Here is a 57,671-nt window from a genome sequence, read left to right as displayed (position 1 = left end):
GGCTTTGGGTCCGGCCGGATTTTATTTTGAAAAATTTATTGCTCGGATCTTTGAATTAGAAGGATATCAGACGCAAACCAATGTTTTTGTGGAAGGAAATTGTATTTCGCATGAACTGGATGTTATTGTTAAAAAAGACAATCATGTCGCTATGATAGAATGTAAATTTCATGGCAATCATGAGGTAAAAACAGATGTAAAAGTTCCTATGTATATTTTGTCGCGATTTAATGATATCAACAAAAAAGAATATAGTTTTTTTAATACTAAAGAAAGAGTAGATCAGTGTTGGTTAGTAACCAATAACCGTTTCACTACTGATGCAAAACAGTTCGGTTCCTGTTCTGGTTTACAGTTGTTGAGCTGGGATTATCCTCCTGAAAATAGTCTTCACGATAGAGTGAAAAAATACAATGTATACCCCATTACTTGTTTAACAACCTTAACGATGGCAGAAAAAGAAATTCTATTAATGCAAAATGTATTGACGGTTTACGATTTAATGCATTTTGAAAAAGCATTTTCGGTATTAAAACTAAGTCAAAGCCGAATGAGAAACGTAAAACAAGAATGTGTAGAACTTTTAAATCGATAACAAATGAAATTACATTTTTTAGGTGGAGCTGGTTCGGTAACGGGTTCTAAAACAGTTTTAGAAACAACTGAACTCAATATAATGATTGATTGCGGATTGTTTCAAGGATTGAAGAATCTTCGCGAATTAAACAGACAACCTCTGAGCTTTTTGCCTGAAACCATAGATTATGTGATTTTAACACACGGGCATTTGGATCATTGTGGTTGGTTGCCATTATTAGTGAAACAAGGCTTTTCGGGGAAAATTTATTGTACGTTGCCAACAAAAGAAATTACCAAACTCATTTTGTTAGATAGTGCTAAAATTCAGGAAGAAGAAGCCGAAAAAGCCAATAAAGAGTATTATTCCAAACACGATCCGGCAGAGCCTTTGTACACAGTCGCCGATGCCGAAAAAGTATTTCCGTTATTAAAAACAGTTGATCCGAATGAGGAAATTTTTCTTTCCGAAAATGTTCATTTCGAGTTTTTTTATGCTTCGCATATTTTAGGCGCTTGTTCCATTTCTTTGAAGGCAGACGGAAAAACATTTGTGTTTTCAGGCGACGTTGGTCAAGATGATGATGTTTTGCTGTTTCCGCCAATAAAACCTAAAAAAGCGGATTACGTATTTTTAGAAAGTACTTACGGCAATCGCTTGCATCCTAAAACAGATCCGATGTTTGATTTAGAATTGATTATAAACAATACGTTTCAGAAAGAAGGAAATGTGGTCATTCCAAGTTTTGCAGTGGAACGCGTTCAGGTGGTGATGTATTTACTTTGGCAATTGAAAAAACAAGATAGAATTCCTAATATTCCTTATATTATTGATACACCAATGGGAATTGATGTGCTGCATTTGTTTATAGAAAACAGAAAATGGCACAAGCTCAATTGGGACGAATGTACCGAAATGTGTAAAATGTTTACCATGATTTCAGATTATAAGGATACCATCGAAGCCATTTATGACAAACGACCTAAAGTCGTTATTGCTGCCAGCGGAATGATAACAGGCGGTAGAGTTTTATCTTATTTGGAACGCTACATCGACAAACCGGAGAATACTGTTGTTTTGGTAGGTTACCAAGCAGAAGGAACTCGCGGGCGAAAATTATTGGAAGGAGCCAAAGAAATAAAAATGTATGGAAAATATTATCCTGTTGAAGCCAATATTTTTTCCATTGAAGGATTATCGGCTCATGGTGATCAAGCAGATTTGTTAGGTTGGCTATCTGATTTAGAAACTAAACCGGAAACCTTGTTTTTGGTTCACGGAGAAAATGAAGCAGCCGATGAATTGCGATTAAAAATAGAAGAGCAATATCAAATTCATACGATAATTCCGAGTATGGGACAAATAATTGAAATTTAATTTTTTAACTAAATAAAAGAAAAAGTTATACCTTTGTACTATGCAATTCAAAAAAGTAACAAGCATATTTTTAATGGTTTTAATCCTATTTTCAAATTTAGGACTGGCTGTCAATGTGCATTATTGCCACGATAGAATTGCATCAATTTCTTTAGCATATCAGGAAAAAGAAGCTTGTGTAAAGGATAAACAAGAAAAAAAATGTTGTGCTGCTAAAAAGCAAGAAAAGAAATGTTGTTCTAATTCTGTGGTAAAAGCAGAGAAAAAGTCCGACAACATTTTAGTACAATCGCTTCATTTAGATTTACCTGCTTTTATTCTTCCTGCTGTACAAATTCCTGTTTTCTTTGAACCTAAAGAAATGATAACTCAACAGGAATGGCTTTATTTTTATTGCGATTCCAATGCGCCGCCACTTTACAAATTATATTGCCAATATCTTCTCTACGCGTAGTTTAATGTTTTTATAGATTTTTTTAATTCTTAAATAACATTAAAATACAAATTTATGTGCAAAAATATTACGTTTTTGCTACTGCTCTTTTCGTCATTTGTTTGGTCACAAAACGAAATTAAAGGAAAAGTAGTAGACGAAAACAATCAACCTCTTTTAGGAGCCAATGTGTTTTGGTTCAATACAACAGTAGGAGCAACTACTGATATCGATGGAAATTTTACCATCAAAACAATAGATGAAACAAAAGATTTAGTCGTGAGTTATATTGGGTTTCAAACCAAAAAAATAACTGTAACCACTGATTTTGTGACTGTTGTTTTAAAGGAAACAACTAATTTAAATGAGGTAACGGTTACTAAAACGCAAAAAGCAACAGAACATTCGTATCTTAAGGCAGTCAATGTGCAAAACATGGGACAAAAGGAACTACTGAAGGCGGCTTGTTGTAATTTGTCGGAAAGTTTTAGTACCAATCCTTCTATTGACGTGAATTTCTCGGATGCAGTTACCGGAAATAAACAAATTAAAATGTTAGGATTAACCAGTCCGTATATTTTAATTGCGGAAGAAAATATTCCTTCAGTTCGTGGCGCTTCGCAAGCCTATGGTTTGTCGTTTGTTCCGGGAACTTGGGTAGAAAGTATTCAGATTACCAAAGGAGCCGGAAGTGTAATTAATGGTTACGAAAGTATTTCAGGACAAATCAATTATGAGTTGTTAAAACCGGCAACCGATATTCCGTTCTTTTTAAATGTGTATGGTGCTACCGGCGGACGATTTGAATTGAACACGCATTTCAATCAAAAATATTCAGATAAATTGAGTTCAAGTTTATTTGTGCATGGCAATACCCGTCAAATTAAAAATGATATGAACAATGACGGGTTTTTGGATAATCCTATCGGGAAACAAATCAATATTTTAAACCGTTGGCAATACAATGACGCAGAAAACGGTTGGATAAGTTTCTTGAATGTTCGTTACATGAAAGACGAAAAACAAGCGGGTCAGGTTTCTTTTGATCCTAATACCGACCGATTGACCACAAATGCTTGGGGAAGTGAAGTGAATACCGAGAAAATCGAACTTTCAAATAAAGTAGGTTATGTTTTCAAAGACATGCCGTATCAAAGTTTTGGGTTCCAAAATTCATTTCAATCGCACAAACAAGATTCCTATTTTGGTTTAAACCAATATAATGTTCACCAACAAAGTTATTATTCTAATTTACTGTTTAATTCCATTATTAGTAACACCAAAAATAAGTTTACAACCGGAGTTAATTTTACGTACGATGCATATAAAGAAGATGTAGCGGTGAATTTTACGAAAGATTTTTCTAGAATTGACAATTCGGTAGGAGCATTTTTTGAATACACGTTTGACAACTTAGATAATTTCAGTGCTGTAGCCGGAATTCGAGTAGATAACCACAACCGATTGGGAACATTTGTGACACCTCGTTTGCATTTGCGTTACAATCCTTGGAAAGATGGAGTGCTAAGAGCCTCAGCAGGACGAGGAAAAAGAGCCGCGAATATTTTTGCGGAAAACCAACAACTTTTTGCGTCTTCCAGAAACTTTAGTATTTTGAACACCAATGGAAATTTATACGGCTTAGATCCGGAAATTGCTTGGAATTACGGCTTGAGTTTCATTCAAACGTTTAAGCTTTTTGGTGCAACATCAGAAATAGCCTTAGATTTTTATAAAACTGATTTTGAAAACCAAATTGTAGTAGATTTAGATGCTAGTCCGCAGCAAGTAGTTTTTCATAACTTAGACGGAAAAAGCTTTGCCAATTCGTTTCAAGCAGAGTGGAGTATAACGCCAATAATGCATTTGGATATTAAAACAGCGTATAAATATTATGATGTACAAAGTCAGTATTTAACCGGACAATTGCAACGTCCGCTACAAGCCAAACATCGTTTTTTTGCCAATGTGAGCTACGAAACACACATCAAAGAAAAAGGAAAACAATGGAAATTTGATGTGACATATAATTGGTTAGGAAAACAAAGATTACCTAATACACAATCCAATCCGGAAGTGTATCGATTAAATGAAAATGCTCCTGCCTTTGCTGTAGTTAATGCACAAGTAACCCGAACTTTCTCTAGTACTTTTGAAGTGTATGTTGGAGGTGAAAATATGGGAAATTATAGACAAAATAATGCAATTGTTGCTGCAAATGATCCGTTTGGTACTTATTTTGATAGTAGTATGATATACGGACCTGTTTTCGGGCAAATGTATTATGCAGGATTGCGATTTAAAATAAAATAATTTAAAAATATAGAATCATGAAAAAAGTAATGCTAGTATTTATTTTGAGTTTTTTTACTTCAATTGGAGTAACGGCTCAAGAGAAGAAAAATAAAAACAAACAAGTTGATTTTGAAGTCAACGGAAACTGCGAAATGTGTAAAAAGCGTATTGAAAAAGCAGCTTTCTCAATAAAAGGAGTTAAAAGTGCTGATTGGCATATTGACCATCATGATATTCATTTGATTATCGATGAAAATAAATGTTCGGTTGATGATGTGAAAAAAGCTATTGCTAAAGCGGGTCACGACACCAAAGAAGTTAAAGCAACAAATGAAGATTACGAAAAGTTGCATACATGTTGCCAGTACGAAAGATTGTAAAAAAGCAAAAATCCGATTAGAAATTTCTAATCGGATTTTTTATTTAGATTTTTAAAGGAATTATTTCATGATAAAAATTGCCAAAGTTGTCTAATCCTTGTATATCAAGATAGAATTCATCTAAACCAAAATGAGGAAATGAAAATTCGAAATTTCCATTTTCATCTGTAAAAATGTTATCTTTCCAATCAATTACACCATATTTCTTGAAAGCGTCATTGTCATAATCTTGGTATTCAATGTTTTTGAAAGAAACTGCTTTTTGAAAGCCTTTTTTTACTTGTACTTTATCTGATTTGACAGTTGGATCAGAACTTTTTTCATAGCCGATTTTAGTGTAGATACGTATACTTCCATTAGCACCGTTCATTCCTTCTCCAAAGCCTGTTGTATTAATATAGACTTCATCTACCTGTCTCATTGACATTCCTAAAAGTAAACTGAAATCTGTTAGGGGAATATTGTCTAAATAAACAATAGGAGACCTAGAACCGGATATCGATTTAGAGACTCTAGCTAAAATAACAATATTAACTCCGGATTTGTCTACAATAAATCCATTAAATGCAATGAAAGATAAAATATCGCTATAAGTCAGAGCATCATCTTCACTGATTTTGAATCCTTTGGCATGATTATTTTGAAATCTTGTATTTCTGTGTAAAAGTTTTTCTTTTTTTTCGGATACTAAATTGATACTATCAAGTTTAATTATTTTCGAATTCTTAGGGAATAAATCCAGGTATTCATTTGATTTATTTTCATAAATAAAATCAGAACAAGCACTGTTTTCTATAGTAATTGGTTTTAAGAATTTGCTATTATTATTCTTAAGAAAAGTTGAGACATTTAGTTTCTTTAAATTGTTTTCATCTTTTAAAAGGGATAAATGACAGTAAGTGGAGTCTTCTAGTAATAGATTTTTGAAATGAAATGAATTGTCATTTTCTATATGAGTCGTTAAATTGATGCCACTGGAAGAGTAAAGTTTTAATTTTAGCTTATTTTTATTGGGTAAAGTTTGATTGATTTTACCTGATAAATTAACACCAAATTCATAATCATATTTTTGAATAATAGTGTCGTTTAAAATTGTGTTCCAAAGATGTTTAGATTTACAACCCATTAAATAAATGTCTAGTTCATATTGCTTTTTTCTGTCAAAGTTTTTGAAATAGTAAGTACTGTTTTTTAATTTCTTTTTGGTCGTGTTTTCAAACTCAAGTAAGCTGATGATTGAGTTTTGACTTATGTTTGCATCAGGTAAAATACTAATGCTCATAACGCCTACTTTATTTTTCAACAATCCTTTTATCTGAATACTATCTTTGTGTTTATGTGCAGTCTGAATTGCGAGTTTACTAAGGTCTTTTTTAATGAAAATCAGCCTCTCAGAAACACTATTGTTTTTTGAATCGATCAGTCTTAAAGTATTTAATCCGGAAAAGAAGTCTTTTTGTTCTATAAAGAAATCTTTTTTTGTTGAGTCATCAAAATTGAAATGTATAAATTTTAAAGAATCGTTTTTCTCTATAATGAGTTTGAATTTTTCATCTTTTACTTTAGTAAAAGTATTGTTGTTAGTTTTTATAGATATCATAACATTATCTTTTTTAACAAAAGTTAAAGCCGATAAATTAATGCCTTCAATTGTTGTAGGGGGTAGATTGTGAGCAAAGAGCTTACCATCAATTGTTGTGTTGATTGAGTATTGAGAATTCTTTGTATTTAGTAAATCAAATTTACCATAGCCTTCTTCATTTGTTTGAAATGTCGTTACGACCGTGTTATTGTTAGTATCAATTACATTTACAGAAGTTTTTATGCCTTTGTTTTTACAATCCGTTATTTTTACAGAAACAGAATTGTCAGATTCAAATAATAATTTTCCACCTTCAAAATGTACTTCAAAATTTAGCCTTTCAACTTTAGAATTTGATTCAATAGGAGAATCAGTTATGTTTATTATTTCAAGTTCTTCTAAAGTAGATTCATCTTCAGTAAAATTATTCATGTAATTTGTATAGATGTGCAGAAAGTATTTTCCGGATGTAAAATTCTTGGTTAAATTAATTTTTCCTGAAATTATACCATTTGAAGCGTAAAAAAGATAGTTCTGGATTTCATTTTTATTAGAATCGTATAGAGTTATATATACGTTTGTGGTTAAAGGATTTAGTTTATTTGTTTTTTTGTCCAAAATATATCCTTTAAACCATATAGTTTCATTTGAAAAATATGTGTTTTTATTAAAATGTAAATAAATGTTTTCTCGATCCAGTTTGAAATGATCTTTAATTTTTTGATCAATTTCATTGACATTTTGTGCGTTAAAAGAGAAATGATTTAAAAGAAATAACAGAAATAAAGTAATCCGAAACATATTTTTTACATTTTTTCAAAAGTAAAAAAAACCGTCTGAATATTCAGACGGTTTTCATGATTATTTTTTTAAAAAAAGATCTTAATCTTACATCATTCCTGGCATTCCGCCACCCATAGGCATAGCCGGAGCCTCTTCTTTAATGTCAATTAAAGCACATTCAGTAGTCAAGATCATTCCGGCAACCGAAGCAGCATTTTCAAGAGCTACACGAGTTACTTTTTTAGGGTCAATAATACCTGCTTTCAACATTTCGACATATTCTCCGGTTTTAGCATTGAAACCAAAATCAGCTTTGCCTTCTAAAACTTTAGAAATCACTACAGAACCTTCTCCGCCAGCATTTTCAACTATAGTTCTCAAAGGAGACTCAACTGCTTTGTTTACAATTTGAATCCCGGTTGCTTCATCAGGATTTACAGCGTTTAATTTAGCTAAAACAGATTTAGCACGAACTAATGCAACACCACCACCGGCAACAATACCTTCTTCAACAGCAGCTCTTGTAGCGTGTAAAGCATCATCAACACGGTCTTTTTTCTCTTTCATTTCTACTTCTGATGCCGCACCAACATATAATACAGCAACACCACCAGCTAATTTAGCCAAACGCTCTTGTAATTTTTCCTTGTCATAGTCAGATGTTGTGGTTTCAATCTGTGCTTTGATTTGGTTTACGCGAGCTTTAATGTTTTCTGCATCACCATTTCCGTTTACAATAGTTGTGTTGTCCTTGTCGATAGTAACTGTTTCAGCTGTACCTAACATGGCTAAAGTAGCATTTTCTAAAGTGAAACCGCTTTCTTCCGCAATTACAGTTCCGCCGGTTAAAATAGCGATGTCTTCTAACATAGCTTTTCTTCTGTCGCCAAATCCCGGAGCTTTAACAGCAGCGATTTTTAAACCGCCACGTAATTTGTTTACTACCAAAGTAGCTAAAGCTTGTCCGTCAACATCTTCAGCGATGATTAATAACGGACGTCCTGATTGTGCTACAGGCTCTAAGACAGGAAGTAATTCTTGTAAATTAGAGATTTTTTTATCGTATAATAAAATGTATGGATTGTCTAATTCAGCAACCATCTTATCCGCATTGGTTACAAAGTAAGGTGATAAATATCCTCTATCAAATTGCATTCCTTCAACAACATCTACATAAGTATCAGTTCCTTTAGCTTCTTCAACAGTGATAACTCCTTCTTTTCCGACTTTCGTGAAAGCAGTAGCGATTAATTCGCCAATAGTATCGTCATTGTTTGCAGAAATAGAAGCTACTTGTTTGATTTTTTCAGAAGAATCACCTACTTCTTGCGCTTGTTCTCCTAAATTAGCGATTAAAGCCTCAACTGCTTTGTCGATTCCTCTTTTTAAATCCATTGGGTTAGCACCCGCAGCAACGTTTTTCAAACCTTCTTTAACGATAGCTTGAGCTAAAACAGTTGCAGTAGTTGTACCGTCACCGGCTAAATCATTGGTTTTAGAAGCTACTTCTTTAACCATTTGAGCACCCATATTTTCTAATGGATCTTGTAATTCGATTTCTTTTGCTACAGAAACACCATCTTTAGTTACTGTTGGACCTCCAAATGATTTAGAAATAATTACGTTTCTTCCTTTTGGACCTAAAGTTACTTTAACAGCATTTGCTAAAGCATCCACACCGCGTTTTAATCCGTCGCGAGCTTCAATGTCGAATTTAATATCTTTTGCCATACTAATTTTGTTTAATTTGTTTGATGTTTAAAAGTGTAAAGTTGTTTTTTTTTACTTTTAAAGAATTGCATAAATTTCTTCTTCACGCATAATAAGGTAATCTTTACCTTCGTATTTGAACTCAGTTCCTGAATATTTGCCATAAAGGACAGTGTCACCTACTTTAACGGTCATGGTATGATCTTTTTTTCCATTTCCTACTGCTACTACAGTTCCTTTTTGTGGCTTTTCTTTTGCAGTGTCAGGAATGATGATTCCTGAAGCAGTCGTAGTTTCTGCAGCCATTGGCTCAATTACTACACGATCTGAAATAGGTTTAATGTTTAATGACATAATTATTTAGTTTTTTAATGTTAATTTTTATGGTCTAAATCTTTTCAGAAATTATGCCAAATGCTTTTTATGACATTTTTGCTGAAAATAAAAATGCCAGCACTGACATGCTGGCATTTTTTTGGGTATATATTTTTAAAGCAATTATTGAGCAGCTTCTTCTGTAGCAGCCGGAGCTTCTTCAACAGCTTGTTGTTGTGCTTCCGGAGTTGCAGGAATTTCAGTTTGAATTGCCGGTGAAGAATCATCATTTCCTAAAACTTTAGAACCTGTAGCACCTGTATTAAATGCTAAAGAAGATAATAAAATCAATGCAATTAAGATTCCTCCTAAAGTCCAAGTACTTTTGTCTAAAAAGTCAGTTGTTTTTTGAACACCACCTAGTTGTTGTGAACTACCAAATGTTGAAGATAATCCTCCGCCTTTTGGGTTTTGAACCATGATGGCTAAAATTAATAAAAAACAAACAATTGTGATTGCAATTAAAAATCCTGTAAACATAATTAGTTATTATTATTTTGTTGTAATTTTTTTATACTATTAATTCGGTCTGCAAAGAAACTACTTTTTTCTGGATATTTCAAAATTAAAATTTCATAAGCTTGTATGGCACGTTGATATTTTTTTTGTTCTAAATAAATCTGTGCCAAGGTCTCTGTCATCAAATGCGTAGGTTCTTCAAGGCTTTTACTGATATTTACTAATCCGGAAGGACTGTCTTTTGAGGGTGTAATTTTTGGATTGGATTCAATAAATTTATCGATTAAATCGAATTTTTTAGTACGTTCTTCGTCAATTTCAGGCGTTTTTTCAGATTCATTTCGTTCAATTGGAGCAACTTTCGTTAGTTGTAACCATTCATTGAACGAGTGTTTTTCTCCTAAATTGAATTGAAGTGGTTTGCCAATATCTAATTTTTCTTCAAGAGAAATCTCAGGAATTTCTTCCGCTGTCGGAATCTCTTCTGGAACTTCTTCTTTTATAGCAGCTAAACTTTCTTGAAGTTCCGAAATGTTTTCTGGAGCAATCCATTCACTTTCAATTACTTCAATAGTGTCTATGACCGACTGTTGTTCTTCAATTTGCTGTTTTTGAAGTGTGTTGAATTCGTCAGAAGTAATGAAGTCAAATAAGATACTTCGATCGTTAGTAAATGCAGCTGCTTTTTTTAACTCATAATTATATCGAAAGCTTTGATTGTTATACAAACCTTTTAAATATAAAGCTCGAACCGATTGAAAATAAGGAAACTGCTGAATGATAGCTTCTAATAATACCGTTTGGTTGTCATTAATAGCTTCAGGTTTATTGAGTAAGTATGTTAAGTCGTTAGCGTTCAATTAGAGTATATTTTACCATTTAGCCAATGAGGCATTAAAAATATCTTGAGTTATACGTTCGTAAATTTCTTCTAAAGCCGTTGTTAAACGACTTCCTACCATTTGTTCATTTGCCGGATAGTCATGATAAAACGAGAAACGTTTCTCAAAATCATCATCTTCATGTTTTTTACTAGAAAAACGAACCATAACGGTAATAGTTAAACGGTTTTGTGCTGCCAATTGATCTGCAGTGGCAGTCATTGGTGTTATACGGTATTCTACAATTTCGCCTTCGTAAACCAAATCACCATCATGTGTAACCAAATTTAAATTAGTTTGATTTTGAATTAAATCTTGTAAGCGAAGAGTGAATGTTCTTTCAATTCCCGGTTCAATTAAATCGGCAGTATTTTGAAAATAATTAACTTGATAGGTTTCGGCATCAAGGTTTCCAATTCCCGTAAGGTTATAGTTCACTTTGCATCCCGTGAATAATAGGATAATACCAAGTAATGAAAAACTATATTTTATTTTAGATACCATAATTATAGATCGTATTGTTTGATTTTTCTGTACAATGTTCTTTCAGAGATTCCTAATTCGTCAGCGGCTGCTTTGCGTTTGCCTCGGTTGCGCTCCAATGCTTTTTTGATTAACTCAATTTCTTTGGCCTCCAAACTTAAGGTTTCTTCTTCAATAGCATCCTCAAAAATATATTGGTCGTCATCCAAATCTTCGTGCTGATATTCTTCTGGTGAGATCATGTTGTTTTCTTTTACCGGAATAATTTCAGTTTCGGGTTGTTGTTCAAAAATGACATCTTCTTCTTTTTGACCGTAAATGCGCTGAATCAGGTTCTTGTTGTTTTCCTGAACTTTTGCACTTCCGTTTTGCATGAGTTCCAAAGTTAACTTTTTCAAATCATTCAAATCGGCTTTCATATCAAAAAGCACTTTGTATAGAATTTCTCTTTCGTTGCTAAAATCGCTTTCCGCTTTGGCATTATTCACTACCGAAGGTAAATTAGTTCCTTCAGCCGGAAGATAACCTTGCAAAGTAGGTAAAGAAATATCTCTATTGGTCTCCAAAACCGAAATTTGTTCGGCAATATTTCTCAACTGACGAATGTTTCCGCTCCAACGATAACGTACTAAATATTGAACAGCATCATCGGTTAATCGGATAGGAGGCATTTTGTATTTTTGTGCAAAATCTGCTGAAAATTTTCGAAACAAAATATGAATATCATCTTTGCGTTCGCGCAACGGTGGAAGATGAATTTCAACAGTACTCAAACGATAATATAAATCTTCACGAAACTTTCCTTTTGAAATGGCTTCATGCATGTTCACATTGGTAGCCGCTACGATACGAACATTGGTTTTTTGAACTTGAGATGAACCCACTTTAATGAATTCGCCATTTTCTAAAACACGTAACAAACGGACTTGAGTCGTTAAAGGAAGCTCGCCTACTTCGTCTAAGAAAATAGTTCCGCCATCAGCTACTTCAAAATAACCTTCACGAGTAGAAGTTGCTCCGGTAAATGAACCTTTTTCGTGACCAAAAAGTTCACTGTCAATAGTTCCTTCCGGAATGGCACCACAGTTTACGGCAATATATTTTCCGTGTTTACGGTGCGAAAGCGCATGAATTATTTTGGGAATACTTTCTTTACCAACACCACTTTCACCAGTAACCAAAACCGAAATGTCTGTTGGTGCTACCTGAATTGCTTTTTCAAGTGCACGATTTAATTTGGGATCGTTACCAATGATTTCGAAGCGTTGTTTTATATTTTGAATGCTTTCCATTTTTTTTAGTCTGAAAGTCGAAAGTTAAAAGTCAAAAAAAGAAATTCTTCAGTTTTTGAGCTTTAATTTTTAACCAAATATTATTGCATGTTTTCAGAATAACCAGCTGCTTCTCCAATTAAAGTAGCAGCGGTACAATCTGAAATTTTTACCAAAACGAAATCGCCTGGTTTGTAATTTTCTTTTGGAAAAACAACTACTGTATTTTGCGAATTTCTTCCGCTCCAGTGTTTGTCAGAACGTTTTGAATCTTTTTCGATTAAAACTTCTACTGTTTGTCCCACAAAACGCTGTGTTCTTTCTAAAGCAATGCGTTGTTGTAAATCGATAATTTCGTTTAAACGACGTTTTTTTACTTCTTCCGGCACATCATCTTCCATTTTTCTGGCAGCCAATGTTCCCGGTCTTTCCGAATAGGCAAACATAAATCCGAAATCGTAACGAACGTGCTCCATTAAGGATAATGTATCTTGATGATCTTCTTCGGTTTCTGTTGGGAATCCTGAAATCATATCTTGTGACAAAGAAATATCCGGAATCAATTCGTAAATTTTGTCAACCAAAGCAATATATTCTTCACGGGTATGCTGACGGTTCATTTCTTTCAAAATGCGAGTGCTTCCTGATTGAACCGGCAAGTGAATGTATTTACATATATTATGGTGTTTAGCCATTACTTCAATAACTTCCACGTGCATATCTTGTGGGTTTGAAGTGGAGAAACGGAAACGCATTTTCGGGAATTGAGTAGCACATTGGTCTAACAATTGCGCAAAATCAACCGCTGTAGCTTTTTGCATTTCGGTTGCCTTGTCAAAATCTTTTTTCAAGCCGCCGCCATACCATAAATAACTGTCTACATTTTGACCTAAAAGTGTGATTTCTTTAAAACCTCTATCCCATAAATCTTGAATTTCTTCTAAAATACTATGGGGGTCACGGCTGCGCTCTCTTCCGCGTGTAAACGGAACAACACAAAAAGTACACATATTATCACAACCGCGAGTAATAGAAACGAATGCCGAAACACCATTGCTGCTCAAACGCACCGGTTGAATGTCGCCATAAGTTTCTTCTTTAGAAAGAATAACGTTAATGGCATCACGACCTTCTTCCACTTCTTTTAAAAGGTTGGGAATGTCTTTGTAGGCGTCTGGACCTACAACCATGTCAACGATTTTTTCTTCTTCTAAAAATTTATCTTTCAAACGTTCGGCCATACATCCTAAAACGCCCACTTTCATCGATGGATTGATTTTTTTGATGGCATTATATTGTTCCAAACGTTTGCGAACGGTTTGTTCTGCTTTATCTCTGATCGAGCAAGTGTTTACTAAAACTAAATCGGCTTCTTCCAAGTTTTGAGTCGTGTTGTATCCTTCGTTAGCTAAAATAGAAGCTACGATCTCACTATCCGAAAAATTCATTTGGCAACCATAACTTTCTATGAAAAGTTTTTTACTGTTCCCGTCCTTTTGTTCTTGTACAAGGCTTGTACCTTGTTTATTTTCTTCAATAATCTTTTCCATTTATAAAAATCCCAAAACGTTTAGTGGGCAAAGATAATACTAAATTCTAAAAAGTGACAAGATGTCATATTATCTTTAACGATTAATTTGTGATAAAAACAACAATAGCCGAAAAATTTAAAAAAAACTTCTACTTTTGCCTCAAACAAAATGAACATGGCAAAGAATTTAGTGATTGTTGAGTCACCTGCAAAAGCAAAAACTATCGAAAAATTTTTAGGAAAAGAATTTCAGGTAGAATCGAGTTTCGGACATATTGCCGATTTACCTTCGAGGGAAATCGGTGTAGATGTAGATCACGATTTTAAACCGAAATATGAAGTTTCCAGTGATAAAAAAGCTTTGGTGAAAAAACTCAAAGATTTAGCTAAATCGGCCGAAACCGTTTGGTTGGCTTCCGATGAAGACCGCGAGGGAGAAGCTATTTCTTGGCATTTGGCAGAAGAGTTGAAATTAAAACCGGAAAAAACGAAGCGCATTGTTTTTCATGAGATTACAAAATCGGCTATTCAGAAAGCTATTGAAAATCCGAGAGGAATCGATTATAATTTAGTAAATGCACAACAGGCACGACGTGTTTTAGATAGATTGGTAGGGTATGAGTTGTCGCCGGTATTGTGGAAAAAAGTAAAAGGTGGACTTTCTGCCGGTCGCGTACAGTCGGTTTCTGTGCGTTTAATTGTGGAACGCGAACGCGAAATTCAGCATTTTAATTCGGAAGCTTCCTATAGTATAGTAGCAGAATTTGCTAACGAAGCCGGAAAGACGTTTAAAGCGCGCTTACCGAAGAATTTTGGTTCCAAAGCAGAAGCGGAAGCTTTCTTGAAACAAAATATCGGTTCTACTTATAAGGTAAGTGATTTAGAAACCAAACCAACTAAAAAATCACCAGCGGCTCCATTTACGACTTCAACGTTACAACAGGAAGCGGCTCGTAAATTGTATTTACCCGTTGGAATTACAATGCAAATCGCACAAAGATTGTATGAAGCCGGATTGATTACCTATATGAGAACGGATAGTGTGAATCTTTCTCAAGAGGCTATGGGTGCGGCTAAAGCGGAGATTGAAAGCTACTATGGGAAAGAATTTTCTCAACCGCGTAATTTTGCTACTAAATCAAAAGGCGCTCAAGAAGCTCACGAAGCAATTCGTCCAACAGACATGAGTCGTCATACGGTTGATTTAGATCGAGATCAGGCTAGATTATATGATTTGATATGGAAGCGTACTTTAGCTTCACAAATGAGTGATGCGCAATTAGAACGTACCAATGTGAAAATTGAAGCATCTAATCATAAAGAAAACTTTGCTGCTAGCGGTGAAGTGATCAAGTTTGAAGGGTTTTTAAAAGTGTATTTAGAAGGGCATGACGATGACGAGGAAGAGCAAGAAGGAATGCTTCCGGCTTTAAAAGTAGGCGAGAAGCTTGAAAATCATAATATAGTTGCTACAGAACGTTTTTCACGTCCGCCAAGCCGATATACGGAAGCGTCTTTGGTGAAAAAGTTAGAAGAATTAGGGATTGGTCGTCCGTCAACATACGCACCAACAATTTCTACAATTATTGCGCGTAATTATGTAGAGAAAGGATCTAATGAAGGAGTAGAACGAAAATACAATCAGATAATATTAAAAGGAACTGAAGTAGTTGCTAAAGTTTTAACAGAAACTACAGGTTCAGATAAAGGAAAATTAGTTCCTACAGATATAGGTATCATTGTTAATGATTTCTTAGTGACTAATTTTGAAACAATTTTGGATTACAACTTCACGGCAAAAGTAGAGCAAGACTTTGATGAAATTGCCGAAGGAAAAGAAGATTGGGTACAAATGATGAAGGATTTTTATAATCACTTCCATCCGAATGTAGTAGATGTTGAAAAAAATGCCGATAGAGAAACGGGAGAGCGTATCTTAGGTGTTCATCCGGAAAGCGGAAAACAAGTGTCTGTTCGTTTAGGGAAATTTGGGCCAATGGCTCAAATTGGTGATGCTGAGGATGAGAATAAACAGTTTGCGAGTTTGTTGCCGGAACAAAATATAGGTACAATTACTTTGGAAGAAGCTTTGACTTTGTTTTTATTGCCAAAGGCGCTGGGTAATTATGAAGATGAAGAAGTGGAAGTGAACAATGGTCGTTTTGGGCCTTATGTTCGTTTCGGAAAGACTTTCATTTCGCTTCCAAAAGGAGAAGAGCCTTTGGATGTTTCTTTAGAAAGAGCGGTTGAGTTAATAGAAGAGAAAAAGCAAGCAGATGCCCCTATTGCTAGCTATGAAGGAAAACCGGTTCAAAAAGGGGTTGGTCGTTTTGGGCCATTTATTAAATGGGACGGAATGTTTATTAATGTAAATAAGAAATATAACTTTGATAAGTTGACTGGTGAAGATGTAAAAGAGCTTATTGAAGATAAAATACAGAAAGAAAAAGATAAACTGATTCATGATTGGGCAGAAGAAGGAATTCGAGTGGAGAAAGCCCGTTGGGGACGCTCTGTTATTCTAAAAGGTAAGGTTAAGATAGAGTTAGGGAAAGAAGTAGATGCTGAGAAATTAACGCTAGAGCAAGTAAAAGAATTAATAGAGAAGAAAGCTCCTGCTAAAAAAACAACGGCTAAGAAAACTACAGCAAAAAAGACAACGACCAAAAAGAAATAAGGTATGGTATTTGATTTTTTAAAGCCTGTAGGAGATGATTTTTTACGTTTTTTAGAAACATTGTCGCCTCAAGCGTTAGGGAAGAAAACGCTTTTTAATAGTAAAAATGAGTTTCCTGATTTAGATGAGGTACAAGTGGCTTTAATTACAGTGAATGAATATAGAGGTATGGTCGAATCGAATGCCGATATAGATTTCATTACTTTTCGAAAATATTTTTATAGTCTTTTTCCTGGTAATTGGAAGATTACTTTGGCAGATTTAGGAACAATTAGTCCGGGAGATTCTATCGAAGATACCTATTTTTTGGTGAAATCTGTTTGTGAAGATCTTTTAAGAAAAGGAATAGTTCCGATAGTTATAGGAGGTTCTCAAGATTTAACGTATGCTATGTATCGATCATATGATGCGTTAGAGCAAATGGTGAATTTAGTAACGGTGGATAGTAAATTTGATTTTGCTAAAGAGAGTGAGTTGGTGGCTAATTCTTATCTTTCTAGGATAATTGTTGAAGAGCCAAATAATTTGTTTAATTATGCAAGTGTAGGGTATCAAACATATTTAAATTCTCAAGAGGAGATAGATTTAATTGAGAAGCTATATTTTGAGGCCTATCGTTTAGGGCAGATTTCAAATAATATAAGTATTGCAGAACCTGTTTTCAGGGATGCAGACATGGTGAGTATTGATATGTGTTCAGTGCAGTCGTCGTTTTCAGGAAATTTTATACCTTTTAATCCTAATGGGTTTGATGGTAAGGAAATTTGTGCATTGGCTAGATATGCAGGGATTAGCGATAAAGTTTCAACTTTAGGAGTATTTAATTTTAATAATTCAACAAAAGAAGTATCTTTGGTCTCGCAAATCCTATGGTATTTTTTAGAAGGAGTTGCTCTGAGATCAGGAGAATATCCTTTTGGAACAAAAGAGAATTATTTTAAATATATTGTTCCGATTGATGAAGATGAATTGATCTTCTACAAAAGTGATAGAACGGGTAGATGGTGGATAGAAATACCATTTATTTCAAATGTAGATAATAAAATAAAGAAAAACACGTTATTACCTTGCTCGCATGAGGATTATTTAGCGGCTTGCGAGCAGGAAATACCAGAACGATGGTGGAAGGCACAACGGCGTAATTTGCTATAAATAAGCTTTAAAACAAATATTTTATGCAATGTTTCCAAGGCATTTAAGATTTTTTTAAGGTTTTTTTCGAAAAATATTGTTTTTTTCAAAATTATTGAATAGGTTTACGCCCTTAAAAAGTAAAAAAATTTTTAACCCAAATTTTATATGAAGAAGTTAGTTGCATTTTCAGCAATCTTGTCATTGTTTATCAGCTGTGGTAAGGGCGATAGAGGTGAATTAGTTGGTGCGAAAAGTAAAAAATGGCATCCTGAAAAACCGTATGGAATGACGTTAGTTCCTGGTGGAGCTTTTATTATGGGTAAATCAGATGATGATTTAGCTAATATTCAAGACGCTCCTACAAAAACTGTAACTGTTCGTTCGTTTTATATGGATGAAACAGAGATTACAAATGCTGAGTATCGTCAATTTGTTAATTGGGTAAAAGACTCTATTGTTAGAACAAAACTTGCTATATTGGCTGATGAGGTAGGTCAAAAGCCATCTGAGGGTGGTAGAGGGGAAGGAAGTATAGGAGACTATGCTTTTGCTGATGCTAATGTTGAAGAGATGTCTCCTTATGATAAATATATGTATGAGAATTACTATAGTATAGGTGAAGGGGATGATATTTATGCGGGAAGAAAGCTGAATCATAAGGTTAAATTGATCACAGATCCACAAAAATATCCTGATGAATATTATGTAGAAGTTATGGATTCTATGTACTTACCAGAATCGGAATCTTATAACGGGTTGAAAACTATGGATGTATCTAAATTGCAGTTTAGATATAGAGAAGTAGATTGGAATAAAGCGGTTAAAAAGAAAGGAAGAAAAGGATTATATGCTGAAAATCCTCCTATTGAAATTTATCCTGATACTACAGTTTGGATTAAAGATTTTGCTTATTCTTACAATGAGCCTATGCATAATGATTATTTCTGGCATGCGGCTTATGATGAATATCCTGTAGTGGGTGTTAACTGGAATCAAGCGAAAGCATTTTGTGCATGGAGAACTTTGTATAAAAACTCTTATGTAAAGAAAATGAAAGGTAGAGATCAAGTGAACTCTTTCCGTTTGCCTACAGAAGCAGAATGGGAATATGCTGCAAGAGGAGGTATCGAATCAGGTACTTTTCCATGGGGAGGGCCTTATGCTAAAAATGACAGAGGTTGTTTTATGGCTAACTTTAAGCCAAATAGAGGAGATTACGCTGCTGATGGAGCTTTGTATACAGTAGAAGCAAGATCTTATGAGCCAAATGATTTTAACTTATATAATATGGCTGGTAACGTAGCGGAATGGACTCAATCTTCTTATGATCCGGGGGCTTATGAATTTGTTTCTACGATGAATCCAAATGTTCCAGATCAAAAAAATCAAAGAAAAGTTGTAAGAGGTGGTTCTTGGAAAGATGTTGGATACTTCTTGCAATCAGGAACTCGTGATTTTGAATATGCAGATTCAGCTCGTAGTTATATCGGCTTTAGAACAGTTCAGGATTATATGGGTACTGATGCGACAGCAACTAGACCTAAATAATGAAAAAGTATTTAACCAATTTTAATTATATTAACTTAACTAACTAAAATTATTTATTATGGGAATTTTAAGTCCAAAAGCGCAAGCATTTCTTTATGGTATTGGTGCTGCAGTAGTAATCGTAGGAGCTTTATTTAAATTGATGCACTGGCCTGGTGCAGGTCCGATGTTGATTGTTGGTTTGTTGACTGAGGCGTTAATCTTTGCTTTGTCGGCATTTGAAGTTCCGCCAGCTGAATTAGATTGGACTTTGGTTTATCCTGAATTAGCAGGAGGTCAAGCTAAAGAAAAAGGAAAAAAAGCTGAGAATCCAACTGAAGCTCAAGGGTTGTTGTCTCAAAAATTAGACAACATGTTAAAAGAAGCTAAAATTGATGGTGCTTTAATGGAAAGCTTAGGAAACAGTATTAAAAATTTCGAAGGAGCTGCTAAAAGTATTTCGCCAACTGTGGATGCTATTGCTTCTCAGAAAAAATATGCAGAGGAAATGGTAAGTGCTGCTAAAAACTTAGAAACTTTAAATGGTTTATACGCTTCGCAGTTAGAAAGTGCAGAGAAAAATGCTACTGCTAATGCTGAAATTGCTGAAAATGCGGCTAAATTAAAAGAGCAAATGCAATCTATGACTTCTAATATTGCTTCATTGAATGCAGTTTATGGAGGTATGCTTTCTGCTATGAGTAATAGATAATTTTTGAAATTATCAATTATTCAAATTAATTAATTTATATAAACTATTAAAAGAAAAATTAAATAATGGCAGGAGGAAAATTAACCCCTAGACAGAAGATGATTAACCTAATGTACTTGGTTTTCATCGCTATGATGGCATTAAATATGTCAAAAGAGGTTTTGACCGCTTTTGGTTTGATGAATGAGAAATTTGATACAGTAAATTCATCTTTGTCAGATAGTAATACAGCTTTGTTAGGTTCTATTGAACAAAAAGCTACAGATAGTCCGGATCAATTTAAAGAGGCTTATAAAAAGGCTTCAGAAGTGAAAGCAGTTTCTAAAGAGTTTTATGATTTTCTAGGAAAAACGAAATCTTCTGTAGAGTCAGGATTTGAAAAAGAAAATGGAAAATTGCCTTATGAGGCTATGGATAAATCAACTATCGATGAAAAGTGGTTTTCAGGAGATGGTTATTCAGCTGAAGGAAAGGCTATCGTAGATTCTTTTGATAAATATAGAAAAGGTATTGAATCAGCTTTAGGAAACAATGTCAAATATCAAGTTATTTTAGATAATTTGAAAAAGAAGTTTTCAACTGAAGATATTAAAGATGGTGAAGGAGTTAAAAAGAAATATCTAGATTATCATTTTAAAGGTTTTCCTGCAATTGCAACTGTTGCTAAGTTGAGTGCTTTACAAAATGACGTTAAATCTTTAGAAGCAGATATTTATAATGCATTTTTAGGTAATGCTTTAACTACTGTTGCATCTTTTAGAAATTATAATGCAATTGTAATTCCTGAGAAGTCAGCTTATTTTGCTGGAGAGCAGTTTAAAGGTAAAGTAGTTTTAGGTCGTTATGATAAATCGACTGTTCCTACAAAAGTTGTTGTAAACGGAGGCGAAATCGACTTGGCAAACTCTTTACAAGACGGGCAAGTTATGTTAGGCTTCAATGCTGGAAATGTTGGCGAACATGAAATCAACGGTAAATTTACTTTCATGGAAGAAGGTAAACCAGTTGATATTGATATCAAAGGTAACTATGTAGTTGTACCTAAACCAAATTCAGCTACAATTTCAGCAGATAAGATGAATGTAGTTTATCGTGGTGTTGTAAATCCAATGACTATTTCATTTGCTGGTATTTCTGATGATAAAGTTTCTGCTAGTGCTCCTGGTTTATCTAAAGGCGGTAAAGTTGGTCAGTATAATATGAGTCCTGGTCAAGGTAGAGAAGTTACTATTAACGTGACTGGTAAATTGCCTGACGGACAAAGCGTTTCTGATAAAAAGACTTTCAGAATTAAAGATATCCCTGCTCCTCAAGGAAAAATCCGTAAAGAGGTTGCTGCTAAAGGACCTAAGTCTAGTTTATTAGCTTCTACAGTTACTGCTGAATTAGACGATTTCGATTTTGCTTTAGATGTACAAGTTACTGGATTTAACATTAAAGTACCTGGACAACCTACAATTGTTGTTTCTGGTAGCAAGTTAGATTCTAGAGCTCAAGCAGCTGTTAACAAGGCAGGTAGAGGTGATGTTATTATCATTTCTGAAATCAAAACTAAATTGGCTGGTAGTGCAATTATGTTGAAGAAAACGGCTCCTTGTACGTACGAGGTGCAATAAAAAATGTATTTTTAAGTTTATTTTTTAAACGCTAAAAAGAAAATAAAATGAATTGGAGAAAAATTATATTAGTTCTGGCATTAGGTTTAAGTTCATCTTTTACATTTGCTCAATCTAATCTTTTAAATGCAAAGACTCCTGATCAAATCGGGAAAAAAACAGATGCAGAGTTAGTTGCTGACAACGATACACCACTTCCTTACGGTTATGTAATGGATAGAGATGTTTTGATGGGAAAAAGAGTTTGGGAAATTATCGACCTTGATGAAAGAGTAAATTTTCCGTATTACTTTCCTGTTGAAGGTGACATCATGAAAACCAAAGAAAGACAACCGTTATATAATGTGTTAATTAACGCAATTAAAGATGGTAAAATTACTGAGGTTTATGACTCAAGTTACTTTACAGATAAGAAATCTATTAAAGACATTGAAGCTTCTTTGATGTATATTGATACCACAGATGCTGGTCGTGAATATTTCAATGCCGGTGAAACAATTCCGGAAGAGTTTATTACTAAGACTGAAATTGAAGCATATCATGTGGATTCTTATAAAATTGTTGGATACTGGTATTTTGACAAACGTCAAGGAGAATTAAAATATCGTATGTTAGGTATTTGTCCGGTTGTACCAGATGTTTATACAATGAACAGTGATGAAAAAGATTATATCGAATTGTTTTGGGTTTATTTCCCTGCTGCAAGAGATGTATTACACGAGGCTAAATCATTTAATGATAGAAACTCAGCAATGCCTTTTTCATTCGACCATTTGTTAAATGCTAGACGTTTTAGTTCCGTTATTTACTTGGAAGAGAACGTTTATGGAGATAGACAAATTAAAGATTACATGCAAGAAAATGCTCAAATGCAATTGTTAGAAGCGGATAGAATTAAAGAAAAAATCCGTGACTTTGAACAAGATATGTGGAATTATTAAGATAATTTTTCTCCAATTTATAAAAAACTCCTACCAAGCTTGGTAGGAGTTTTTTATTTTTGCACCATGAAAGATTATTTAGTTATAGGTTCAGGTTTAGCAGGAGTTTGTTTTGCTGAATTTGCTTCTCTGAGAGGAAAAGATTTTTTAGTATTCGAAAATAATTCTCAGCCTTCTTCTATGGTAGCAGGAGGTTTGTATAATCCCGTTGTTTTGAAGCGTTTTAGTGAGATCTGGAAAGCTCAAGAACAGTTGGATATTGCACAAACTTTTTATCCAAAACTTCAGGAGAAACTAAATGAAGTTTTTGATTATCCAATGCCTATTTTTAGAAAATTTGCATCTATTGAGGAACAAAATAATTGGTTCGTAGCGGCAGATAAACCATCTCTTTCATCTTTTTTAAACCCCGTTATTTCTCATAAAAGCTATGAAAATTGTCCGGCTCCTTTTGGCTTTGGAGAAGTTTTGTATTCTGGTTATTTAGATATTCAAAAATTAGTTTTGGGGTATAGAAAACATCTTCTGGATGTCAAATTATTAATTCAGGATTCTTTTGATTATGATGCTATAGTAGTTCATGAAAATTTTGCGGAGTATAAAGGAATACAGGCTAAGCATATTGTTTTTGCAGAAGGTTTCGGATTGCATCAAAACCCTTTTTTTAATGATTTGCCACTAGATGGTACCAAAGGTGAATTGTTACATATTAAAGCACCTAATTTAAAGTTAAATGAGATTATTAAATCTAGTGTATTTATACTTCCAATAGGTAACGATTTATATAAGGTAGGAGCAACTTATAATTGGGAAGATAAAACGAATGAGCCTACAAAAGCTGGAAAAGACGAATTGATTGAAAAACTAAACGAATTAATCACTTGTGATTATGAAATTGTGGAGCATCTAGCGGGAGTTCGACCAACTGTTAAAGATAGAAGACCATTAGTTGGAACACATTTCGAGCATAAAAATCTCCATTTACTGAATGGCTTAGGAACAAGAGGAGTAATGCTAGGACCGTTTTTAGCTAAAAGTTTATTAGAATATTTAGAAGAAGGAGCGATATTAGATAAAGAAATAAACATCGAAAGATACTATAAAAAAAGAGCTAAATCTTAGCTCTTTTTATGCGGTATTTCTTCAGCGTGTTTTTTCCAATCTTTGTCATAGCTCACAAAGAAGTTAATCCAGATATTTCTGGACAATCTCATACTTACAGGCATAAAAACAATTAAAGTCGCAATAATAGCAACAAAAGCTGTTTTTAAATTTGTACCTATAAATACATAAGAAATGATAAAAGCAGCGACACTAAATGCAATTCCTAGGGCATAGCTCACATACATGGCACCATAAAAAAATGAAGGTTCCATTTGATATTTTGTGTGACAGTGACTACAGGTTTCGTGCATTTTATATACCTTGCTGATGTGATAAGGATTGGAGTCCTCATACATACTCTCTTCATGACATTTAGGACAAGTTCCTGTTAAAATGCTATAGAGTTTGGATCCTTTTTTTAACATTTGCAAAAAATTTATACAAAGATACTACAAGTTGTGCCGTTAAGTGTAACAATTGTAACAAAAAATAGATATGTTAAACATTCATAATTTATCGGTTTCATTTGGTGGAACTTATCTTTTCGAAGAAGTGACTTTTCGCTTGGGAGCAGGTGACAGAGTAGGTTTAGTAGGTAAAAATGGTGCAGGAAAATCAACCATGTTGAAAATCTTAGCCGGAGACATCAAACCTGATTCGGGTGTAATTGCTGCCGAAAAACAAATAAAAATAGGTTTCCTACGTCAAGATATCGATTTTGAATTGGGAAGAACGGTTTTGCAAGAAGCTTATCAAGCTTTTGAAGAAATTCTAAAAGCCGAATATCGAATAGACGAAATTAACCACGAATTAGCTAATAGAACCGATTATGAAAGTCAAACGTATCACGATTTAATCGACGAATTAGGAGAAGTAACGCACCAATATGAAATTTTAGGAGGTTACCAATACAAAGGAGAAACCGAGAAAATATTATTAGGTTTAGGATTCAAAAGAGAAGAATTCAATAATGTAACTGAATCTTTTTCAGGAGGATGGAGAATGCGTATCGAATTGGCAAAATTGTTATTGCAAAGCAACGATGTTTTGCTTCTGGATGAGCCAACGAACCACTTGGATATCGAAAGTATCATTTGGTTAGAAAGTTTCTTAAAATCATTCCCTGGAGTTGTGGTGATTGTATCGCACGATAAAATGTTTTTGGATAATGTGACCAATAGAACCATCGAAATTTCTTTGGGAAAAATATACGATTTCAATAAACCCTATTCAAAATACTTGGTTTTAAGAGAGGAAATTAGAGAAAAGCAATTGGCAACTCAAAAAAATCAAGCGAAGAAAATCGAAGAAACCGAGAAGTTAATTGAGAAGTTCAGAGCAAAAGCTTCAAAAGCTTCTATGGCGCAATCGCTAATCAAAAAATTAGATAAAGTGGAACGAATTGAAGTCGATGAAGACGATAATTCGGTAATGGCTATTTCGTTTCCGGTTTCCGTTACGCCGGGAAGAGTCGTGGTTGAAGCTGAACACGTTTCTAAAGCTTTTGGCGATAAAAAAGTACTTTCCGATATCTCACTTTTAGTGGAACGAGGCAATAAAATTGCTTTCGTTGGTCAAAATGGACAAGGGAAATCAACGTTTATCAAAGCTATTGTAGACGAATTTCCATACGAAGGAAGCATAAAATTAGGTCACAACGTGCAATTGGGTTATTTTGCTCAAAATCAAGCGGAATATTTAGATGGTGAAAAGACCTTGTTAGATACTATGTTAGACGCGGCAACTGACTCTAATCGTTCTAAAGTTCGCGATATGCTAGGTGCTTTTCTTTTCCGTGGCGACGATGTCGAAAAGAAAGTAAAAGTACTTTCCGGAGGAGAGCGAAACCGTTTGGCACTTTGTAAATTGTTGTTGCAGCCCATTAATGTATTGCTAATGGATGAACCTACCAACCACTTGGATATTAAGTCTAAAAACATCTTAAAAGCAGCTTTAAATGATTTCGAAGGAACTTTGTTAATCGTATCGCACGATCGTGATTTTTTACAAGGGTTGACTAACACGGTTTACGAGTTTAAAGATCAAAAAATCCGAGAATATTTGGGCGATATCAATTTCTTTTTGGAACAAAAAAACGTTCAAAACATGAGAGAGATTGAGAAAAAAGATAACGTTTCATCGGTAAAAACCAATGTACAATCCGAAAAGAAAAGTCTTTCATATGAAGAGCAAAAGAAACAAAAATCACTGCAAAACAAGTTGAGTAAAATTGAAAGTCAAATCCAGCAATTGGAAAAAGACATTCAAAAAGACGACAAACATTTGGCGGACAATTATGAAAAATTGATGGAAGATGCAGCCTTTTTTGCAGCTTACGAACAAAAAAAGAAAGATTTAGACCAACTATTAATCGATTGGGAAAATGTACAATTAGAAATAGATTCTTTAAATTAGTCCAATTTCTTTAGAATGTTGGATGGCTTCATTGCTAAATTTAAAATAGAAGGTTTCTATATTCAGTGAGCTAATGGTTTCTAGTTTTTGTATGGTTGATGTTTTTTTTGAGTTTCCTACTTGCCGGATGTAAATTGCTTTAATGTGTAAAGGAAAAATTTTGCAAATTGCTTCATATAAGTGAGGGTCATCTTGTGTGTCATCGCCTAATAAAACGTATTTTAAGTCGGGATAAAATTCTAAAACGTGTTTGATCTTTTCAAATTTATGATTGTGATTACCTCTTCCTGTTAAAAAAAGTTGGGTTAAATTGGTTTTAATATCTTTTAAAAGTAAAACAGCTTTTGGTAATTCTTTTAAATCAATAAACTTTGTAATTAAGCTATATAAGTTCCATTCGCTACTTGAAATATAAAAAAAAGCATTGCTTTCTTCTTTGTTTTTTCTTCCGGCTGTTTGTAGAGCTTTATAATGTAGAACTACATCGTCAAAAGCTTTTCTTTTGCTTACATTTTGAAAAAGTAAAACGTAAAGTTTTTTGAAAGGGTTTCGGGAATGCGATATTAAAAAAGTATCGTCAATATCTGAAATGACACCAAATTTTCCTTTCGGAGGTTTTATAAAACTAGAATGTGATTCAATTTTTTCTTGATTGTAGAGCATAAAAACAACATATTCATGCCAACCGCTTTCAATGTTTTTTTCAAAAGGAATACAAAACTTAAAATAGCCGTCATCTAAAGTTTTGGTTTCTATAACTTCACCATTTAATTCTAAAAAAATAGATTGATTTGGTATTGTTTTTAATTGGAACAAATGAATAATTGATCTTGCATTTCTGAAATTTGTCTTCTCAAAATCATAATTTGCTTTATCACTTGGCTTAAAAACATGCCCCATAACTATTAACTCTTGATTATTTGCATAGCCATGGTATAATTTAATTATAGGATTCACTTTTTATTATTTAAATTTGAGTTATTGATAACAAATTACGAATTAATATGAAACCAAACGGTAAATATTTAATTATTGTTAATCCTATTTCCGGTGATAAGGATAAATCTGGACTTTTAGAGAAGATTAAATTATTTTTTGAAGATTCAAAAAGCGAATGGGTTATTTATGAAACTACAGGTGAAAAGGATATAGAAGCAATTCAGCAATTGTTTTTTGATAATAAACCGGAGAGAGTAGTTGTTGCCGGAGGAGACGGAACAATTAAAATGGTTGTGGAAGCGTTAGAGAATGAAGATGTCATTTATGGATTGATTCCCGCCGGATCAGCTAATGGTTTTGCTACTGATTTAAATATCCCGACTGAAAATGAAGACGCCTTAAGAATTGCTTTTCACAATCCGTACACAGTCATTGATATTGTTGAAATAAACGGTATGAAAAGTTTACATCTGAGTGATATAGGTTTAAATGCTTTACTGGTCAAAAATTATCAAAATTCAGATAGTAGAGGAAAAATAGGCTATTTGCAGCAGGTTATTCCAACACTTAAAGAAGCCGATGATGCTTTTAAAATTTCAATTGAAGCCGATTCAGCTTCTGTTAAATGTGACGCTAAAATGGTTGTTTTTGCAAATTCTCAAAAGTATGGTACTGGCGTAGTTATAAATCCAATAGGAGTCATTGATGACGGCAAATTTGAAATTATAATTTTAAAGAATTTAGATTTACTCGTGATAGCAAAAATAATGACCGGAAATGTTGCGGTTTCAGACGAAGATATACACATTATTTCGACTACTTCAGCAAAAATAAATTTAGAAAAACCGGTAAGTTTTCAAATGGATGGAGAATATTGCGGAAAAGTTGATTCTTTAAGTATTAAAATATCTAATAATAAAATTAAAGTAGCCACTCCTTAGTTTTTATTTAAAAGGATGTCTTTCGTGCCAGAAAACTTCGGGTTCCAGTTGGGTGAAAATTTGATCCATGTATCTGTTAATAAGTTTGTTAGTGTGAAAGATGAATCCCGACATTTTAACGGCTTTGGCTCCAATAGAGCTTTTGATTTCTAAGGCAGTTCTGCCAAAAATAATTTTTCGAAATCCATTTTCTATTCCAAAAGCGGTCATATTGTACAACATATTTAAATACAGCATTTTTTCCTTTTGAATGTTTTCGTCATACCCTAAAAAATAGGTTTCTAACGTTTCTCCGTTCAATAGTAAAGAATGAAATCCTACCAGTTGATTTTCGTTATAATACCCAAAGATTTTAAATCGGTTGCCACATTGTTTTTTAAAGGTAGAAAAGTGGTCTTTAGCCAAAAAGAACGTATTGAAAGGAGCATTAAGTGCTACATAATGATACAGTGCGTACAGTTTTGCTTCCTGTGCTAAAACATCTTCAAAGGGAAGCTCTCTTACAATAATTCCTTCCGATTTTTTACGGGCTCTTTTGTATTGATCTCGGTATTTTTTTAATAAAGCATTAGTGTAATCTTCCATAGTTTTCCATTCGTCAGGAAGATTTAAAATCATATTAGGTTGTGTAGAAAACTCATAAATGTTTTTGAAATTATGCTTTTTTAATTCCACCGAACAATCTTCGTAAAAATCTTTAAAACTAACCAAGTGTATGGTGATGTTTTTTTCTCTGAAATAGGCAATAATTGCTTGGGAACAGTCGTGCATGACCTGACTAATTTCTTCAAAAGAAATCTCATGATTAAAAGTGTAACCATTTTGCCCGGTAATCATATTGTTGCCCAAAAACAAAACGTGTGAAGCAAAATTTTTGAAGACAAAATTCCGGATTTGGGTTTTGAAACAATGATCGCGCTCTCCAAAAGATTCTAATTTGTTTAGATTGAGATATTGCGCTAAAGCTGTTCCAATAAGTTTCTCATTTTCAAAGATACCAATAAAAAAACATTCCATATTTACAGGCGCCGATTTTTCGAGAACTTGTAAGTATGGTGTTTGTAAAAAATGATTGTGGTGAGAAATGGAATCCCAATTTTCCGGTAAATCTTTCGTATGATGAAATAGGGTAAAGTGAATATTTTTCAAAGCAAAAAAATGTCCTATTGTTTGAATAGGACGAAAAAGGTTAAATATTATTTTTTAGTGCCAAGCGCAAATAATAGCTCCCATCAAAGTTAAAGAAACAATCCAATATCCAGATGTGATTAGGATATATTTCCACGATTTTTGTTCAAAAAGGCTGTTAATTGCAATAATAGGAAGTACAAATAAAAGGCCACATATAAAACCATGAAGAGCTCCATGTTTAGCACTTAGGAAGTTTTGTCCGTGTACTTGCATAAAAGCCAAATACGCTTCGTCAGCGGCATTTCCTCCTACTGATTGTAGTACACCAATCTGATGAATAACAAGTGAAGGAACAAAAAAAGCAATTAGCAAAGAAAAAACTAAAGTAAGACCAAAGATTTTGACCATGTTTCCTTTTTGGGCTTTTTCTTCTGTCATACCTGTTTCTTGCATCCAAATAGTTCCGAATACTTTTGGGTTATACCAAATGAATCCCACTATAAAAGTCGATAACGCTGCTACAATAGCTGCAATAGGATTGAAAAGCATAATTAAATAGTTTTTGGTTAGTAAATCAAAGATAGCGAAAAAAGAAATCCGTTGATAAAAAAGCTAGATAAGCAGAGAAAAGCGAAGAATACCTAATTCTAGGTATAAAAATACCTATTAATAAGGATTGTTTGAAGAAGATGTAGCTTATACTTTTGAAAACAATGAAATGGATAAAGAGGTTAATTTGGTAGGGGTATTTAATTTAATAATTCTTATTCATTTTAGAGGTAAATTAAAAAAGTAATGAGTACACTAATGAAACTTTTCAAATTAGATTTAAGCTATTCAAAAATAGTTCTTTCTGTTTTTGGGCAGGCTCATTACTTTTTAATTGCCATTTTTCTTTTTAAATATGACTTAATCGAAAAATTAGACAATCCCTTTCTTTTGGATTTCAATTTTTATTTCATATTATTGTCTAGTGTTTTATTTTCTGTAACCTGGTTCTTTATGAATGTAGGTATTACAATAATGGTTCTGTTTTTTGAGCATAATGGAAATTATGATGATGCAACTACAATTTTTATCAATACAATGATCAGCTCTGTAGTGTATCTTACAATTTCATTATTTTTCAATTATATTTTTGGACTAGGTTTTTGAACACTTTATAGTTGTCTCTTATTTGTTTTTGGCTTTTAGAGTGATTAAAATAATTTTTAAGAAAAGAAGAAGCTAACTTAAAAAAATATATATTATATTATGGCTGTTACCCCAAGTTGTGGAGAACAAATCTCTATTGAAGATGCAAAGCAATTAATAAATGCATTTAAAGAAAAATATCCTAATGAAATTCAGTGTTCATTCGTAGGAGTTGAAAAAATAAATCTAATTTTGAATCAGGAGGGCTGTATAGGAATCAGGCTCTATAATGGTTATGATGAAAGCTTAGAGCGATTTTCTGCTGTCTTAGTAGGGGTAGATGCAGGAGGAAATGATATAATGGCTATTATTATTGATAGAGCTAAACCTTGTCCTCCCGACTGTGACGTCAAAAGTTTATTAAATAATTAAATGAATTTTGTAGTTCTATTAGATGTTCTTGCTGATATTAGTTATCTCTTAGGAATAATTCCGTTATTTATTTATATCTATAATAGGAAGAAGGTAAATCAGGAAACGGTTTACCTTTTATCTTTTCTAGTGTTAATGTTTGTAGTAAGTATTTTTGATCCGCTTAACCAAAAATATTTTAGAATTTCTACAACTATTTGGTATAGATTTTACTGTATTATAGAATTTTATACGGTGCTTTATTTTTATTATAAGGTACTGAAAAACAAAAAAATAATGTTCTTTTTCGGTATCTTGTACTTCTTGGTTTATACATATTTGTTAAAAGATTTTTCATTTGACCAAAAGGTTTATAACGATATGCCTATTAATTTGATTATGGTATTAATGGTTATTGTATTAAGCGTTCAATGGTTTATAGAAGTTTTCAAAACAATGGAAGATATTCCTTTGTATAATCGTTCAGCGTTTTATTACATTTCTAATTTCTTAATATTTTATTGCGGAACTTTTTTGGTTCTTTTAATGGCTGATTATCTGAGACAAGAAAAATTAGGGATTACCAGTTTTTGGGTTATTATTGCATTGTTAAATGTTATAACAAAAATTGTTTTAATTGTTGTTATTTGGAAGTCAAGTCCGAAAAAATTAATAATGAAGATTTAAAATGTAGTAACTTTTGTAATTTTGGTGCTGAAATAAGAATCAAATGAAGTGTGCTTTGTAGTCAATAACTATTTAGCATTTTTTTTGATTGAAAAATGTAGGAGTGGATTATTCAAGTCAAGTTGGAAGCTTAATTATTATAGGTACAGGGCTAATCGTTATTTTAGTTCTGATCTTACTTTTTTTAGCCGTTTTTTATCAAACGAATTTATTAAAAATCAAAAGGAAGGAAGCTGAGCTACTTTTAAAAGCTTCTTTAGAAAGTGAAAAAAAGGAACGTCAACGCATTGCGGCAGATATCCATGACGGTGTTTCCGGAGATTTAAACGCAGTTCGCAATTTTATAGCTATTCTTCTTCGGTCTGAGACTGATGAAGGAAAAAAAGAAATGTTTACGGAAATTAAAAGTGGAGTAGAAGCAGCTTTAGAAAATACACGATTAGTGTCTTATAAATTAATGCCTCCGTTATTAGAAAAAGCCGGCTTTTTACCTGCGTTTAAAGATTACCTTGACAGGATTAATAACGAAACACAGGTTTTTACCTTGAACTATCAGGGTTCTGATCACCAAATTCCTTCAGAGCAAGCGTATGAGTTGTTTCGAATACTTCAGGAATTTACGTCAAATATGATGAAGTACGGAAACATAACATCATGTAATTTTGTATATACTGATTTTCCCGAAAGTTATCAAATAGAAATACAAGATGATGGTATCCCTTTTAATTTTAAGGAGCAATATGCTGTATCAAAAGGTGCAGGATTAAAGAACATCAGCTCTAGAATTAAAGCTATTGAAGCTAATTTTGAACAAATTCCAGTGGAAAGGGGCAATAAATTCGTAATTTTGGTAAAAAAATAAGAAATGAATATTGCTATTGTTGACGACCATCAGTTGTTTAGAAAGAGTTTAGCTTATTTAGTGAACTCTTTTCAGGATGTTACAGTAGTTCTTCAAGCAGGCAACGGAAGAGAGTTTTTGGAACAGATAGATGCCTTTTCTATAGATTTAGTTTTACTCGATATACAAATGCCTGAGTTAGATGGTTTTCAAACCTGTAAAGTCCTAAGAGAAGAATATCCCGATATTTTTATTTTGATAATATCTCAATTGACAACAAAAGAGAGTGTGCATAAAGTGATGGAATTAGGCGCACATGGTTTCTTTACTAAAAATTCAGACCCTAATCAGTTGGAACAAGCGATAAGAAGTGTAAAAGAAAAAGGATATTATTTTGGTAACGAATTGGGTTCTGTGCTTCGAGAAGCTTTATTATGGGAGAAGAAAGCCAATCAATCAACCACTATCTATGAGGATACGGTTCAACTTACTTCAAGAGAGATTGAAATTATAAAATTGGCTTCCAGAGAATTGAGTAGTAAAGAAATCGGTGACATGTTGAATATTGCCTCAAGTACGGTAGATACACATCGGAAACATATCATTAGCAAAACCAATTCTAAAAATATCGTAGGAGCCGTGATCTATGCTTTGAAAAGAAATCTGATTCAGTTAAATGAAATTTAAAAAAATGAGAGCCCTTTTTGCTTTTTTTAGTTTGTCTTTCTGTTTCTTGGCTTCTTGCCAAAAAGAAAAATCAGTTGTAGATACCGTATTTTCATTTCCTAAAGAGCTAAAAGAACTTTCCGGAATTATTGAAATACATAAGGAGCTGTATTTGATTCAAGATAGTAGAAATAAACCCGAAATTTTAGTATTTGACAGCAAAGGCAAGTTACAAAGAACAATTAAGGTCTTAAATATTGAAAATACAGATTGGGAAGCTTTGACCAAAGATGAAGAAGGTAATATATACATAGGAGATTTTGGGAATAATGACAACGATCGAAGCGATTTACGTATCATAAAAATCAATAGAGGCGATTTACAGCAAGAAGAAGTTAAACCGAGTCAGATAATTTCATTTCACTATTCCAATCAAAAAAAGTTTCCACCAAAGAAGAAAGACAAAAGAAATTTCAATGTTGAGGCTTTCGTGGAGAGTGAGAACTTTTTCTATTTATTTTCTAAAAACAGCAACGGAATAGCTTTGGTATACCAAATACCTAATCAACAAGGAGAACAAGTTGCAGTTCCGATAGATTCATTAGAACTTTCAGTAGAAAATAAGCCGGTGATGATTACTGATGCCGCTTTTGATAGTCAAACACATACTTTGGTTTTACTAGGACATAGTACGGTATTTCAATTTCAAGTGAGCCAATTTCAAGATTTGTCCAAAACGACTAAAAAAACAGTTAAGCTTCACCATAATTCTCAAAAAGAAGGCATCTGTTTTAAAGATGCCAAGACTTTATGGTTAGTTGATGAACGTGATAAAAAGATCGGAGGAAATTTATATCAATTACTGCTGGATTAAAATCCAAATCCTAAACCGAAAGCAATTCTGTTTCCGTCTTCACTGTTGAAAAAGGTCAATCGGGCAGTAGCCATGTCTAAGGCGCTTAGCCAAATTCCGCCACCAACTGATTGATGCCAATTTTTTGAAGATTCGCCATCAAGCCAAACGCGTCCATAATCATATCCGCCCAAAATACCATATCTCATAGGAACTAAGCTTTTGATTTGACCTATGTTCCAACGCAAATCAGTACTTTGAAAGAATGAAGCATCACCTAAAAAGCGCTGATTTCTGTATCCTCTTAAATCATAATCTCCACCTAAAGTTGCTCCTTGATAAAATTCAAAATTAGAATTGAATATCTTTTTTCCTTTGACCAAAGTGGCTAAAACTAATTTTTTATTTCGGGTAAGCTTATGACTAAAACCTAAATGACTTTCCAGATAAGTAAAATTTCTATCAAAGTTTTGCAAATTGGTCTTCCATTCTGTTAAAAACGAAAAAGTAATACCTAAACCGGGATTTGCTTTACTGTCATAATTTTCAAAAGCATATTTAAGTCCTAAACCTGCAAATTGCTTGTATTCAAAAACGCTTGGATTAATTTCAGGAGAAGTATTAATGAAACGATTTGTAATGTCTTCAACTTCAATGTTCTCGAAAGATGGTAAGAAGCTTAATTCACTTCCAAAACTTCCTTTCTTTTTAAAGCTAGGAACAACTTTAAACGTTTGAATCTTAACCCTGTTGAAATCCATTCCCATAGCATCGTCAAAATTTTGAGTTTCGTTTCCGTAGCCAAAATAATTGATGCTAAAGTTTGGAGTCGTATAGCGAGCATCTAATTCTAAATTCCAGTATCCTATAAGTTTAGTGAAAATACCATTATAGAACAATTCAAAACCTTCAGTGGCAAAATAATAATTTCCTTTGAAAGAATGTTTAGAAGTAAAAGGATTGCTCTTAAATCCTTGATATTGATAAACCAAACTAGAACCTAATTTAACTCCGTCATCAGGATTATATCCAATGGAGGGGAAAGCCATAAAAGCACTGTACTTTGCTGTTTTTTTATAATGATACTCATTTAAATCGTAATCATCTCTAAAATGAACGGTTGCTTTTCCTGTGTTTTCAAGTGTATTCTTTTTGGATTTATAGTCGTAAATAACTACTTTTTTTCCATTTTCAATAGCATAAGTGTCATTGTTTTGTCCGCCAATAAGCCTAACTTTAATGCTGGATTTTGCTTTTCCTGTAACTTTAAATATATCGTCATCGTCTAGCCCATAAATCCAGATTTGATTGGTTTCATGACCATAATACGTGCGGCTAAACTCGGGTTCAGCTTTTGATTTCTTTAAGCGACTAAAAGTAACTTTAGTTTGATTGTCGGGTAAACGTTCAATGATAAACTCGTCATCTTTATCTGTTCCGGTAAGAATGATGATTTTTTGAAGAAAGTAATAATATTTTTCAGCATAATCCGCTAAATGATCACGTCTTGTTTTTAGCTTAGTGATAATTTCTTTTGTGGTTTCATCATCTTTAATTTCCTTTGGAAGCTCCTGAAAAGCATTTTCAATAACAGCGTCAGTCAGATGTCTTTTAATGAAATCAGCTTGGTCTCTCCAGTCCTGGCTATCAGCATTTTTGATAAAAGCCATATCTAAGTTGTGACCCGCAAAATTGAACCATTTTTCACTAGGGAAATGTTCTTTAAAATCACTGATATGTCTTACTCCCGGAATATTTAAAATAAGAGAAAGCAGTGTCCCGTCTGCTTTAACAAAAGCTTGGTCTCGGTCTCTGGGAATTGGTTTGTAAATAATACTTTCTTGATTTTTAAATACAGACCAACGCCATTGATCGGCATGTCGATCCCAATCGCCAATAAGCATATCGAAAAGACGAGCCCTCATAAAAGCAGTTTCGTCTACTTTATATTTTTCATCTTTTCGTATTTTTTCTAAAACTTCGGAAGTACTCACAATATCATCGGGTTGTCCGAAACTTTTTTGCTCCAAATGATCGTCTGTCGGACGTTCTTCAATTAAATACAAGGCATCTCCATAATCAGAATTATACTGCTGAAGTGCTGGCTGTTTTGGAACATAAAATAACTTTGGATTGGTATGAAACACTCCAATTGCATCGGCCAGATCGCCTATGATAAAAGGAGTAAAAGGATGTGCAGTTGTATAGAAATCAAAAACGAATTTCTCGGTATAAGTATCTTTAAATTCACTTTCTACATTTTGGTTTTTAAAAGCAACGGTTTGCAAAAAGCGCGTAGCACTTTTTTTCAAATCTCGCATTACATATTGTTTGCCATTTTTGTCTTCTAAACGAAGTGACATGGATTGATGTCCGCCACCTGCAATTATAGGCTGTAAGCCTCCATAAAGTGTATCCAGCTGTACAGTAGGGATTTCAACAGGTAAACCATAATATTTTCTGAAATGGTCGCCCCAAAGAAACGTATAGAAACCACTTTTTTCAGCCCATTCTTTAGGGTAAATTGTAGCAGTTGTTGTTGCCGAAAACTCGTTCTTTCCTGTGAAAGGCGTTTTAGTCGGATACGCTTCCTGGATAGGAATAGCAATTAACTCTTTTAATTCGTTGTTATCAGTGCTAAAAAAACGATTGATAATGGCTCCGTTTGAGTAGAAATCCATAATAGCAAAACCATTTCCGCCAAAATTAAAATCTTTTTTATCGGTAATTTTTGTAGCTTCTTTTTTAGAGCCCGCCCCGCTGATAACTTGTTTGATGCCTTCCTGTTCAATGTATTGTAAATTGTGGTCATGACCTGAAACAACAATAACATTATCTAAATTTTGAATAAGAGGTTTTATTCTGCTGATTAAAGTTGCATATTGTTTGTTTTGTAGATCTTGTGGACTTGCTCCGGTAGTTTTGCGCAATAAATTGATAAAAGAGCCCACAATAGGCAAAGGGATTTTGTTATTGATAGGGAAAATATTTTTGTGAAACGAATATTGTCCGCCATGAGCTCCGTTGCTAAAAAGTGGATGATGGATCACTAAAACAACTGTCTTGTTTTGATTTTTATTGATTTCGCTATGTAATTCATCAAAAAACTCTTCTCGCGTTTTGATTTCGCAGTCATCATTCATTTTAGGATGTTTGTTCCAATCTTCCAGATACCATTCGCTGTCTACAACAATTAAAGCCAGATCATCATTCACAGAAACCGTTTCAATAGGACAACCATTTTTCGGTAAAAATGCTTTTTTAGAATCAAAATATGTATTGACTAGTTCCGCTTGATCTTCTAAGCCCTTTAAATCGCTATACCAATCGTGATTTCCGGGAATAAAAATGGTTTTTCCTTTGAAATTTTTAGTTATGGCAAGCTGTTTTTCTAATTTTTCTTCTGCTAGTTTTCGATTTTTATCTGATTTTGGAGGTAATCCTTTAGGATAAATATTGTCGCCTAAAAAAATCAAGGTGCTATTTTTAGGAGCCTTATTCAGTTGATTCTGTAATAGATCCAAAGTTTGAGTGCCTTCAATTTCATCGGCATTTCCGGCATCGCCAATTAAAAAAAGAGTGTGTTTTTTAGATAAAGAGTCCGCCGATAGACTAAAATCATAGTTTTTTACGTTCTTACCTTCGGAAACACCCATGGTAGCGCAAGAATTAAACATAAAAAGAGAGCTAAAAAGAACAGAAGTCTTTATTAGAAATATTTTAGTGTTTGAAAACGCAATCATTTTTATAAATTTATATCATTAAAAGAAAATAAATGTCAATTGTAAATCAAGCAAGTCTTTACGTAGAACAGTTATTCAAAGATAAACTATCTTCTGCATATTTGTATCATAATTTTGTGCATACACAAAATGTCGTGGCTACAATTGAAGCTATAATTAATTATGAAAAAATTGAAGATTCAGTAGCAGATGTTTTGTTAGTAGCCGGTTGGTTTCATGATACAGGTTATGTTGAAAGTACAGAACAACACGAACATATTAGCGCTAAAATTGCTGAAGAGTTTTTGAATAAAAATGGAAAAGATGCTTTTTTTATAGCCGAAGTAAAAAGATTAATTTTGGCGACGCAATATAATTGTGAACCCAAGGATAATTTAGAACAAATAATTAAAGATGCAGATTATTGCCATTTAGGCAGTGACACTTACAATGTGTCTTCAGAATTTTTGAGAAAAGAGTGGGAACTGACTTGTGGTCGAATCTTTTCTGATTTAGAATGGCATAAAGGAAACTTAAAACTGTTACAAGAAAAACATCATTTTTATACCGCTTATTGTCAGAAGTTTTTACAACCTGTAAAAGAGAAAAATATCAAAAGAATTTTAAATAAAATTCACAACATGGAAGAAAATAAAGAACATAAAAAAGAAAAGAAGAAAAAGCCGGATAGAGGCATTGATACTATGTTTCGCGTTACGCTGAACAATCATACGCGGTTGAGTGGAATTGCTGACAGTAAAGCTAATATTTTACTTTCAGTAAATGCTATTATTATTTCGGTGGCGTTGTCGACTATTGTCCCTAAATTAGATAATCCTAATAATGCGCATTTGATTGGTCCAACTTTTACTATGGTCATGTTTAGTGTGGTATCTATTATTTTTGCTATTCTTTCTACGCGACCAAAAGTTACTTCAGGACGATTTACCAAACAGGATTTAGACGAACAAAAAGTCAATTTGTTGTTTTTTGGAAACTTTTATAAGATGCCTTTGAAAGAATATCAGGAAGCAGTGAACGATATGATTAATGATAAAGAATATCTGTACAACACCATGATTTCTGACCTATACTATTTAGGAGTGGTTTTAGAAAAGAAATACCGATTGTTGAGAATTACTTATAACATCTTTATGACAGGAATTATTGTTTCGGTTATTGCTTTTGTAATTGCTTTTAAGACATCAGGGTATTAAGGATTGGTTTTTAAAAATTCATCAATAGTAATTTCACTCTTTTCAGGTAAAATATTTTCATGAAGAATAGTTACTCGGATAGCATTTAATCCTGACACACCTTGTAAATCCTGAACTTCAAATTGTTCTATTTCAGAAGCAATGACGTTTTTGTGTTGTAAATAACGAACATATTTCAAGTACTCTTCTTCTTCAGGTTTACCGGAATATACAATAGTGATTTTTCCTTGAGCCGTGATTCGTTCGTTTCGCCCTTTGATATACGCTTTATCAATTCGTTTTTTCACTACTTCATAGCGTGCATTGTACGTTCCGTCTACATCAAAGCGTTTTTCGTCCATACGGAAACGAATAGAAATAGGACTGTTAAAAACCAATATTAAGGAAGTAACTTCTAAAGGAAAAGGAAGTTCTTGTTTGATTTTATGATGTTCTCTTTCCATTTCACAAAGCGTTTGAAATTGCCATAATCTTAAGTTTTGAAGATAAAGCAAATCAAATTTTTGTTCCGGAGTTATAGAAGACCCAATATATAAATTGTGTTCAACACCATCTGTACGAAAACGTTCGTAATAATGGGGATAGATCTTTTGAGCTTCCGTTTGTTTTTCGTCTATGATTTTGGCTAATTTTTTGTTGATAATAGCCATAGCTTCGTCAAATTTTTTGCGCTCTGTATAAAGCAAACCATTTTTAGTGTCTAACGAATCAAAATAGCGATTGATTTCAAGAGCTATAGTTTCATTAGTTTGAACAGTTCTTAAAAGCGGATGAATTTCAGATCCGATATAGCGTTGAATTTGTTGTTCAATATCAGCTTTCAGATTTCCCTGAAGTTCAATCTCCCAATCCTGAAGTTCAAAAATACGCTGTTCTACAATAGAAAGTTTGTAAGCAGTACTGATCTCACTAAAAATTTGAAGCAACCATTGAAGTTGTACTTTCAAATCTTTTTTTACGGTTTCATTTCGATGCTCAGAAGAACCTTTGATGTCAATTTGACCATATAACGGATAGACATCTTTAAAAACGATTTCTTTTAAAGTATAAGGTTCCAAATTAATTTGACTGTCATAATATTTTTGAGCTTCTAAAGTGAATTTCCAATATACGCTTGGATGAATAGTGGTGTATTCTCTTTGAATAATTGCTTCAATCTGATTGTCACGTTCTTTATTGAATCGTTCAATGGTATCCACCAAAAAGGGAATGATCAATGCGATTTTTTGAGCTTCAATACTATTCAAGGCTTTTGGCGTAGCCGAAACTAATTCTATAATTCCTAAAAGTTGATTGTCTTTTACAATTGGAGCCAAGATACAGCTGGAAATATCTTTGAGCAAAAGTCTATAACCTAAACTTTCGTTTTCCGGAGATTGAATATAATTTCTAACATCTGATATAGTAAAATAAACTTGTTTCTTGATGAGGTTTTCATACGAACCGTTGCATAAAATGGCTTCGCAGTCACAATCTTTCTCATCTAAAATAAAACTTGAAACAAAATCTTTACTGATAGGAGGTTTTACTAATTTTTTTTCCGCCGGATTAAAAACCATAAAACCAATTCTTAAATCAGGAATCTTAAAAAAGGATCTGAAGATGGATTCAAAGCTGTTTTCAAACGTTGTTTGCTCTGATTTTGTCTTTAGTAAATTTGTTTTCAGATTAGAAAGAGAGCTTTCGGTTGTACTATCAAACAAACTAACGATGCCAAAACCTTTTAAGATCCAGCTTTCATTAGGGAAATATTTTTTCCATAATTCTAAATCATCATAATTATCGAGCAACAGATTGATTTCCGAATCAGAAAGCATAATGGCTTTGTCTGTAGGAGTTATTTCTATAAAATCGGCATTATACAAAATGCGATAATGGCGCATAAAACCCGATTTGTCAGGAATGTCATAAAAAAGAGGTGAGGCAAAATCAATTTTATAATTGAAATACTGGTTAATAATTAAACAGCAGTTCATAACATAAAATTGATGTTGATCAAAATTTCTTATGTTGGTTTCAAAATTAACACCGGCGTCTTTCAGAATGTTTTCGAAACGTTTAGTGTAATTGAAAGTGAAATTGTGAAAAGGTATTGTTGCGGCCTTAATTTCGTTGTTTGTCAATGCTGTAGGAAATAAATCGGAAAGCAAATAACGAATGAGCTGGCTGTTTTTATCAATAGTGTCTATAGTATCAATCCCTGTAATCAGTTCAGGAACTTTAGACACTTCGTTTAATAAAGATTGTGCATAAGCCGATCGGAACGGAATATCATTTTGAGCAATATCCGATAGCATTTCCGTAAGCTTATGAAAGGAAATTAAAGTTTTAAAAGGTGATTCGCTAAAGTATGATAAACCCATTCAGCCTAATTTGTACAAAGGTACAAAATATTGTATTAAGAAGTAATGTAAAAGAAATGTACTGAATTTATAAAAAGTAGGTATTGTAAGGATGTTTTTTGGTAAATAAAAGAGTTGTTAAAATTTTGTAAATAAAAGCTTTTATAGTATTAAAAGAAATTTAATTCTTACTTAAAAAAAACTTTACTGTTACTAATTTAACTTTTTTGATAAAAGGAAGAATAATTTAACAAAATATAATTTTGTCTTTTATTATAAATGTGAATACTTTTGTTAAAATTTTTTTTAACAATTTTTACTTTGCTAAAAAATAAAAAACAAATGTTAACGTTAGTTAATTATGTTGCTTATATAGTAGCATTGTTTTAATGAAGTGTTTAAAAATGTTTTTGTTAAGTGAGATAAAATAACTGCTAATAACCTTACCTTATTGATAGATCACTACTTTTTTGCGAAGATATTTTAGTTAACAATAGACTATAAAAATATCTGAAGCATTTACAGTCTGGAAAATTTGAAACTATGTCATATAGTTTCGTTTTTGTCTGGAAAACAAAAACATAATATAATATTGGATTTTATCCTATAATGGGAGGCTTATTTCTTTATGAGGATATGAAAGTGTAGCAACTTTTCATGTTATATATTGTAAAGAATACTGGCCGTAATTTATACTGTAGATGTACAACATTTATATTTTTAGATAAATTGATTTAAAGATTCTTATACAGAAATACTATTATGAAGCAGATTAGAACCAGTAAGTTTTCTAAACTAGTAGCTTATTATTTGGCTATGATGATGTTTTTGCAAGTTACCCAACCCATACAGATGTATGCATTGACTAGTGGGCCTACTCAACCTGAGTTTAATGCATTTACACCTATAGGAACATCTGATATGGTAGATTTAGCCAGTGGCGATTTTAATTATAATATACCTATTATGGATGTAGGAGGTTATCCAATCAATTTGGCCTATAATTCAGGAGTAACAATGGATCAGGAAGCTTCATGGGTTGGATTAGGTTGGAATTTAAATGTAGGTCAGATAGAGAGACAAGTTAGAGGATTACCTGATGATTTTAAAGGAGATGAGGTAAAGTATGAAAATGATTTAAGAGACAATGTGACTGTAGGTATGAATTTAGCAGTTAATGGAGCTTTTTTAGGGAGTGATGCAATTAACTTGGGGGTAGGTCTAGGAGTAGAGATAAATAATTATGAAGGAATTACGTTTAGACCTTCTTATGGAGTCGGATTTCAATTAAGCGATAATGTTTCAGTAGGAATGAATGTTTCTAGTTCTGTAGAAGATGGAGCTAGTGTTACGCCAAATGTTGGAATATCAATAAAGTCAACTAACTTTGATGATATGACAACAAGTTTAAATAGTTCTTTATCATTAGGCTTAAGTAGTCGTAAAGGAGTTGAAAACTTAAATCTGTCAGCCTCAGTTTCTCAGAAATATCACAGAACCATAAAAAATAAGGACGGGAGTCTTATGTCTGAAGCTAAAAGAAGTAATGCCGGATTGGGATCATTATCGGGATCTGTTTCTTTTAATGAACAAAGTTATACTCCAAGTAAAAGAATAGGTTTTGAAAATTCAAATTTTACGTTTAATACCGCTTTGGGAGCAGAACTATTTGGTGGAGAAGGACAAGTACAGGTAACGGCTTATGGTTCATATCAAAAAATACATGCTGATTATAAAAGTAAACTTGAAAAAGCTTTTGGATATGAAAATACACATTTTAAAGGTTCTCAGTCTGGTGTTTTGGATTTTAACAGAGACAATGAAAGAAGTATAACTAAGAATACGCTGGCATTACCAATCACAAATTATACTTATGATTTATATACTATTGAAGGACAAGGAGTGTCAGGAATGTATAGACCTTATCGTTCTCAGGTAAGTAATGTGTATAATGACAATGTTGTAGACCTAGGAAATGGAAGTAATTTCGGTGTGGAATTTGGATCGGGGAATCTGGTACATGGAAGTATGGATTTTAGAACTAATCCTTCAATAAGTAAAACAGGACCATGGAGTACAGGAAATAATGTACTCCCTTATTTTAACGAAAGTAATCAGGATACTAATAAATTAGATTATGAATCTGTAGTATATAAATTTATAGGGGGAGGATTAACGGTTGATCCGGATCAAAATTTATATGAATCTGCAGTACATAATGAATCTGCAATTAGATTTGGAATAACAGGAGGAAATAAAAATGGATCTACTCAATCTATATTCTATAATAAAGCAGGAAATTCTTTTAATATTAACTCTAAAATTAAGAGAGATAAAAGAGTTTTAAGAAATCAAGTAGTTCAAAAGGTGACAGCAAAAGAAGCTGAAGGTGATCCTTTTGTTGTAAAAAATGCTATTTTGACAAGCAAAGAAAATCATCATACAGCTGGTATAAGGGTCTTACAAACAGATGGAACAACTTATGTATACGGACAAACGGCTTATAATACTAAAAAAGTAGAGGCAACTTTTGATGTTTCAGGTAAAGGAGTATCTACAAATTATAATGATTCAGGACTGGTTCCTTATGATCTTCCTTATTCAAGTAACAGTAATAGTATAAGTGATAGATATTTAAATAAAATAACAACACCAAAATATGCACATAGTTATTTGCTTTCTTCAGTTTTGTCTTCTGATTATGAAGATATTAGTGGTAATGGACCTTCGTTAGATGATTTAGGCTCTTATACACAATTTATTTATACAATAACAGAGTCAAACTATAAATGGAGGGTTCCTTTTGAAAAAAATAAAGCTACATATAACAACGGTTTGATTACAAAAAATTATGATCAGAAAGGTAATTATATTTATGGAGAAAAAGAGTTAATCTATTTGGATAAGATAATTACGAAAACGCATGTGGCATTTTTTGATTTAGAGGATAGATTAGATGCTGTAGGAGTACTTGATGAGAATGGAGGAGCTGGTTCAGGAAGAATGAAAAGACTAAAAGCAATCCGTTTATATTCTCGTCCGGAAGTTACAATTAATGGTGTTATTACAGATCCGGGTATTTCCGGGAATGTTAAATCTATTAAAATAGCACATTTTGAATATGATTATACACTTTGCGAAAACACACCAAATTCCATAGCGTCAGAGCAAGGAAAATTAACATTAAAAAAAGTTTATTTTACCTATAGAGGATCTAATATGGGAAAATACACTCCGTATGTTTTTACTTACGATTATTTTAATCCTGATTATAATAATAAAGGGTTTGATATATGGGGTAATTACAAAGAAAATACAGGAAGTTCGCAGCTTAACTCTCAACCTAACAATACAGAGTTTCCCTATGTGGAGCAGTCTGAATCTTCGGTTGATCAAAGTAGTCAGGCGTGGACATTGAAAGAAGTAAAGCTCCCTTCCGGAGGAGTTATTGTAGTTGAAACAGAAAGTGATGATTATCAATATGTTCAGGATAAAAAGGCTATGCAGATGTTTAATGTTATTGGTTGTGGTAATGAAGCAACAATAACAGGTGAAAATTTTAATCATACACTCTATGATGGGAACTCCCATAAGAGATATCTGTATATTAAAATTTCTGAGAATCAGTTATCATCTTATGATAGAGAAAAGTTTATCTCAGATTATTTAAGTGAAAATTTAGAAAAACCAATTAAATTCAGGTTCTTACTTAACATGAGGGGGGATAATAACCAACAATATGAATATGTTGAAGGATATTTTACTATTAGTGAGAGAACACTTCAGACGAATAATACATATGAGAAACATCCCATTAAAATATCTTCTATTTCAAGTGGAACTTATGTGGCATTACCCCTTAAAAAATTGAGAAGAGATGGAGGAACAAATGCAAATGCTCAGGTAAACCCTATAGCAAAAACAGGCTGGGGATTTGGAAGAATGTATTTAAATAGGCATGTTTACGGACTTAATGATAATCCAACAGAGAGGGATTTTGCAACAATAGTAAATAGTTTAAAAGGAAGCATTCAGGCTGTTACAGAAATATTTAAAGGGCCCAATAAAGCTTTGCAGGATAACGGTTGTTCACGAATTTTTAAACCTAATAAATCATGGGTACGTTTGGAAAATTCTACAAAGAGAAAATATGGAGGAGGGCTCAGAGTTAGATCAATAAAATTGAGTGATCAGTGGACAAATATGTTAACAGATAATGGAGGAACAAATCTTTCTAATATGGAGTATGGACAAGAATATGATTATAATGATGATAATGGAAACTCAAGTGGTGTAGCAGCTTATGAACCTAATGGCTCTATTGAAAATCCATGGGTTGAACCTTTTTATAACAATAGTGGTAATTATGCAGAACGTATTTCTGCTCCTATAGAGAATAATTATGTTGAGAAGCCTTTTGGTTCTGGTTTTTTTCCTACAGCTAGAATAACTTACTCTAAAGTTACAGTTAAAAATTTAAGCCATTCTAGCATAAAAAAGCATGCAACTGGCAAGGTTGTGTCGAGATTTTATACAACGTATGATTTTCCAACGAAGGTAGAACATACAGATGTTAATACAATAACAGATATAACACCCCAAAGCATTATAACAAGTTTTCTTTCAAATGGAAATATTCATATCCGAGACCATCTTACGATGTCTCAGGGTTATTCTATTACAACAAATGATATGAATGGGAAAATAAAATCAGAAGAAGTTTTTCCAGAAGATAGTGATTTTCCTATTTCTAAAATAGAATATAGATACAATATTAATTTAGAAGGGAAATTAGATAATAATTTATTAACGATTAATTCAAAAGGCGAAGTTCAAAAAAGATTAATAGGCTTAGATTATGATTTAATAAATGATTTTCACGAAAGTTATTCCGAATCATCGGTTACAGGAGCAAATGTTAATCTGGCGTCATTTATTATTCCAGCTGCACCTGTCCCTTTTCCTGTGTTTATCCCAACGGTGTTTTTTAAAAACTCCTCTCATGAAAACAGACTTAGAACGGCTGTTACAACAAAACATGTACATCAAACAGGGATTTTAGTCGAAAAGATAGCAACCGATTTAGGATCTACGGTTTCTACTAAAAATCTGCTTTGGGATGCTTCTTCCGGGCAAGTATTGTTAACAGGAACCGTTAATGAATATGATGATCATTATTATACTTTTAATTATCCGGCGTATTGGATGTATGACGGAATGGGATTAGCAAGTACTAATATTGGTCTTGAAGGAACTTTAGAATCGTTTTCCGGGATTCAACCTACGTCCAATAGTTCTGCTGCTCTGGTTCCTTTCTTTAATATAAAAGGATTTACAGGTGATTTAACTCAATATTTTCATGTAGGAGATGAACTTTATACCCGAAGTAATGTGGTAGGAGGAGCAGGACTTATTTTTGTAGATCAATCAACTCAGCCTGTAGGTTCAAAACTCTGGGTAGTTGGTTTTAAAGAAGATAATACAGGGATATTGTTAATGGATCGTTATGGAAATTATATAAATCAGTGTGCTGATTATGATGAATTTGATTTTAAAATAGTACGATCCGGATATCGTAACTTACAAGTAGCTTCTATGGCTTCTGTTACGTTGTTGAAAAATCCTCTAAAAGATTTGAATAGTGACGGAGCATTAGATTTTGACTTCGGTTCGCTTGTTTTTGATGGTACTTCCGCTAATCCGTATATTGTGAACAGTAGTGCCGTTTTGTACAAAGATTTTTGGTTGCCTCAATATGAATTAGGAGTATATTATCCGAATTATTTTAATACCTCAGGTTCTTCTACTTTAAGACCTCCGGGATCTTCAAATCCTTATACGCCAACAGAAAATTGGCCGGTTAATGAAGAAGGATTGCCTAATTATCCTTACGGTCCTTTGGTAAATCCTTATGTTTTGAATATAAAAGGAGATTGGAGAGCCGAAAAATCGTACGCTTATTTAACGGGAAGAAATTTTTCAACAGGATTAATAAACAATCCGAGAAAAGAAGGTTTTTATAAAAAATTCAGTCCTTTTTATCAGTTAGATGAAAATAAGAAATGGATTGTAGATCCAACAGGCTGGACTTTTGCCAGTAGTGTAACGCAGTATAGCCCTTACGGATATGAGTTGGAAAATAAAGATGCCTTAGACCGCTATAGTTCGGCTCAGTATGCTTATAAACAAACGCTTCCTGTTGCTGTCGCTTCTAACTCTAAATATCGAAATATGGGATTTGAAAGTTTTGAATCAGATAATCAACACTTAACTATTTTAAGAACCATTGAAGATATATCCGCTGAGCATTCTCATACAGGAAAGAAAAGTATTAAGGTAGAGAATGCAACTTATCGTTCTTTAGTCGCTAATCTGGATGTTCAGGAACAAGAAATAGATATAATGAATAGCTGTCCGACAACTCCGGATGAAAACGACCCTGGAGAGACGGGTTGTAGCAGTTATACAGTTTCAAACGACAGATCAGTACTTACATTTAATACAGGGGCTACAATTATAATATTAGGAGAATGTGGTATTTCAACTCCTAGTTGTTCTGTCAACGGTAATGTTTTAAGTGTGTCAAGTTATATTTGCGGAGATATGGGGAATTATTATCTGAAAATATCGGTTAATGGAGAAATAATGTATCTGTATTTTAATTATGCCGGGTGTACAGGGACTTGCGATAATTCAGTAGATGGTTATGGCAATAGCTTAGTAACATCATGTATTCATGGAAGAAATTGTTCTTCAACTCCTTTTAGCGACTCTTGTTTCAATTAATTAATGTTTTAAAGATGAAAAAAGCGATAAATATATTCTTTACATTTTTTGTTTTATATGGTTTTTCCCAAAATAAAACAATAACGCAGGGAATGTTTGCCCCTGAGCCGGGAAAGTATATTGTAAGTGGTTGGGTAAAGGAAATACACGCTCAGCAAGTGACCACTTATAATAGCTATTTTACAGTAAAGGTAGAAAACGTTACAAGTCCGGTAAATATTAATTTTTATGCAAAAGGACCTGTTATAGAGAATTGGCAACGTATTATAGGGATTATAGAGATTCCTTCAATAGAGAATGCTTCAAATCCTCTACTAAGAGTGGAGATGCATTGTAATAATACTTCAGGAGGAGATTGTTATTTTGATGACGTTCGTTTTTATCCGTTCAATGGGAATATGAAAAGCTTTGTATATGATGAAGATACGCAAAGATTGATGGCAGAATTGGATGAAAATAATTATGCTACCTTTTATGAATATGATTTAGAAGGAGGCTTAATTCGGGTAAAAAAGGAAACAGAACGAGGAGTGTTTACTATTCAAGAAACCAGAAGCAATAATCCAAAGAATACAGAAGATTAGAATTTATCTCCATCTTCTTTATAGAACAAGGTGTTTTCATAATAAATGATAAATTACTCCATTAAGATATCTATAATATAAAAGTCATTATTTTAATAAAAATATTTTTATGACAAAGAATAAAGTTTTTAGTTTTATTGTTTTTTTTCTTTCAATAGCTGTTTTAGGACAGATTAAGGAAAAGGAATATGGTTTTTTTCAAGATAGATTAACCAATATCAATAATGTAATATATGTATACGATAATGAGGCAGGTACTCCTAATCAACAAGATGATTACGTTTATTCTTATGTAAAATTGTTTATTAACAATAATGAGTTACCGTTTTCTTGGTATAATTTAACGGTAGAGTTAAGTATAACTGTTTTACAGTCAGATGGGACAGTTGATCCTAATAATACAAATATTCCATATTCTTTAAGTGTTAATTACAATCCGAATAGTACACTATCAGGAACAGGAACCCATTTTAATGATACAAATTATCTTAAAATTGAAAATGGATATGGTTTAAGTGTAACTGTAATCTCTTATACAGTTACAGATATACCTACAAATACAACAGCTACATATAGTCCAGAAAATGCTTATATTGAAGTAGGCTTTATGGCAGAAAGATATTATCTAATTACACAACAAACTCCCATATCCGATCATACCGTAACTCATTATACAGATTTAGGAGGCACTAAGCCAGCAGAATTAAAAATACAATGGGAAGAGGTTACCGGAGCTGTCGAATATGAATTGGAATGGACATGGATAGATAATTATCATCAGGATGCCAGTTCTATATTGTTACCAGAGCAGATTTCTTTAAGTGAAAGGGATTTTGAAAGAAACAATACTCGTATTGTAACTACAAAAAAAGAGTACAATATTCCTTTAATTTATGCAAAAGGATACCTTATTTATAGAGTAAGGGGTATTAGTCGATTTATCAACCACAGCGATACAAGGTTCTATGGTCCGTGGAGTTCCGGAAGTTCTACAAAAATAACAGTTGCAGACTGGCCTCATTATTATCAGATACAGCTGGAACATGAAAAAGCTAAGAACTGGCAATTTCAGGCCAGTTATGCTGAAGAAGGAAAGAAAAAAGAAGTAGTAAGCTATTTTGACGGTTCTTTGAGAAACCGTCAAACGGTAACAAAAGTCAATACCGATAATAATGCAATTATAGGGGAGGTTATTTATGATTTTCAGGGAAGACCTGCAGTTGAGGTATTACCAACACCTGTAAATGATGAAAATATTAGGTTTTTTAATAATTATAATAGTAATGGAACGGAACATTATAGTTTCCTAGATTTTGATTTGGATAATGAACAAGAAAGTTGTTCTACATTGCTTTCAGGAATGTCTAATCTTACAGGATCCAGTAGGTACTATTCATCTAATAATGATTTTTTTAACCGGAAAAACCATAATTTTATTCCTGATGCAAAGAATTTTCCTTTTTCACAAATTGAATACACACCTGACAATACAGGGAGAATTTTACGAAAAGGAGGGGTAGGTATTGGACATCAGCTAGATTCTGGGCATGAGATGAAATATTTTTATACAGTACCTAATGATGTTGAATTAAACCGATTATTCGGTTATAGTGTAGGGGATGTTTCTCATTATAAGAAAAATATTGTAGTAGATCCTAATGAACAGGTAAGTGTTAGTTATATTGACCCTCAAGGGAGAACAATAGCTACAGCATTGGCAGGAGGTCATCCTTCAGCTTTAGATGGGTTAAATGATGAAACGCAAATTGTTATAGATAGTAACACGCCAGAACATGGTAACATAACGGTTGATCTCTTAAATAATCTTCATCCTCAGCATTACAACACTCCTGCAACTGGGTATTCTCATGAAGATAACAATATTTTACAGTATTCTGGAAATTTTTCGGTTAATAACGATATTTTAGTTTTCTCAAAAGAGATAGGTGTGGCAGGTAATAGTATTCCACACTCTTTTTCATACCAGCTAAGTCAGGAAACTACTTTTGAAAGCTGCAATACTAATTATCCTTTTGTATATGACCTGCAATTGAGTTTGAAGGATATTTGCGGGCAAGAGATTGCCGGTTTTGAAGGAGTTAATCAAACAGTTGGTACAACATCTATAGGTTCTGTTACCAATATCACATTAAATCATAATCCTACAGGGTTTAATCTCGATACAGGAGCGTATTCAATATATAAAAAATTGAAAGTAAATCAGGAAGCTCTGAATAGTTATGCAGATGATTATATAGAAAAATTAAAGACAGAGGGAAGTGGTTGTTATGTAGATCCTGATACATTTTCTCCTAATATTGATATTGATCTGTGTAATTTAACCTGTGAAACCTGTTTTGAAAGAATAGGATTATTAGAAGATTATGTTCAGGAATCTCTTATTGCATATTACAACAATAACACTTTTGTTGCAGAACCCACCACTTCCGGATCAGTGGAAGTCACTTATAATGACCTGGAAAATGATATTAATCTGTTACAGAATATTGATACAGCAGAATTAAATGCCTTAATAGTTCGGTTTGTTCGCGAATGGGAACTGTTGGAAGAACAATGTAATAGCATTTGTACCGAATTAAACTTTGTAACTTCCTGTGAAGTGAGTAGAAATATACTTATGGCAGATCTTTATCCTTACGGACAGTATGGGGCAATGGAGTATATTGAAGATGTAGATGATCCTGAAAATCAGGTGTTAAATCCTGACTTTATTTTAAGTGTTTTTAATGAGAATGGAGTTTTATTCAATACAAATGATCATACGGTTACAGGTAATCATTGGAAAAATACCAATATTATTTATAAAGACGAATACGGAAATGAAGCTTTTATAGAAGTAGTAAATAACGGAACAGCACTACTACCCGATTATGATTTGGAATTTACCGGAACTACAACAACAATTACAGATCCCATTACAGGATTATTAAAAGAAATTATCCATCCGCAACAACTGGTAAATGTTTCCGATTTTATATCGAAGTGGAGCAATAGTTTTGCTGAAGCATTACTGCCTTTTCATCCGGAATATCAATATTTATTATATAATGAGGTTCTTTGCGAGTATAAAAAAGAAATTACTATTCCTCATCCTAACGGAACCAGTCCTGACATCACACTTAATCTGGCTTCTGGCTCTTTTGATGAATTACTAATAGAGACAACAACTTATCAACAGGCTTTTGACAGAGGTCTTGTAAATTTCAGCAATACTACTTATGTAGCACAGATACTATCCAAAGATCCCTATTTTCAATCTGGAGCATTGTCACTTGAAACATTAACTCAAAGAGACCAGAGGTATGCTATTATGTATCATGCATTGGTAGATGATTATGCGCAAAGCGGCGGAGACAATGTATTTGAAATGGCGGTTCGGTTAACTAATTGCAGTAGTATTGGGACTTGTGATATAAGCAACATCTTATCTAATTTTAACAGTCTTTCGTCTGTAAAAAAAGATGCTGTCTGGAATATGTATAAAAACCTATATATTAGTTTGAAAGGTAAAATACAACATGTCTTCAGTAACTTATACGCCTTAGAACACAATGGATATAATGGTTGCATAGGAGGAAGTGCTTCAACTTCTGTAACCAATGTTTTAACAGATAATTTTACACAAAAAAATACTATATATACATATATACAGTCTTTAAGTCAGTCTAACTCACTTTGTAACAGCAGCAGTGGAACATATTATATAGAAAAGATTAAACGATTTGTAGCGTCAGATTCGGGTTACGATTCTGGTATAGACGCTAATGATGCCGCTAATCAGTTGGCGACAGCTAACAATTATGAATATTATGCGCAAACCGGTAATTGTCCTTTGCTATTTGATATGGATTTGCTACTGAATGGATTTTTCAGAGATATTAATTACCATACATTACCTCTTATAGCTACTAATCTGAATTCAAATACTGATTTTACAGGAAACTATTTATCAAAAGATTTTTTTATAGAAGCTGCTGGCTTATCATTATCTCAATCACAGCATAACGTTTTTTTAGTGGATAATCCAAAAATCAGCACAAGTGTCAGTGGTCAAACATTAACGTTAAATTTTAGCGGAGGCTGGAATAATAATACGGTGAATACATGTGCTACTACTGTTACAATAGAGACGAACACGTATGGCTGTACTTGGAATAATTATGTATATACTTCTGTAACCACCGGAGAATGGAGTATCTTTAATATTAAGCAGTTTTATTATGATCAAAATGCTTCAAACTTATCAGGTGGCGTTTTTGCTTATCAAGCAATCGCTGAGATATTGATAGCGGGAGAACTAAAAGAAATATTGCTTTCCGGAACTACTTGCGTTGCTATTGGCGAATGCGGAATAACGGATAACGGTATCGGACAGGTTCTGGATCCTAATTCCGGTACATCAGAAAGTGGAAATGGCTGTACTGTTAAACATGATTTTACTCAAGCTTTTGTTGTCTTTTTAAATGAATTGAAAGCTAATAATCAGTTAAACAGTACCACTAATGTAGATTTAAATAATTATGCAAGCTATAAAAATTCATTTCTGGCAACATTTTTTAGCGAAGACGTTAGCACCACATTAAATACAGTTTGGATAAAAGGGGGGACAGGATATAATATCATAAAAAATGGAACAATCGTATTTAATTTCAATATAAATTTAACAGGAATGTCAGGCAGTTCTTTTACCGGAGCCTATTTTTATGAAGAGAACGGAACGCAACATTTAAAATTATATGCTACAAATTCTAGCGGAAGTATAGTGTCTTATTCAGGAAATAGCAGAGTAAAGCTTGATTTTAGTTGTTGTCCTTTAATTAATGAATGTGAAAAAAAACATGTTGCTTTCTTGTTTGACGTTCCTGTTGTTGGTAAGATTATTAACAATACGTTGCGATTAAAAATAGGAACAGGAGTTAAAAATTTCTTGGTAGAGCACATTGATTATGCGAATGATCCGGATTTAAGCAATAAATTATATTATACAACAGCAACTTATGGACTAGATAATCCTTACAGTAGTTTTTCATTTTCTGATGTTGTAAAACTGGAAGATCCGAATACGGATACAGACATCAATAATTTTAATGTGGTAAATGATGGAGGTTTAATAAGAACCTTTAATACGCAAACCAGTCAGTATACCGATAAGTTTGTTATTCAGAATATGGTCTACAATGATGCTAGTACTGGTGCAGGAATTGGAAATATAAGTTCCTTTACAAATGGAATGTATCAAAACCCGAATCAGTCAAGAAAAACAGATGTTTTATTTTATCTGATAGGAGATAGTTCCGAGGGAGATAATATAAGTCCTGGCAATTTAATTAATTATTTTTTGAATAATGCACAAAGAGCTAAAAGAGTTTTCTTTATTTTCTTTGTTAACAGTTCAGGTAATTTAACTTCCGGAGATTATACAACCCCTTCTTCTTATATGAACTTCATTTTAAATGGTGTTTCCGGGTTAAACCCTGAATCATATACAGGATTGAATAGTAGTTCGGCTAATTATATGGTAATTCAGGAAGGACAGTTTGGTTCGGCAGATACTATTCTTCAGGAGACTTTTAATGCAATTTTAGATGCGACTCCAATTTTTACAGATTGTGATGCTGTTGGATGTTACATGTGTAGAGAAACTAATAAAGACAAAGATAGTCCAACTAATCCTTGCAATACCTGTATCCCTCAAACGGTAGCTCCGGTAGTATGTGATGCAACAGTAAAGAATACGTTTCTTTCATTTTTGGATCTGGATACCAATGGAAATTCACAAACAATTATGGGTTATTCAGTAGAAGAAGGAGAATTTGATGATTTTTGCGAAAGTAATTACCAATACATAGCAGCGAGCTATCAGTATTATATTACTACAATGTTTGATTTGAACACATCGGGTACTGCCAGTTCTTATGATATCCGTTTCAGAACCATTGCCCAGTTTGGAGCTACCTATTTAAATTATGGGTTTGCCCAGATTAATGATGTCATTGAAGCTTATAAATCGTATTATGATGCAAATGCCTCAGATCCTGAAGTTAAGAACTGGAATAATTGGGTAAATGAAGATTGTCGTACATTATTAGAATCGCGTGGTATTTGTCCCCCGGCAGCGATGCTGGCAGAAACACCTGATTTACCAGAGCTTATTCCTGCTTGTGGAGATATGGTAACTAATCTTAATGAAGCCTATTCGGCAGAAAATTATAATAACTTCCTTCAGGAAAAACGAAAAGAATTTATCCGGGATTATATAGCATTGGGCTTGTCTACTGTATCTGAGCAGTTCCACATGACATACTTCGACAAAGAATACCAATACACATTATATTATTACGATCAGGCAGGAAATTTAACACAAACCGTAGCTCCGGAAGGAGTGAAGCGTTTTACTCCTTCAGATTTAACAGCTAAGAACGATGACATCAATGAGTATCGTGCCGGGTATGACATGGATACAACAGCAGAGAATGCCACTTTACAACCGGATCATAGCTTTAAAACGCAATATCACTATAATTCACTAAATCAGTTGGTATGGCAAAGCACACCGGACGGAGGCATCAGCCGTTTTGCGTATGACAAGTTGGGACGTATTATTGCTTCGCAAAATGCGAAACAGTTAGCTGCTCTTACCAATGAAGGCGTAGCCCGCATGAGCTATACCGTTTATGATGCCTTGGGAAGAATTACAGAAGCCGGTGAAGTAAGTGGTATTATAGCATTGGATGGAACAACATTACTTTCTTATTATATTTCCGAGAATGGTAAACTGATCAAAGTAACCAGTGATGCAGTGGACGACGGGAATGGAAACATAACCTATACCATTACCGAAGAAGAAATGGATGGCTTTCAATCAGGATTGACTAAAATAGAAATTACTCGTACGGTATATGATACTAATCCTGAAGTAGAAACAGGGGTGTACTCCAATCAGTATTTTACAACACTTGCCGGAGTAGATGTACAGCAGCGCAATTTTAATAATCGCAACAGAGTAACCGGAATTTTTTATTACGATCAGTATATTGAATCGAAGCCTCTGGGCTTTAACAATGCTATTTTTTACAATTATGATGTACACGGTAATGTAAAAGAGCAGGTAACCTATTTTGCGCCGTTAAGAGATGCTAATTGCGATTCCAATCTGATCTTAGATGCTAGTACAGGGTTGACCAACGATTGTGAAGCCCATTTAAAACGAGTGGTGTATGACTATGACCTGATCAGCGGAAATGTAAACCAGGTAACCCTTCAGCCGGGTAAAGCAGACCAGTTTATCCATCGTTATGAATATGATGCCGATAACCGTATTGTAAACGTTCAGACTTCGGCAGATGGTGTGATCTGGGAAAAAGATGCACAATATGAGTACTATGCACACGGACCGCTTTCGAGAGTGGAGCTGGGTGATAAAATGGTTCAGGGAACAGATTATGCTTACACGTTACAAGGCTGGCTGAAAGCGGTTAACGGAGAAAATCTGGCATCGCCTGTAAACGATATGGGGGCAGATGGTACGGCAGCTAATATTCTAAAAACCAAAGATGCCTTTGGATACAGTTTAAATTACTTTAACGGCGATTATAAGGCTGTTGATGCCTCAGATGATGAAAGTACAAACTTCAAACCTTTGATGTTTAGCCGTAATAGTTTGTTAGGAGCCTCTAACCGCAATTTGTATAATGGGAATATTAAACAAATGACTACAGCTATTCGTAGTAATGAGGAGACCCTTTTAGAGGTACAAAAGAACAGTTATACCTACGATCAGCTCAACCGTATTACGGGAATGACCTCTGTAGCACTTATACCTAATGCAAGCGGTGTTCAATCAAGTGTTTTGAACAGTTATTCTTCTTCTTACAGTTATGACCGCAACGGAAACCTGAAAACGCTTAACCGTAATTTACAGGACGGAGAGAAAATGGATCAGTTAAGCTATAAATACTGGCCGGGAAATAGCCAAAAACAAAAGAACAATCAATTAACATTGGTAAAAGATGCCGTTCAAACCCTTAATAATACACAGGATCTGGAAGATCAGGAACATACTTTGGGAATTATTTTTGCAGACACTGATGTTAATACTCATAATTATATTTATGATGAAATAGGGCAATTAATAGGAGACAAAACTGAAGGATTATATATTCAGTGGAGAGCAGACGGTAAGGTAAGATCTATAGTAATGAATTCAGTAATAATAGGTAAGGAAATTACTTTTGTTTATGATGGTTTAGGTAACCGTATAGGAAAAACGGTAACCACTTCTAGCAGAGGAGGTATTACTTCAAATACAACGTATTATGCCCGGGATGCTCAAGGAAACGTATTAGGAGTATATAATTTTTACAATTATAAGAGCGGTCTCAATACAACCAAATCACTTACATTACAGGAGCATGATATTTACGGTTCTTCACGAGTGGGGCTGGAAGAAAAAGACCTGAAAGTTTACCAAAGCAGTTCAGGAAAAGTAGTGATCTTACTGAAAACAGCAGCTGCTAGCACTACTAGTAAGCTAAATATTGCCGGAAATTCATTAGTGTTAAATGCAAATAATGAATATGTATGGCCGGGACATGTTGTACAGTACAATAATCTTACCATGAGTTCTAACCTTTACAATAAACTGTTGAGTACCTTTAGATTGAGTACTAATGCTTTGTGTACGATTACAACTCCGACCTCAGGCAGTAACAAAGCCTTTTTAGGTGAGTTTCAGGAAATGAGAATGCAGGGCATCAAGCAACGATTTACATGTGGAGGGACTTATACGAATCATACAATTGGTAATTTTGTATCGTTTAATACCATAAAAGCAGAAGCCTTAAAAAACACATCGGGTTCTTATGCTTTGCGTTTTACGGTAACGTTAGACAACAACTATCTGGAGAATGAAATTTGTCCGTATACTCTTAGTACCGCTATGCAGGCACAGGTAGACGATTTAAAAGGGCTGACGGTGCATACTTTTGAAACGGGCTATGTTTTTAGCGCTTCTCAGCTGGAAGAAGGTCAAGGACTTGATCTTTCGTTTGTTTACGGCGGAGCGACTAACAGTACGCTAACCTTAGGCAATACCTCAACGGTTCTATTAGCGGTAAGCACCACTACCGGAGAT

General features: G+C 33.5%; 38 protein-coding genes (1 of these 38 running past the window's edge). 24 read left to right on the top strand and 14 right to left on the bottom strand.

Annotation, left to right across the window (positions count from 1 at the left end):
• The 5 genes in view from ACUSJC_RS10940 to ACUSJC_RS10920 are tightly spaced (at most 54 nt apart) and all read left to right on the top strand, a layout consistent with a single transcriptional unit that may run on beyond the window.
• Positions 1 to 595: the 3' portion of a restriction endonuclease gene (locus ACUSJC_RS10940; protein ID WP_449269602.1), read on the top strand. The gene continues 233 nt to the left of window position 1, outside the view; only the last 595 of its 828 coding nucleotides appear in the window; its start codon lies beyond the left edge, outside the window; the stop codon is at positions 593 to 595.
• A 3-nt stretch (positions 596 to 598) separates the two neighbouring features.
• Positions 599 to 1,954, top strand: a complete 1,356-nt coding sequence (locus ACUSJC_RS10935; RefSeq protein ID WP_449269601.1) for an MBL fold metallo-hydrolase — start codon at positions 599 to 601, stop codon at positions 1,952 to 1,954.
• Positions 1,955 to 1,994: 40 nt separating this feature from the next.
• Positions 1,995 to 2,408 carry an HYC_CC_PP family protein gene (locus tag ACUSJC_RS10930; protein ID WP_449269600.1) on the top strand — a complete coding sequence of 138 codons (414 nt, stop codon included), beginning with the start codon at positions 1,995 to 1,997 and terminating at the stop codon, positions 2,406 to 2,408.
• A gap of 54 nt (positions 2,409 to 2,462) precedes the next feature.
• Positions 2,463 to 4,700 carry a TonB-dependent receptor gene (locus ACUSJC_RS10925; protein WP_449269599.1) on the top strand — a complete coding sequence of 746 codons (2,238 nt, stop codon included), beginning with the start codon at positions 2,463 to 2,465 and terminating at the stop codon, positions 4,698 to 4,700.
• Between the two features lie 17 nt (positions 4,701 to 4,717).
• Positions 4,718 to 5,062, top strand: a complete 345-nt coding sequence (locus ACUSJC_RS10920) for a heavy-metal-associated domain-containing protein (protein WP_449269598.1) — start codon at positions 4,718 to 4,720, stop codon at positions 5,060 to 5,062.
• Between the two features lie 43 nt (positions 5,063 to 5,105).
• Here the strand turns inward: ACUSJC_RS10920 and ACUSJC_RS10915 are convergent, their stop codons facing one another.
• The 8 genes from ACUSJC_RS10915 to miaB form a co-directional block, all read right to left on the bottom strand.
• Positions 5,106 to 7,445, bottom strand: a complete 2,340-nt coding sequence (locus tag ACUSJC_RS10915) for a hypothetical protein (RefSeq protein ID WP_449269597.1) — start codon at positions 7,443 to 7,445, stop codon at positions 5,106 to 5,108.
• Between the two features lie 87 nt (positions 7,446 to 7,532).
• Positions 7,533 to 9,158 (bottom strand): chaperonin GroEL, encoded by a 1,626-nt coding sequence (groL, locus tag ACUSJC_RS10910; protein WP_449269596.1) that lies wholly within the window; start codon positions 9,156 to 9,158, stop codon positions 7,533 to 7,535.
• A 57-nt stretch (positions 9,159 to 9,215) separates the two neighbouring features.
• Complete coding sequence (locus tag ACUSJC_RS10905; protein ID WP_449269595.1) at positions 9,216 to 9,491, bottom strand: co-chaperone GroES; 276 nt, start codon at positions 9,489 to 9,491, stop codon at positions 9,216 to 9,218.
• A 144-nt stretch (positions 9,492 to 9,635) separates the two neighbouring features.
• Positions 9,636 to 9,992, bottom strand: a complete 357-nt coding sequence (gene secG / locus ACUSJC_RS10900; protein WP_449269594.1) for a preprotein translocase subunit SecG — start codon at positions 9,990 to 9,992, stop codon at positions 9,636 to 9,638.
• A 2-nt stretch (positions 9,993 to 9,994) separates the two neighbouring features.
• Entirely contained in the window at positions 9,995 to 10,831 is an 837-nt protein-coding gene (locus ACUSJC_RS10895; protein ID WP_449269593.1) for a tetratricopeptide repeat protein, read from the bottom strand.
• Between the two features lie 12 nt (positions 10,832 to 10,843).
• The gene (gene lptE / locus ACUSJC_RS10890; RefSeq protein ID WP_449269592.1) at positions 10,844 to 11,356 is read right to left on the bottom strand and encodes an LPS assembly lipoprotein LptE; all 513 of its coding nucleotides are present in this window, start codon (positions 11,354 to 11,356) and stop codon (positions 10,844 to 10,846) included.
• A gap of 2 nt (positions 11,357 to 11,358) precedes the next feature.
• Positions 11,359 to 12,627, bottom strand: a complete 1,269-nt coding sequence (locus ACUSJC_RS10885) for a sigma-54 interaction domain-containing protein (RefSeq protein ID WP_449269591.1) — start codon at positions 12,625 to 12,627, stop codon at positions 11,359 to 11,361.
• Between the two features lie 80 nt (positions 12,628 to 12,707).
• Complete coding sequence (miaB, locus tag ACUSJC_RS10880) at positions 12,708 to 14,156, bottom strand: tRNA (N6-isopentenyl adenosine(37)-C2)-methylthiotransferase MiaB (protein ID WP_449269590.1); 1,449 nt, start codon at positions 14,154 to 14,156, stop codon at positions 12,708 to 12,710.
• A gap of 156 nt (positions 14,157 to 14,312) precedes the next feature.
• On the opposite strand from miaB, the gene topA reads away from it, so the two are divergent.
• The 7 genes from topA to ACUSJC_RS10845 all read left to right on the top strand — a co-directional run bounded on the left by topA (position 14,313) and on the right by ACUSJC_RS10845 (position 23,866).
• A complete protein-coding gene (gene topA, locus ACUSJC_RS10875; protein WP_449269589.1) occupies positions 14,313 to 16,814 on the top strand; it encodes a type I DNA topoisomerase in 2,502 nt (833 codons plus the stop codon).
• Between the two features lie 3 nt (positions 16,815 to 16,817).
• A complete protein-coding gene (locus ACUSJC_RS10870; protein WP_449269588.1) occupies positions 16,818 to 17,966 on the top strand; it encodes a formimidoylglutamase in 1,149 nt (382 codons plus the stop codon).
• 147 nt (positions 17,967 to 18,113) lie between these two features.
• A complete protein-coding gene (gene porK, locus ACUSJC_RS10865) occupies positions 18,114 to 19,496 on the top strand; it encodes a type IX secretion system lipoprotein PorK/GldK (protein ID WP_449269587.1) in 1,383 nt (460 codons plus the stop codon).
• A gap of 58 nt (positions 19,497 to 19,554) precedes the next feature.
• Complete coding sequence (gene porL / locus ACUSJC_RS10860; RefSeq protein WP_449269586.1) at positions 19,555 to 20,187, top strand: type IX secretion system motor protein PorL/GldL; 633 nt, start codon at positions 19,555 to 19,557, stop codon at positions 20,185 to 20,187.
• Positions 20,188 to 20,252: 65 nt separating this feature from the next.
• Positions 20,253 to 21,803 (top strand): type IX secretion system motor protein PorM/GldM, encoded by a 1,551-nt coding sequence (gene porM / locus ACUSJC_RS10855; protein WP_449269585.1) that lies wholly within the window; start codon positions 20,253 to 20,255, stop codon positions 21,801 to 21,803.
• 47 nt (positions 21,804 to 21,850) lie between these two features.
• Positions 21,851 to 22,744, top strand: coding sequence for a type IX secretion system ring protein PorN/GldN (gene porN, locus ACUSJC_RS10850; protein ID WP_449269584.1), 894 nt, complete (start codon positions 21,851 to 21,853; stop codon positions 22,742 to 22,744).
• Positions 22,745 to 22,810: 66 nt separating this feature from the next.
• Positions 22,811 to 23,866, top strand: coding sequence for an NAD(P)/FAD-dependent oxidoreductase (locus ACUSJC_RS10845; protein ID WP_449269583.1), 1,056 nt, complete (start codon positions 22,811 to 22,813; stop codon positions 23,864 to 23,866).
• Here the strand turns inward: ACUSJC_RS10845 and ACUSJC_RS10840 are convergent.
• The gene (locus ACUSJC_RS10840; RefSeq protein WP_449269582.1) at positions 23,863 to 24,273 is read right to left on the bottom strand and encodes a DUF983 domain-containing protein; all 411 of its coding nucleotides are present in this window, start codon (positions 24,271 to 24,273) and stop codon (positions 23,863 to 23,865) included. The genes ACUSJC_RS10845 and ACUSJC_RS10840 overlap by 4 nt on opposite strands.
• Positions 24,274 to 24,343: 70 nt before the next feature.
• Here ACUSJC_RS10840 and ACUSJC_RS10835 point away from each other — a divergent pair, with 70 nt between their 5' ends.
• Positions 24,344 to 26,263, top strand: a complete 1,920-nt coding sequence (locus tag ACUSJC_RS10835; protein ID WP_449269581.1) for an ABC-F family ATP-binding cassette domain-containing protein — start codon at positions 24,344 to 24,346, stop codon at positions 26,261 to 26,263.
• Here the strand turns inward: ACUSJC_RS10835 and ACUSJC_RS10830 are convergent.
• Positions 26,255 to 27,220: an App1 family protein gene (locus ACUSJC_RS10830; RefSeq protein WP_449269580.1), complete on the bottom strand. Its 966-nt coding sequence runs from the start codon at positions 27,218 to 27,220 to the stop codon at positions 26,255 to 26,257. The genes ACUSJC_RS10835 and ACUSJC_RS10830 overlap by 9 nt on opposite strands.
• 47 nt (positions 27,221 to 27,267) lie before the next feature.
• Here ACUSJC_RS10830 and ACUSJC_RS10825 point away from each other — a divergent pair, with 47 nt between their 5' ends.
• Positions 27,268 to 28,143 carry a diacylglycerol/lipid kinase family protein gene (locus ACUSJC_RS10825; protein WP_449269579.1) on the top strand — a complete coding sequence of 292 codons (876 nt, stop codon included), beginning with the start codon at positions 27,268 to 27,270 and terminating at the stop codon, positions 28,141 to 28,143.
• 3 nt (positions 28,144 to 28,146) lie between these two features.
• On the opposite strand, the gene ACUSJC_RS10820 is transcribed toward ACUSJC_RS10825, so the two are convergent.
• Positions 28,147 to 29,292: an 8-amino-7-oxononanoate synthase gene (locus tag ACUSJC_RS10820; RefSeq protein ID WP_449269578.1), complete on the bottom strand. Its 1,146-nt coding sequence runs from the start codon at positions 29,290 to 29,292 to the stop codon at positions 28,147 to 28,149.
• 54 nt (positions 29,293 to 29,346) lie between these two features.
• Entirely contained in the window at positions 29,347 to 29,823 is a 477-nt protein-coding gene (locus ACUSJC_RS10815) for a DUF1761 domain-containing protein (RefSeq protein WP_449269577.1), read from the bottom strand.
• 246 nt (positions 29,824 to 30,069) lie between these two features.
• Between ACUSJC_RS10815 and ACUSJC_RS10810 the strand changes: the two genes are divergently transcribed.
• From ACUSJC_RS10810 to ACUSJC_RS10785, 6 genes are all read left to right on the top strand, one after another.
• Entirely contained in the window at positions 30,070 to 30,429 is a 360-nt protein-coding gene (locus ACUSJC_RS10810) for a hypothetical protein (protein ID WP_449269576.1), read from the top strand.
• Positions 30,430 to 30,528: 99 nt separating this feature from the next.
• Positions 30,529 to 30,840 carry a hypothetical protein gene (locus ACUSJC_RS10805; protein WP_449269575.1) on the top strand — a complete coding sequence of 104 codons (312 nt, stop codon included), beginning with the start codon at positions 30,529 to 30,531 and terminating at the stop codon, positions 30,838 to 30,840.
• A complete protein-coding gene (locus ACUSJC_RS10800; protein ID WP_449269574.1) occupies positions 30,841 to 31,506 on the top strand; it encodes a hypothetical protein in 666 nt (221 codons plus the stop codon).
• Between the two features lie 88 nt (positions 31,507 to 31,594).
• Entirely contained in the window at positions 31,595 to 32,368 is a 774-nt protein-coding gene (locus ACUSJC_RS10795; RefSeq protein ID WP_449269573.1) for a sensor histidine kinase, read from the top strand.
• A 3-nt stretch (positions 32,369 to 32,371) separates the two neighbouring features.
• Complete coding sequence (locus ACUSJC_RS10790) at positions 32,372 to 33,034, top strand: response regulator (RefSeq protein ID WP_449269572.1); 663 nt, start codon at positions 32,372 to 32,374, stop codon at positions 33,032 to 33,034.
• Between the two features lie 4 nt (positions 33,035 to 33,038).
• The gene (locus ACUSJC_RS10785) at positions 33,039 to 33,887 is read left to right on the top strand and encodes a hypothetical protein (protein ID WP_449269571.1); all 849 of its coding nucleotides are present in this window, start codon (positions 33,039 to 33,041) and stop codon (positions 33,885 to 33,887) included.
• On the opposite strand, the gene ACUSJC_RS10780 is transcribed toward ACUSJC_RS10785, so the two are convergent.
• On the bottom strand, positions 33,884 to 37,609 hold the full coding sequence (locus tag ACUSJC_RS10780; RefSeq protein ID WP_449269570.1) for a metallophosphoesterase: 3,726 nt from the start codon (positions 37,607 to 37,609) through the stop codon (positions 33,884 to 33,886). The two genes, ACUSJC_RS10785 and ACUSJC_RS10780, sit on opposite strands and share 4 nt — an antisense overlap.
• 32 nt (positions 37,610 to 37,641) lie before the next feature.
• Between ACUSJC_RS10780 and ACUSJC_RS10775 the strand changes: the two genes are divergently transcribed.
• On the top strand, positions 37,642 to 38,805 hold the full coding sequence (locus ACUSJC_RS10775) for a Pycsar system effector family protein (RefSeq protein ID WP_449269569.1): 1,164 nt from the start codon (positions 37,642 to 37,644) through the stop codon (positions 38,803 to 38,805).
• Here ACUSJC_RS10775 and ACUSJC_RS10770 read toward each other — a convergent pair.
• Positions 38,802 to 41,168, bottom strand: coding sequence for a GAF domain-containing protein (locus ACUSJC_RS10770; protein WP_449269568.1), 2,367 nt, complete (start codon positions 41,166 to 41,168; stop codon positions 38,802 to 38,804). The genes ACUSJC_RS10775 and ACUSJC_RS10770 overlap by 4 nt on opposite strands.
• A 741-nt stretch (positions 41,169 to 41,909) precedes the next feature.
• Here ACUSJC_RS10770 and ACUSJC_RS10765 point away from each other — a divergent pair.
• The 3 genes from ACUSJC_RS10765 to ACUSJC_RS10755 all read left to right on the top strand — a co-directional run.
• On the top strand, positions 41,910 to 47,933 hold the full coding sequence (locus ACUSJC_RS10765; RefSeq protein WP_449269567.1) for a hypothetical protein: 6,024 nt from the start codon (positions 41,910 to 41,912) through the stop codon (positions 47,931 to 47,933).
• A gap of 14 nt (positions 47,934 to 47,947) precedes the next feature.
• The gene (locus tag ACUSJC_RS10760) at positions 47,948 to 48,517 is read left to right on the top strand and encodes a hypothetical protein (RefSeq protein WP_449269566.1); all 570 of its coding nucleotides are present in this window, start codon (positions 47,948 to 47,950) and stop codon (positions 48,515 to 48,517) included.
• A 109-nt stretch (positions 48,518 to 48,626) separates the two neighbouring features.
• The coding region (locus ACUSJC_RS10755; RefSeq protein ID WP_449269565.1) for a DUF6443 domain-containing protein at positions 48,627 to 57,671 on the top strand (9,045 nt) is incomplete at its 3' end.

The organism is Flavobacterium sp. U410 (assembly GCF_053570605.1).
This window is presented reverse-complemented; position numbering and strand designations above follow the sequence as displayed.

What these genes read in the sequence shown, in the direction of transcription:
- ACUSJC_RS10785 (WP_449269571.1), top strand. Translation starts at nt 33,039, where the DNA reads ATGAGAGCCCTTTTTGCTTTTTTTAGTTTGTCTTTCTGTTTCTTGGCT.
- ACUSJC_RS10800 (WP_449269574.1), top strand. Translation starts at nt 30,841, where the DNA reads ATGAATTTTGTAGTTCTATTAGATGTTCTTGCTGATATTAGTTATCTC.
- lptE (WP_449269592.1), bottom strand. Translation starts at nt 11,356, where the DNA reads ATGGTATCTAAAATAAAATATAGTTTTTCATTACTTGGTATTATCCTA.
- topA (WP_449269589.1), top strand. Translation starts at nt 14,313, where the DNA reads ATGGCAAAGAATTTAGTGATTGTTGAGTCACCTGCAAAAGCAAAAACT.
- ACUSJC_RS10835 (WP_449269581.1), top strand. Translation starts at nt 24,344, where the DNA reads ATGTTAAACATTCATAATTTATCGGTTTCATTTGGTGGAACTTATCTT.
- ACUSJC_RS10905 (WP_449269595.1), bottom strand. Translation starts at nt 9,491, where the DNA reads ATGTCATTAAACATTAAACCTATTTCAGATCGTGTAGTAATTGAGCCA.
- miaB (WP_449269590.1), bottom strand. Translation starts at nt 14,156, where the DNA reads ATGGAAAAGATTATTGAAGAAAATAAACAAGGTACAAGCCTTGTACAA.
- secG (WP_449269594.1), bottom strand. Translation starts at nt 9,992, where the DNA reads ATGTTTACAGGATTTTTAATTGCAATCACAATTGTTTGTTTTTTATTA.
- groL (WP_449269596.1), bottom strand. Translation starts at nt 9,158, where the DNA reads ATGGCAAAAGATATTAAATTCGACATTGAAGCTCGCGACGGATTAAAA.
- ACUSJC_RS10925 (WP_449269599.1), top strand. Translation starts at nt 2,463, where the DNA reads ATGTGCAAAAATATTACGTTTTTGCTACTGCTCTTTTCGTCATTTGTT.
- ACUSJC_RS10815 (WP_449269577.1), bottom strand. Translation starts at nt 29,823, where the DNA reads ATGCTTTTCAATCCTATTGCAGCTATTGTAGCAGCGTTATCGACTTTT.
- ACUSJC_RS10825 (WP_449269579.1), top strand. Translation starts at nt 27,268, where the DNA reads ATGAAACCAAACGGTAAATATTTAATTATTGTTAATCCTATTTCCGGT.
- porK (WP_449269587.1), top strand. Translation starts at nt 18,114, where the DNA reads ATGAAGAAGTTAGTTGCATTTTCAGCAATCTTGTCATTGTTTATCAGC.
- ACUSJC_RS10790 (WP_449269572.1), top strand. Translation starts at nt 32,372, where the DNA reads ATGAATATTGCTATTGTTGACGACCATCAGTTGTTTAGAAAGAGTTTA.
- ACUSJC_RS10845 (WP_449269583.1), top strand. Translation starts at nt 22,811, where the DNA reads ATGAAAGATTATTTAGTTATAGGTTCAGGTTTAGCAGGAGTTTGTTTT.
- ACUSJC_RS10870 (WP_449269588.1), top strand. Translation starts at nt 16,818, where the DNA reads ATGGTATTTGATTTTTTAAAGCCTGTAGGAGATGATTTTTTACGTTTT.
- ACUSJC_RS10810 (WP_449269576.1), top strand. Translation starts at nt 30,070, where the DNA reads ATGAGTACACTAATGAAACTTTTCAAATTAGATTTAAGCTATTCAAAA.
- ACUSJC_RS10915 (WP_449269597.1), bottom strand. Translation starts at nt 7,445, where the DNA reads ATGTTTCGGATTACTTTATTTCTGTTATTTCTTTTAAATCATTTCTCT.
- ACUSJC_RS10930 (WP_449269600.1), top strand. Translation starts at nt 1,995, where the DNA reads ATGCAATTCAAAAAAGTAACAAGCATATTTTTAATGGTTTTAATCCTA.
- porM (WP_449269585.1), top strand. Translation starts at nt 20,253, where the DNA reads ATGGCAGGAGGAAAATTAACCCCTAGACAGAAGATGATTAACCTAATG.
- ACUSJC_RS10780 (WP_449269570.1), bottom strand. Translation starts at nt 37,609, where the DNA reads ATGATTGCGTTTTCAAACACTAAAATATTTCTAATAAAGACTTCTGTT.
- ACUSJC_RS10805 (WP_449269575.1), top strand. Translation starts at nt 30,529, where the DNA reads ATGGCTGTTACCCCAAGTTGTGGAGAACAAATCTCTATTGAAGATGCA.
- ACUSJC_RS10840 (WP_449269582.1), bottom strand. Translation starts at nt 24,273, where the DNA reads ATGTTAAAAAAAGGATCCAAACTCTATAGCATTTTAACAGGAACTTGT.
- ACUSJC_RS10885 (WP_449269591.1), bottom strand. Translation starts at nt 12,627, where the DNA reads ATGGAAAGCATTCAAAATATAAAACAACGCTTCGAAATCATTGGTAAC.
- ACUSJC_RS10775 (WP_449269569.1), top strand. Translation starts at nt 37,642, where the DNA reads ATGTCAATTGTAAATCAAGCAAGTCTTTACGTAGAACAGTTATTCAAA.
- ACUSJC_RS10760 (WP_449269566.1), top strand. Translation starts at nt 47,948, where the DNA reads ATGAAAAAAGCGATAAATATATTCTTTACATTTTTTGTTTTATATGGT.
- ACUSJC_RS10920 (WP_449269598.1), top strand. Translation starts at nt 4,718, where the DNA reads ATGAAAAAAGTAATGCTAGTATTTATTTTGAGTTTTTTTACTTCAATT.
- porL (WP_449269586.1), top strand. Translation starts at nt 19,555, where the DNA reads ATGGGAATTTTAAGTCCAAAAGCGCAAGCATTTCTTTATGGTATTGGT.
- porN (WP_449269584.1), top strand. Translation starts at nt 21,851, where the DNA reads ATGAATTGGAGAAAAATTATATTAGTTCTGGCATTAGGTTTAAGTTCA.
- ACUSJC_RS10935 (WP_449269601.1), top strand. Translation starts at nt 599, where the DNA reads ATGAAATTACATTTTTTAGGTGGAGCTGGTTCGGTAACGGGTTCTAAA.
- ACUSJC_RS10770 (WP_449269568.1), bottom strand. Translation starts at nt 41,168, where the DNA reads ATGGGTTTATCATACTTTAGCGAATCACCTTTTAAAACTTTAATTTCC.
- ACUSJC_RS10765 (WP_449269567.1), top strand. Translation starts at nt 41,910, where the DNA reads ATGAAGCAGATTAGAACCAGTAAGTTTTCTAAACTAGTAGCTTATTAT.